Raw genomic sequence first — 54685 nt, forward strand, 5'->3', positions numbered from 1 at the left:
GCCACTAAGCTATTGCGCAAGCTCGCCGCCAAGGTGCCGATGCCGCGTTCGCTGCTCGGGCGGATGTTGCTGTTGACCCTGCTGGCGGTGTTGTTCGCCCAAGCGTTGTCGAGCGTGATCTGGGTGTCGCAACTGCGCGCCACGCAGCTCGAGGGCCTGGTCACCAGCGCCCGCAGCCTGGCCCATTCAATGACCGCCAGCGTCAGTTATTTTCGTTCGTTGCCGGTGGCGTACCGGCCGCTGGTGCTCGACCAGTTGCGCAGCATGGGTGGCACCCGGTTCGTGGTGACGCTCAACGACAAACCCCTGGGCATGGAAGTACTGCCCATCACCCCGCGCAAAGAGGCAGTGCTCAAAGCGGTGGATGAAGTACTGCGCCAGTCCCTCGGCCAGGACACGGTCATCTCGGTGACCTTCGTCAGCCCGCAAGACCTGCGCATCTTCAATGGCGGCCTGAAGCTCGATGAGCTGCCACGCTCCTGGGCGCACTACGCGCTGACTCTGGAGCCGGTGAACCCGCCGGTGCTGGTCACGCAGATCCAGATGGCGCCGGGCGAATGGCTGTACATCGCCTCGCTGTTGCCCGAACCCTACACCAGCCTTGAAGAGCAGGGCCTGCCGGCCCAGCAGGTGTGGTTCATCGTCCTGACCAGCAGCTTTTTGCTGTTGTTCATCGGCCTGCTGGTGCACTGGCAGAGTCGTCCGCTCAAGCGCCTGGCGCGGGCGGCGCGGGATCTGTCGTTGGGGGCCGACGTGGAACCGGTGGCCGAAGGCGGGGGCAGCGAAGTGGTTGAGGTCGGGCGCGCCTTCAACACCATGCGCGAGCGCATCAGTCGTTACCTGACCGAGCGCAGCCAGTTGTTCAGCGCCATTTCACACGACTTGCGCACGCCGATCACCCGTTTGCGCCTGAGGGTCGAATTGCTCGAAGACGAAACATTGCAAACCAAGTTCGGGCGGGACCTGGACGAGCTCGAATTGCTGGTCAAGGGCGCGTTGCAATGCGTGAAAGACACCGATATCCACGAGAACATCGAGCCGGTGGACCTCAACCATGTGCTCGACTGCCTGGTGGAGCCCTATCTCGCGCCGAACGGTAACGGCCGCGTGACCCAGCAGGGGCGGGCGCTGGCGGCCTATCCGGGGAAACCGCTGGCGCTCAAGCGCTGCATTGGCAACCTGATCGACAATGCGTTGAAGTACGGGCAGAACGCGCACCTGCACATCGATGACGACGAAAGCGCGTTCGTCCTGCACGTCGATGATGAAGGGCCGGGCGTGCCGGAGCAGCGGCTGGAGCAGGTGTTCGAACCGCACTTTCGCCTGGCCGGGCAGCAACAGGGTTATGGGTTGGGGCTGGGGATCGCCCGCAACATTGCCCATAGCCATGGCGGTGAGGTGACTCTGCAAAACCTGCGTGAGGGCGGGTTGCGGGTGACCCTGCAGTTGCCCCGTTCAGTAGATTGACACCGACCCTGTGGCGAGGGAGCTTGCTCCCGCTGGACTGCGCAGCAGTCCCTCTTTTGGGGGCGCTTCGCACCCCAGCGGGAGCAATCTCCCTCGCCACAAACATCACTCACCATACAAATGTCACAACTCAGTGACATAACCCACCCCCTTCGTTACAAGCCCGCCTGCGTCCGTTGTTTATGCTGCCCCACAGTCATAACAACAAAAAAGGTACGCCATGGACACCTTCCAACCGGCATTCAGCAGTTGGCTGAACGCACCTGCCCATCAGCAATGGCTCGCCACCGAGGGCTTATGCCTGCTGGCCTTCGCCAAGGCTTCGAAGCTGTCTGAAGGCTTCGGCAACCTCGATGAAAAAGGTCGCCTCCCGGCTGATGCGCAAGCCCAGACCATGAACACCGCGCGCATGACCCACAGCTTCGCCATGGCTCATATTCAGGGCTTGCCGGGTTTTGCCGAACTGGTCGATCACGGTGTTGCGGCCCTGCGCGGGCCATTGCGTGATGCGCTGCATGGCGGCTGGTTCGCGGCCGCCGAACATCGCGATGGCAACACCGGCAAGAATGCCTACCTGCATGCTTTCGTGGCGTTGGCCGCCAGTTCTGCGGTGGTCGCGCAACGTCCCGGTGCACAAGCCTTGCTCGATGATGCGATCGACATCATCGACACCTATTTCTGGAGTGAGGAGGAGGGCACGCTGCGCGAGTCCTTCAACCGCGACTGGAGCGAGGAGGAGGCGTACCGGGGCGCCAACAGCAACATGCACGCCACCGAAGCCTTCCTCGCCCTGGCCGATGTCACTGAAGACAACCGCTGGCTGAGCCGCGCCCAACGGATTGTCGAGCGAGTGATCCATGGTCACGCCGCCGCCAACGATTACCTGGTGATCGAGCATTTCGACCGCGACTGGCAGCCGCTGCGGGATTACAACCGCGACAATCCGGCCGACGGCTTCCGCCCCTATGGCACCACCCCGGGCCATGGATTCGAGTGGGCGCGATTGCTGCTGCATCTCGAAGCATCGCGAGTGAGAGCGGGGATGCTCACGCCGGGCTGGCTGGTCACCGACGCGCAAAAACTCTTCGAGCACAATTGCCGTCACGGCTGGAGCATCGACGGCGCGCCGGGGATTGTCTACACCCTGGACTGGGACAACAAAGCGGTGGTCCGCCATCGCCTGCACTGGACCCATTGCGAAGCCAGTGCTGCCGCCAGCGCGCTACTCAAACGCACCGGTGAAGAGCAGTACGAGCACTGGTACCGACTGTTCTGGGAATTTTGTGACAGTCATTTCATCGACCGCGAAGGCGGCAGCTGGCATCACGAACTCAACCCGCAAAACCGCCCGAGTGCCGATATCTGGCCCGGCAAACCTGACCTTTACCACGCGTGGCAAGCCGTGCTGATTCCGCGCCTGGCGCTGGCGCCGAGCATGGCCACGGCGCTGGCGCAGTTGTCCCAGAGCGGTTCTATGTAACCATGCGGTGACATTCACGCATCCCTTCGTTACCTGCGAGGGGATATCCCCTGTTTAAACTCCTATGCAGCGCAAGCAATAGACTTGCATGCATAACAACAAGAAAGGTGCTCCTGGATGAATGCGATTTCTCGCCTCGCTACTGTCATTTCTCTCGCTTCCCTGTCTGCGCTCCCCCTCAGTGTGCTTGCCGCCGAATCCAAAGGTTCCGTTGAAGTCGTTCACTGGTGGACTTCCGGTGGTGAAAAAGCAGCAGTCGATGTCCTGAAGGCTCAAGTCGAAAAAGACGGCTTCACCTGGAAGGACGGCGCAGTCGCCGGTGGCGGCGGTTCCACGGCCATGACCGTACTCAAAAGTCGCGCCGTAGCCGGCAACCCGCCGGGCGTTGCCCAGATCAAAGGTCCGGACATCCAGGAGTGGGGCAGTACTGGCCTGCTCAGCACCGACGCGCTGAAAGAAGTCGCCAAGTCGGAAAACTGGGATGGCCTGCTGTCGAAGAAAGTCTCCGACACCGTGAAGTACGAAGGTGACTACGTCGCCGTGCCGGTGAACATCCACCGCGTCAACTGGCTGTGGATCAACCCGCAAGTGTTCAAGAAAGCCGGGATCGAAAAGGCCCCGACCACCCTCGAAGAATTCTATGCCGCCGGCGACAAGCTCAAAGCCGCCGGCTTCATCGCGCTCGCCCACGGCGGTCAGCCTTGGCAGGACAGCACCGTGTTCGAAGACGTGGTGCTCTCGGTCATGGGCGCCGACGGTTACAAGAAAGCCCTGGTCGACCTGGACCAGAAAACCCTGTCCGGCCCGCAGATGACCCAGTCGTTCGCCGAGCTGAAAAAGATCACCGGCTACATGGACCCGAACCGTGCCGGTCGTGACTGGAACATCGCCGCCGCCGACGTCATCAGTGGCAAGGCCGGCATGCAGATGATGGGCGACTGGGCGAAAAGCGAGTGGACTGCGGCGAAGAAAGTCGCCGGCAAGGACTACCTGTGCGTAGCGTTCCCGGGCACTGAAAAAGCCTTCACCTACAACATCGACTCCCTGGCGGTGTTCAAGCTCAAGGCCGATCGCAAGGGCGACATCGCTGCCCAGCAAGACCTGGCCAAAGTGGCGCTGGGCACCGACTTCCAGAAAGTCTTCAGCATGAACAAGGGTTCGATCCCGGTGCGTAACGACATGCTGAACGAAATGGACAAACTCGGCTTCGACGAGTGCGCCCAGAAATCGGCGAAGGACTTCATCGCCGACGACAAGACCGGCGGCCTGCAACCGAGCATGGCGCACAACATGGCCACTTCCCTGGCTGTGCAGGGTGCGATCTTCGATGTGGTCACCAACTTCATGAACGACAAGGACGCAGACCCGGCCAAGGCCAGCGCCCAACTGGCCTCGGCTGTCAAAGCGGCCCAGTAATTCGTGACCGGCCGCAGGCAGGTCCTGCGGCAAACCCCAGAGAGAGCTCCGTCCCAATGTGGGAGCGAGCTTGCTCGCGATAGCGGTGTAACAGACGACATCTGTGTTGAATGTCAGTCAGCTATCGCGAGCAAGCTCGCTCCCACAGGGTGGAACTCTGTCCGGATTTCACTTCTTCACCTGGATTATCCCGATGAGCTCTGTGGCGGTTTTCAGCAAAGCCTCACCGTTCGATGCGCTGCAACGCTGGTTACCCCAGTTGGTACTCGCGCCGAGCATGCTGATCGTATTGGTTGGCTTCTACGGTTACATCATCTGGACGTTCATTCTGTCCTTCACCAACTCCAGCTTCATGCCGAGCTACAAGTGGGTCGGCCTGCAGCAATACATGCGCCTGATGGACAACGACCGCTGGTGGGTCGCGAGCAAGAACCTCGCACTGTTCGGCGGCATGTTCATCGGTATCAGCCTGGTGCTGGGGGTGTTCCTCGCGGTGCTGCTGGACCAGCGCATCCGCAAGGAAGGCTTCATCCGTACCGTCTACCTGTACCCGATGGCGCTGTCGATGATCGTCACCGGTACCGCGTGGAAATGGCTGCTCAACCCGGGCCTGGGCCTGGACAAGATGCTGCGGGACTGGGGCTGGGAAGGCTTGCGCCTCGACTGGCTGGTGGATCAGGATCGCGTGGTGTACTGCCTGGTGATCGCCGCCGTATGGCAAGCCTCCGGGTTTGTCATGGCGATGTTCCTGGCCGGCCTGCGCGGTGTCGATCAGTCGATCATCCGTGCCGCGCAAGTCGATGGGGCGAGCCTGCCGACCATCTACCTGAAGATCGTCCTGCCGAGCCTGCGCCCGGTGTTCTTCAGTGCCTTCATGATCCTGGCGCACATCGCGATCAAGAGCTTCGACCTGGTCGCGGCGATGACCGCGGGCGGTCCGGGTTACTCCTCCGACCTGCCGGCGATGTTCATGTATTCCTTCACGTTCAGCCGTGGCCAGATGGGCATCGGTTCGGCCAGCGCCATGCTGATGCTCGGCGCCGTGCTGACCATCCTCGTGCCGTACCTGTACTCCGAGCTGCGAGGCAAACGCCATGACTAATCAACTCGGCAAACCATCGCTCAGTTTCAGCCGCATCGCGATCTACGCCACCCTGCTACTGGCAGCAGCGGTGTACCTGATCCCGCTGGTGGTGATGCTGCTGACCAGTTTCAAATCCCCGGAAGACATCCGTACCGGCAACCTGTTGAGCTGGCCGACCGTGATCGACGGCATCGGCTGGATCAAGGCCTGGGACGTGGTCGGCGGCTACTTCTGGAACTCGGTGAAGATCACCGTGCCGGCGGTGCTGATTTCGACCTTTATCGGTGCGATGAACGGCTACGTGCTGTCGATGTGGCGCTTCCGTGGTTCGCAACTGTTCTTCGGCCTGCTGCTGTTCGGCTGCTTTCTGCCGTTCCAGACCGTGCTGTTGCCAGCCTCGTTCACCCTCGGCAAGTTCGGGCTGGCGAACACCACCACTGGCCTGGTGCTGGTGCACGTGGTCTACGGCCTGGCGTTCACCACACTGTTCTTCCGTAACTACTACGTGAGCATTCCGGATGCGCTGGTCAAAGCGGCGCGGCTCGATGGCGCGGGCTTTTTCACGATCTTCCTGAAAATCCTGCTGCCGATGTCGATTCCGATCGTGATGGTCTGCCTGATCTGGCAGTTCACCCAGATCTGGAATGACTTCCTGTTCGGCGTGGTCTTCGCCAGTGGCGATGCCCAGCCAATTACCGTGGCCCTGAACAACCTGGTCAACACCAGCACCGGGGCCAAGGAATACAACGTTGATATGGCCGCCGCGATGATCGCCGGGCTGCCGACACTGCTGGTCTACATATTCGCTGGCAAGTATTTCCTGCGTGGGCTGACGTCCGGCGCGGTCAAGGGGTAGAACATGGCAACTCTCGAATTACGCAACGTCAACAAGACCTACGGCGCCGGTTTGCCGGACACCCTGAAAAACATCGAGCTGAAAATCGATGACGGGGAATTCCTGATCCTGGTCGGCCCGTCGGGCTGCGGCAAATCCACGCTGATGAACTGCATCGCCGGGCTGGAAACCATCAGCGGCGGTGCGATCCTGGTGGACGACGCCGACATCAGCGGCATGAGCCCCAAGGATCGCGACATCGCCATGGTGTTCCAGTCCTACGCGCTGTACCCGACCATGAGCGTGCGCGACAACATCGCCTTCGGCCTGAAGATCCGCAAGATGCCCACCGCCGAAATCGACGAAGAAGTCGCTCGGGTTTCCAAACTGTTGCAGATCGAACACCTGCTCAGCCGCAAACCCGGCCAACTCTCCGGTGGCCAGCAACAGCGTGTGGCGATGGGCCGTGCACTGGCGCGGCGGCCGAAGATTTATCTGTTCGACGAGCCGCTGTCCAACCTCGACGCCAAGCTGCGGGTCGAGATGCGCACCGAAATGAAACTGATGCACCAGCGCCTGAAAACCACCACGGTCTACGTGACCCACGACCAGATCGAAGCCATGACCCTGGGCGACAAAGTGGCGGTGATGAAGGACGGGATCATCCAGCAGTTCGGTACGCCGAAGGACATCTACAACAACCCGGCCAACCTGTTCGTGGCGAGCTTCATCGGTTCGCCACCAATGAACTTCATCCCGCTGCGCTTGCAGCGCAAGGACGGTCGTCTGGTCGCGCTGCTCGACAGCGGCCAGGCCCGTTGCGAGTTGCCTTTGGGCATGCAGGACGCCGGTCTCGAAGACCGCGAAGTGATCCTCGGCATGCGCCCAGAGCAGATCATCCTGGCTAACGGGGAGGCGAACGGTTTGCCGACCATTCGTGCCGAAGTCCAGGTCACCGAACCGACCGGTCCCGACACCCTGGTCTTCGTCAACCTCAACGACACCAAGGTCTGCTGCCGACTGGCACCGGACGTGGCGCCAGCGGTGGGCGAGACTCTGACGTTGCAATTCGATCCGGCGAAAGTGCTGTTGTTCGATGCCAAGAGCGGGGAGCGACTGGGGGTGGCCGGCGTGCCGCAAACCGAGGCGCACGCTGACAACGTAGCCCGATTCAAAGGCCGCTGAAGAACAAAACTGTAGGAGCGAGCCTGCTCGCGATGGACGTCAACGATGACACTGGAAACCTGATACCCCACGGCGTTCTCGGGTTTCTCGCGAGCAGGCTCGCTCCTACAGGGGGGGATATGCGTCGGGTGGAGACATCCGTCGCAACTGATGTAACCGCGTTAAAGAAGAAAAGTTAATAACAATAAAACGAGGAAGTAGGGATGAAGATGAAGAACAAGGCCCGGTTGATCTGCCAGGTTTCTGCAGCGGCAGCACTGGTTCTGGCCGGCAATGCGATGGCCGATGAAGCATTCAGCTCCGACTCCAAGTGGATGACGGGCGATTGGGGTGGCGAGCGTACCAAGCTGATCGAGCAAGGCATCGACATCAAGATGGATTACGTCGGTGAAGTCGGCGGCAACCTGCATGGCGGTTTCAACGATGACAAGACTGCGCGCTACGCCGACCAGTTCGGCCTGGGCGCGGCGCTGGACCTGGAGAAACTGTTCGGCTGGGATAATACCCAGGCCAAGATCCAGCTCACCAACCGTAACGGTGAGAACATCTCCAACGACCGTATCGGCGATCCGCGTGCCGGCACCTTGAGTTCTTCTCAGGAAGTCTTTGGTCGTGGCCATATGGTGCGTCTGACCCAGTTGTGGATTCAGCACCAGTTCTTCGACAACAAACTGGACGTCAAAGCCGGTTACTTCGGTGAAGGTGAAGACTTCAACACCTTCCCGTGCGAATTCCAGAACCTGGCGTTCTGCGGATCCCAGGTGGGTAACTGGGCCACCAACGTCTGGTTCAACTGGCCGGTCAGCCAGGCCGCGATCCGCGTGAAGTACAACATCAATGACGAGCTCTACGCTCAGATTGGCGCGTACAACCAGAACCCGTCGCAACTGGAACACGGCAACGGCTTCAAGCTCAGCGGTAGCGGTACTGCGGGCACCGTGCTGCCGGTCGAACTGGTCTGGTCGCCGAAGGTCAACAGCCTGCCGGGTGAATACCGTGTCGGTTACTACAAAAGCACTGCGCCTGCCGACGACGTTCTCAAGGACGATAACGGCCAGGACGCAGCGACCACCGGCAACCCTTTTCGCGTCCACGATAGCAAGCACGGCTACTGGTTCGTCGCGCAGCAGCAACTCACCAGTCACAACGGTGACGCTTCTCGCGGTCTGAACATCGCGGCCAACGCCACCTTCCACGACAAGGACACTAACGTCGTCGACAACTACCAGTCGCTGATGTTCGTGTACAAGGGCCCGTTCGACGCGCGTCCGAAGGATGACGTGGGCATCGGTTTCGCCCGTATCCATGTCAACGATGACGTGAAGAAAAACGCCGAGCTGACCAACGCGGCCAACGGTGTTTCGGACTACGACAATCCGCTGTTCTCGCCTATTCGTGAAACTGAATACAACTACGAGATCAACTACGGCTTCCACGTGACCAACTGGCTGACCGTGCGTCCCAACCTGCAATACGTCACGCACCCGGGTGGTGTGGATCAAGTCGACAACGCACTGGTGGCCGGCCTGAAAATTCAGTCGGTGTTCTGACGCGTCTGCGATAAGCTTCTCTCAATGTGCGCATATTTGCGGACAGCCAAGGCTGTCCGCTTTTTTTTGTGGGCCGCGCACCCCGGTGACAGTTGTTTTTCAGGACCGTGGCACATGCTTGAGCATCCGCTACAACGCTTCTTCAAATCCCTGCGCGAGCGTCCGGCGTTCGCGTGGGAGCGCTATCAGATGCGCGATGTGCTGGTGATCGATCATCCGCTGTGTCAGGCGGTGTTCAGTCGGCAGGGGGCGCAGTTGCTGCACTTCCAGCCCAAGGGCCAGAAACCCTGGCTGTGGTGCGCGGCCAAATGGCCGCAGGTCGGCGCCATTCGCGGCGGCGTGCCGGTATGTTGGCCGTGGTATGGCCGGCATCCCAGCGAAAACGCCTGGCCATCCCATGGCTGGGCGCGCTTGCTCGACTGGAAGCTGCTCGACAGCAACAGTGACGACGATGGTGTGCGATTGCACTGGCAGCTGAAGTTGTGCGACTGGCAGGTGGACTTGCACGCCCACTTGGGGGAGCGCATGGAGCTGCGCCTGAGCACCGAGCATCAGGACGACATGCCGTGCCAATTGAGCCAGGCTTTGCATGCTTACTGGCGTATTGGCGATGTCAGTGAGATAGCGCTGTCTGGGCTCGAAGGTGCGCAGGGTTATGACCAGTTGAGCCGGCAGGCCTGTCAGCAGGAAGGCGAGTTGCGCGTGGACGGCGGCTGTCAGCGGGTGTTCCAGCATGACGGTGAATTGCAGCTCAACGACCACGCCTGGCAGCGGGCTTTGTGCATCGATACGGGGGATACGGCCGACACGGTGGTGTGGCACCCCGGCTCGCGGCCATTGCTTGGGGTGACCTGGAACGAGATATCCGAGTTTGTCTGTGTGGAAGCGGCGAGCGGCGGTACCGACAGCCTGTGCCTTGCGCCTGGGGAGCGGGCGCATTTGAGTTTGCAGGCGCGGGTGGGGGGTTAGTTCTGGAGATTGTGGTGTCTGTGCGGGCCCCTTCGCGAGCAGGCTCGCTCCCACATTGGGTCTTCGGTGAACACTGTTTTTGTGTTCAACACCAATCCCCTGTGGGAGCGAGCCTGCTCGCGATGAGGCCAGGACGGTCAGCGCAAATGTTGGATCAGTTGAACTCATCCCCAACCGGATACCGGCTGGCATTCAAGCTCTCCTTGATCTTGCGCAGATGCGGCTGGAAATCCACGCCCCGGCGCAAGGTCATGCCCGTGGCGAGCACGTCCAGCACGGTCAGCTGGATGATCCGCGACGTCATCGGCATGTAGATGTCGGTGTCTTCCGGCAGCGGGATGTTCAGGCTCAGGGTGCTGGCCTTGGCCAGTGGCGAGTTTTCCGCGGTCAGGCCAAGCACCGAGGCGCCGTTTTCCCGCGCGATGCGCGCCACTTCCACCAGTTCGCGGGTGCGACCGGTGTAGGAAATAATCACGAACAATTCGCCGGTGTGGGCCACCGAGGCAATCATGCGCTGCATCAGCACATCCGCGTGGGCCGTGACGGCCAGGTTGAAACGGAAGAACTTGTGCTGCGCATCCAGTGCCACCGGGGCCGAGGCGCCGAGGCCGAAGAAGTGGATCTGCCGCGCCTGGATCAGCAGGTCGACGGCGCGGCTGATCAGGTTCGGGTCCAGTGCCTGGCAGGCGCTGTCCAGCGAGGCAATGGCGCTGCCAAAGATCTTCTGGGTGTAGGCCTCCGGATTGTCGTCGGCTTCCACTGCACGGCTGACGTACGCGGCACCACTGGCCAGGCTCTGGGCCAGTTGCAGCTTGAGCTCGGGGTAGCCGCTGACGCCGAACGAACGGCAGAAACGGTTGACCGTCGGTTCGCTGACCGAGGCGGCCTGGGCGAGGGCGGCGATGCTGAAGCGGGTGGCCTGCTGCGGGTTGAGCAGGATCACCTCGGCGACTTTGCGTTCGGCCTTGTTCAGCTCTTCAAGGCGATTCTGGATTTGCTCCAGTAAATTTCGCACGCGGTCCATATAAGTATCCTTGATTCACCGGCACCGATAAGCGCGCGGCTAATGCAAAAAGGGCCTTTGGTGAGGCCCGTAACGGTGGCCTATCCTACTGATGGCTCCGACCGACCACCACTCGCAATCTGTATTTTGCGAAAATGTTGTGGTTATTACTACATTTTCCCTTGAGTGATGCCTTAAAAAAAGGTATTTGTAGCTTAACTTGATAAAAGAACAAACATCATGCTCTCGATTACGGTTGAACCGTGCACCTTTGCCTTGTTCGGCGCCCTTGGCGACCTGGCCTTACGCAAGCTGTTTCCTGCCCTTTATCAACTCGACGGTGCAGGCCTCTTGCACGAGGACACGCGCATCATCGCGCTGGCCCGTGAGGCTGGCAGCGAGCAGGAACACCTGGCGTTCATCACCTCCGAGCTGCGCCGCTATGTCGGTGCCAAAGAGCTGGATGAAGCCGTGGTCGAGCGTTTCCTGGCGCGCCTGAGCTACCTGCACGTCGACTTCCTCAATGTCGAAGATTATGTGGCCCTGGCCGAGTCCGCCGGCAGTGCGCAGCGGGTCATCGCCTACTTTGCGACCCCGGCGGCGGTGTATGGCGCGATTTGCGAGAACCTGGCCAAGGTCGGTCTGGCAGAAAACACCCGCGTGGTGCTGGAAAAGCCCATCGGTTCGGACCTGGAATCCTCGCGCAAGGTCAACGACGCCGTGGCGCAGTTCTTCCCGGAGAACCGCACCTACCGCATCGACCACTATCTGGGCAAGGAAACCGTCCAGAACCTGATCGCCCTGCGTTTCGCCAACAGCCTGTTCGAAACCCAGTGGAACCAGAATTACATTTCCCACGTGGAAATCACCGTGGCCGAGCAGGTCGGCATCGAGGGCCGCTGGGGTTACTTCGACAAGGCCGGCCAGCTGCGGGACATGATCCAGAACCACCTGCTGCAACTGCTCTGCCTGATCGCCATGGACCCGCCGGCCGACCTGTCCGCCGACAGCATCCGCGACGAGAAGGTCAAAGTGCTCAAGGCCCTGGCGCCGATCAGCCCGGAAGGCCTGACCACCCAGGTGGTGCGCGGCCAGTACATCGCCGGCTACAGCGAAGGCAAAGCAGTGCCGGGGTACCTGGAAGAACCTAACTCCAACACCCAGAGCAATACCGAAACCTTTGTTGCCCTGCGCGCCGACATCCGCAACTGGCGCTGGGCCGGCGTGCCGTTTTACCTGCGTACCGGCAAGCGCATGCCGCAGAAGCTGTCGCAGATCGTCATCCACTTCAAGGAACCGTCGCACTACATCTTCGCTCCCGAGCAGCGCCTGCAAATCAGCAACAAGCTGATTATCCGCCTGCAGCCGGACGAAGGCATTTCCTTGCGCGTGATGACCAAAGATCAAGGCCTGGACAAGGGCATGCAGCTGCGCAGCGGTCCGTTGCAGCTGAATTTTTCCGACACCTGGAGCAGCGCACGGATTCCCGATGCCTACGAGCGGTTGTTGCTGGAAGTGATGCGCGGCAATCAGAACCTGTTTGTCCGTAAAGATGAAATCGAAGCCGCGTGGAATTGGTGTGACCAGTTGATCGCTGGGTGGAAAAAATCCGGTGATGCGCCCAAGCCGTATGCGGCCGGGTCCTGGGGGCCGATGAGCTCCATTGCTCTGATCACGCGGGACGGGAGGTCGTGGTATGGCGATATCTGATTTGAAACTGCCGCAGGGCGTCAGCGCCCATGCGTTCAAGAGCCCGGTGCTGCTGGCTGAAAGCCTGGCGCTGAACGTGGCGAAAAAACTGAGCGACGCGATCGAAGCCCAGGGCGCTGCGACCCTGGTGGTTTCCGGTGGCCGCAGCCCGGTGGCGTTTTTCCAGCACCTGGCCAAGCAGACGCTGGACTGGTCGAACGTGGTGATCAGCCTGGCCGATGAGCGCTGGGTGCCGGTGGAGCATGCAGACAGCAACGCCGGTCTGATCAAGCGTTACCTGCTGCAAGGCCCGGCGGCCAAGGCGCAATTCCTGAGCCTGTACAGCGCCAGTGCCAACCTTGAACAGGCGGCCGAGCAGGCCGACCGTTTGTTGTCCGAGATGCCGGTGATCGACGTGCTGATCCTCGGCATGGGCGATGACGGCCACACCGCATCGCTGTTCCCCAACAGCCCGAACCTTGACGAGGCCTTGAAAGTCGACGGCACTCGTCGTTGCTGGCCGATGCTGGCGCCGACCGTGCCGCGTCAGCGCCTGACCATGAGCCGGGCGCTACTGGCCTCGGCCAAACATAAAATCCTGTCGATTTCCGGTTCGTCCAAGCTGTCCACCCTGAGTTTCGCGCTGGCCGGTGACGATGTCACCGAAATGCCGGTGCGCGCATTTCTGCAACCCACGTTAGAGATTTACTGGTGCCCATGAGCCAAGGAACAGCCGCTATGACAAACCCATCCCCGACCGTTTCCATGGCGGACAAAGTTGCCCTGATCGACAGCATCTGCGCGAAAGCGCGGATCCTGCCGGTGATCACCATCGCCCGCGAGCAGGACGTTCTGCCGTTGGCCGATGCGCTCGCGGCCGGTGGCCTGACGGCCCTGGAAGTGACCCTGCGTTCGCAATTCGGCCTCAAGGCCATCCAGATCCTGCGCGAGCAGCGTCCGGAGCTGGTGACCGGTGCCGGCACCGTGCTCGATCGCCACATGCTGGCGGCGGCGGAAGCGGCCGGCTCGCAATTCATCGTCACGCCGGGCATTACCCGTGACCTGCTGGAAGCCAGCGTCGCCAGCCCGATTCCACTGTTGCCGGGCATCAGCAATGCCTCGGGCATCATGGAAGGCTACGGCCTGGGGTATCGCCGCTTCAAGCTGTTCCCGGCCGAAGTCAGCGGCGGCGTTGCAGCCATCAAGGCTTTGGGCGGCCCGTTCGGCGAAGTGAAATTCTGCCCGACCGGCGGCGTTGGCCCGGCCAATATCAAGAGCTACATGGCGTTGAAAAACGTCATGTGCGTGGGCGGTAGCTGGATGCTCGATCCGGAGTGGATCAAGAACGGCGACTGGGCCCGCATTCAGGAATGCACCGCCGAGGCTTTGGCGCTGCTGGACTGATCGCTTCACCTGACACCTCGTTGTGTGTTCTACGGCTTTACGGTGCGCTTGGTCGGCGCACCGTTTTTTTTTGCCTGAAGAAAGTTGCCTGGATCGACTCGTATCCCCCCGTGGGAGCGAGCTTGCTCGCGATGGCGTCGTGTCAGTCAACATCCATGCAATCTGTCACACCGCTATCGTCGGATCGCCGCCCGGAGCAAGCTCGCTCCCACAAAGGTCGACACAGATCAAGCCCAGGGACTTTGACAAGTACACCGTCTGACGTCAGCCCAGTTCGGTCAGAGCCGTGACCAGCACATCCATGTCGGCCGCCGTGGTGGTAAGCCCCGGTGTAATGCGGATGCACGGACCGCATGCCGCGCCACTGCGGGCCACGGCGAACAGGTTGTATTCATTGAGCAGGCGCTCGACCATGAGTTGCTGGTCGGCATGCCGGGTAAAGCGCATCGAAGTGATGCCGCAATACAGGCGCGGGTCGTCCGGGGTCAGGACTTCGATGCCCGGGAGTTCGCGCACGGGGCGGACCCACAGGTTGCGCAGGTAGTTGAGCCGAGAACCCTTGGCCGCAGCACCCCCCATCGCCCAATGTTCTTCGAGCACCAGCGGCAGGGTCAGCAGCGCCGGGATGTTGGGGGTGCTGTACGAGGTACGGGCGCGAATGTCAGTGGGTGGAAAATGCATTTCGCCCATGTCCGGGTCGATATCGTCCAGGCGTTCGGGATCGATGTAGATAAAGCCGAGCGTCAGCGGTGCGCCGATCCACTTGTGCAGGTTGTAGCCGGCGAAGGCGATACCGAACTCGGCCAGGTCGAATTCGAACTGACCGAGGGCATGGGCACCGTCAAGGATGACGTCGATGCCGTGTTCCTTTGCCGCGACTGCAATCGCCTGCACCGGCATCACCAGGCCCGTGCGATGGGTGACGTGGGTCAGGGCCATCAGCTTCAGCCGTGGGTGTCGTGCGAAGGTTTCGCGGTAGGTATTGAGCAGGCTGTCGAAGGTTGCCGGGTGGGTGTGTTCGATCTCGATCACTTCAACACCGCGATTACGCGCCAGCCAGCGCATGGCGCCTTTGACCGTGTCGTATTCCAGATCGCAAACCAGTACCTGATCGCCGGGCTGCAGCCGGTTGTAGTTGCGGATCAGCGACTGCAAACCTTCCGACGCGTTGCGGGTCAGGGCGATGCTGTCGGCGGGTACGCCTATCAACCTGGCCAGTTGCGCGCGGATCTTCAGGCTGTCGCCCTGTTCGAAGCGCTGGCGCACATAGACCGAATTGCTGCGGTTGATCAGCTCGATGTTGCGCTGGTATTCCTCGACCACCGTGCGCGACATGCGCCCGAAGTAACCGTTCTCCAGGTTGAGCGGGCCGGGTTCGACATCGTAGCGGTCGGCAAAGGTTTTCCAGAAGGTTTCATCACGGGCGCGGCGGGTGTTGTCGGGCATGGGGCACTCGGTAGGTGTTCAGTGGCGCGGAGCCGGTTTGCCGTGTTTGGCGCGCAGCGGTTCGAGCAAGTCCGACAAACCGTTGTGGTCGATTTCCTGCATCAGGGCCAGCAGGCCACCCAACTCGCCATGGGGGAAACCTTCCCGGGCGAACCAGTTCAGGTAAGGGCCGGGCAGGTCGGCAATGATTCGACCCTTGTACTTGCCGAAGGGCATTTCGCGGGTGATCAGCAGTTCGAGTTTTTCAGGATTCATCGATCGATCGTCTTGATTCGGTCAGTCTGGAAAAGACAGGCATTGCGACATGCCCCCTCGCCACGGAGGGTTAGCCGATGCTGATCGCCGGCAGCGTGGTCAGGGTCACGCTCTGTTGCTTGCGTGGCGCGAGGATTTCCGCCTCGCCGTCCACCACCAGTTCATCGCGCTGGTTGAACACGCGGGTGGCAATGCGTACGCGAAATTTCGGCAGTTTTTCCAGGATTTCCAGGCGCACGGTCAGGGTGTCGCCGATCTTCACCGGTTTCTGAAAGCTCATTTGCTGGCCGAGGTAGATAGTCCCCGGCCCAGGCAGTTCACAGGCGACCGCTGCACTGATCAACGCACCGCTGAACATGCCGTGGGCGATGCGCTCCTTGAACATGGTGCTGGCGGCGTAGTCGGCATCCAGGTGCACCGGGTTGTGATCGCCGGACATCGCGGCGAACAACTGAATGTCGCGCTCTTCGACGGTCTTGCTGAAACTGGCGGTCTGGCCGACTTCGAGGGCTGCGTAAGGGGTGTTGGTAACCTGGGTCATCTGTATCAATTCCTGTGACGAATTAAAAAATCCACAAAAAACTATTCGGATCGGTGCGGCCGAGGAGTGCTCAAGGCCTGTGCGATCCAGTTCAGCACATCGGCGATGATTTCATCGCGGTTGCTCTCGTTGAACAGTTCGTGCCGCGCCTGCGGGTAAACGGTCAGTTGCAGGTGCTGGCTGCCGGCCGCCCGCAGCGCGTCGGCCAGATCCTTGAGACGTTTGCCTTCGCTCACCGGATCACATTCACCGCCAATCACCAGCAACGGCAGGCCCGGGTCGATCTGGGCGAGATTGGACGCTTTGCTGATTTGCTGCAAGCCGCCGAGCAAATCGATCCACAGTTGATTGGTGCAGCGAAAACCACAGAGCGGGTCGTTGACGTACAGATCGACCTGCGCCGGATCACGGCTGAGCCAGTCGAACGGCGTGCGTGCCGGTTTGAATTTGTTGTTGAACGAGCCGAACGACAGCCATTCGATCAATGCGCTGCGTCCTTTGCCGCCCTGGCGCAGGCGTTCGAGACGGGCGATTTGCCGTGCCGCGCGATAAAGCGCCACGGGCTGGAAGTTCGAGCCGCTGAGGATTGCCCCGTGCAGGCTGGCACTGTGGTGCAGCAGATAGCCTTGGGCGATGTAGCTGCCCATGCTGTGACCCAACAGCACGATCGGCACGCCAGGGTACTGCTGGCCGATGTGCTGGTTGAGGCAGGCCAGGTCGCTCACGACCTTGCACCAGCCATCGTTATCGGCGAAATGCCCAAGCGTCCCGTTTTCGGCAGTTTTGCCATGTCCACGCAGGTCCGGCGCGCACACGCCATAGCCCTGTTCACAGAGCTTTTGCGCCAGGGGGCCGTAGCGACCGCTGTGTTCGGCCATGCCGTGGGCCAGCAGAATCATCGCCTTGAGGCTGCCGTCGGGTAGCCACTGGTTGACGAAAAGGCGGCTGTGGTCGCTCGTGGTCAGCCAGAAAGTGTCATGGATCATGGCGGTTCCTTTGCATGAGGCTGCCTGGTCGCAAACAGCTCGTTGCAGTTTATAGCGCATCCTTGGCTGGGCGTCTGATCAGCCTACGCCACGGCAAGAAGATTCATGCGGTCAATGACGGCTGTGGGCATATTTGCCTGCTACGTCATAACTGCTAGTGTCCGTGAAGCTCCGCTTTTTGCATTTTTTTTGAAAAATGACAGAAAAGTGGCCCGGGATAGATTCAGGTAAAGAGGACAAGAACAATGCAACCTGATTTCTGGAATGACAAACGCCCGGCCGGCGTGCCCATGGATATCGATCTGGGAACCTACAAGTCGGTGATCGAGGTGTTCGAGCGTTCCTGCAAGAAGTTTGCTGACCGCCCGGCGTTCAGCAACATGGGCGTGACCCTGACCTACGCCGAACTGGAACGTCAGAGCGCTGCCTTCGCCGGCTACCTGCAAGCCCACACCGACCTGGTGCCGGGTGACCGCATCGCGGTGCAGATGCCCAACGTCCTGCACTACCCGATCGCCGTGTTCGGTGCCTTGCGCGCCGGGTTGATCGTGGTCAACACCAACCCGTTGTACACCGCGCGGGAAATGCGTCACCAGTTCAAGGATTCCGGCGCCCGGGCGCTGGTGTACCTGAACATGTTCGGCCAGAAAGTCCAGGAAGTGCTCCCCGACACCGATATCCAGTACCTGATCGAAGCGAAGATGGGCGACCTGATGCCCACCGCCAAGGGGTGGCTGGTCAACACGGTGGTGAGCAAGGTCAAGAAGATGGTTCCGGACTATTCCTTGCCCCAGGCCGTTTCCTTCAAGAGTGCGCTGCGCATGGGCCGTGGTCTGGGCATCAAGCCGCTGAAGGTCGGCCTTGACGACATCGCCGTGCTGCAATACACCGGCGGCACCACGGGCCTTGCCAAGGGCGCGATGCTGACCCACGGCAACCTGGTGGCGAACATGCAACAGGCACGGGCCTGTCTCGGCCAGTCGGCCAGCGACGGCCAGCCGCTGCTGCGCGAAGGCCAGGAGGTGATGATCGCGCCGCTGCCGCTGTACCACATCTATGCTTTCACGGCGAACTGCATGTGCATGATGGTGACGGGCAACCACAACGTGCTGATCACCAATCCGCGGGACATCGGCGGCTTCATCAAGGAGCTGAAGAACTGGCGGTTCTCGGCGTTGCTGGGGCTCAACACGCTGTTCGTCGCGCTGATGGATCATCCGGACTTCAAGACCCTGGACTTCTCCAGCCTCAAGCTCACCAATTCCGGCGGCACTGCGCTGGTCAAGGCCACCGCCGAGCGTTGGGAACAACTGACCGGTTGCCGCATCACCGAAGGTTACGGCCTGACCGAAACTTCGCCGGTGGCCTGCACCAACCCCTACGGCAGCCAATCGCGGATCGGCACGGTCGGCCTGCCGGTGCCGGGCACTGCGCTGAAAGTCATCAGTGATGACGGCGTCGAGCAACCTTTGGGAGAACGCGGCGAGTTGTGCATCAAAGGCCCGCAGATCATGAAGGGCTACTGGCAAAAACCTGATGCCACGGCCGAAGTGCTGGATGCCGAGGGCTGGTTCAAGTCCGGTGACATTGCGGTGATCGACCCGGACGGTTTCGTGCGCATCGTCGACCGCAAGAAGGACATGATCATTGTTTCGGGTTTCAACGTGTACCCGAACGAGATCGAAGATGTGGTGATGGCACACCCGAAAGTCGCCAACTGCGCGGTCATCGGTGTGCCCGACGAGCGGTCGGGGGAGGCGGTGAAGCTGTTTGTGGTGGCCCGTGAAACAGGGATCAGCCTTGAAGAGTTGAAGGCTTACTGCAAGGAAAACTTCACGGCGTACAAAGTACCGAAGCACATCGTGCTGCGTGAGTCGCTGCCGATGACGGCGGTGGGCAAGATCCTGCGGCGGGAGTTGCGTGATATCGCGTAGCAGGACGTAGAGGCCGGCGCGATTCCAAAAGATCGCAGCCTTCGGCAGCTCCTACAGGGATCGCATATCTTTGTAGGAGCTGCCGAAGGCTGCGATCTTTTGCTTTTAGCCCCGGTTTCTGCGGGCTACAGGGCTTTATAGGTTTTTTGCTCTAAAATGACCGCTTGCAAGTCTTGAGTCACGAATGTGACCGTAGAGGCCTTTTTTGGCTCTGGTCGACCCTCGGCAAAGCTGCTACTCTCGGCGCGCTTTGTGACTTCTCGGCCTTCTATCAGCCAGATTCACCAATGACCAAACACCAATAATAATCGCATCAAATGCGGTGCTGAATTCGCGTTGCTGAGGAGTGGGCTTCCATGATCGAAGACTTTTGGAAGGATAAGTACCCAGCTGGGATTGCTACAGACATCAATCCAGACGAGTATCCGAATATTCAGGCAGTGTTGAAGCAATCCTGCCAACGCTTCGCCAACAAGCCGGCATTCAGCAACTTGGGCAGGACACTCACCTACGGTGAACTGTACGAACTGTCCGGTGCGTTTGCCGCTTACCTGCAACAGCATACCGACTTGCAGCCTGGCGATCGAATCGCCGTGCAACTGCCTAACGTGTTGCAGTACCCGGTAGCCGTCTTCGGTGCCATCCGCGCCGGGCTGATCGTGGTCAACACCAATCCGCTCTACACCGCGCGGGAAATGGAACACCAATTCAACGACTCCGGTGCCAAGGCCCTGGTCTGCCTGGCCAACATGGCACACCTGGCGGAAACCGTGGTGCCGAAAACCGGCGTCAAGCATGTGATCGTCACCGAAGTCGCCGACCTGCTGCCGCCGCTCAAGCGTCTGCTGATCAACAGCGTCATCAAGTACGTGAAGAAGATGGTACCGGCCTATCACTTGCCCAAGGCCGTCAAGTTCAACGACGTGCTGAGCAAAGGCCTGGGCCAGCCAGTGGCGGAAGCCAACCCGGCCAGCGGTGATGTCGCGGTGCTGCAATACACCGGCGGCACCACCGGCGTGGCCAAGGGCGCGATGCTGACCCACCGCAACCTGGTGGCGAACATGCTGCAGTGCAAGGCGCTGATGGGTTCCAACCTCAATGAAGGTTGCGAGATCCTGATCACACCGCTGCCGCTGTACCACATCTATGCCTTCACCTTTCATTGCATGGCGATGATGCTGATCGGCAACCACAACATCCTGATCAGCAACCCGCGTGACCTGCCGGCGATGGTCAAGGAACTGTCGAAGTGGAAGTTCAGCGGCTTTGTCGGCCTGAACACCCTGTTCGTGGCCCTGTGCAACAACGAAGGCTTCCGCAAACTGGACTTCTCGGCGCTGAAAGTCACCTTGTCGGGCGGCATGGCCCTGCAATTGGCCGCGGCCGAGCGCTGGAAAACGGTGACCGGTTGCGCCATCTGCGAAGGCTACGGCATGACCGAAACCAGCCCGGTGGCCACGGTCAACCCGATCCAGAACATCCAGATCGGCACCATCGGCATTCCGGTGCCGTCGACCCTGTGCAAAGTGATCAACGATGCCGGTGACGAACAACCGATGGGCGAAATCGGCGAGCTGTGCGTGAAAGGCCCGCAGGTCATGAAAGGCTACTGGCAGCGCCAGGAAGCCACCGATGAAATCCTCGACAGCGAAGGCTGGTTGAAGACCGGTGACATCGCGCTGATCCAGCCCGATGGCTACATGCGTATTGTCGATCGCAAGAAAGACATGATCCTGGTGTCCGGTTTCAACGTGTACCCGAACGAGCTTGAAGACGTGCTGGCCACTCTGCCGGGCGTACTGCAATGCGCGGCCATCGGTGTGCCGGACGAAAAGTCGGGCGAGGCGATCAAGATTTTCATCGTCGCCAGGCCGGGCGTGACCCTGACCAAGGAACAGGTGATGGAGCACATGCGCGCCAACGTCACCGGCTACAAGGTCCCGCGCTCCGTGGAGTTCCGCGATGCACTGCCGACCACCAACGTCGGCAAGATCCTGCGTCGTGAACTGCGCGATGAAGAGCTGAAGAAGATCAACGCGAAGAAAGCCACCGCGTAATCAGCAAAAAGCCCCGCAGATGCGGGGCTTTTTGTTGGTGCGCCTGAAGGATCATCAGTGCTTGTCAGATCGCTATCGTCGGAACGCCGCCCGGAGCAAGCTCGCTCCCACAGGTGATCGGATTCCTTCTGATGGAGCCCGATTGAATGTAGGAGCGAGCCTGCTCGCGAAAAATCTCCAGACTGCGCGTTCATTCAGGCAGCCCGTGTCATCGTTGACGTCCATCGCGAGCAGGCTCGCTCCTACAAGCGAAACGGCGCGAAGTTGACGTTGGTGCCCGTCGGGCGCATGTCCTGCAGGAAGGAATCCTTGTCGGCGCTCAGTTCCAGGCTCAATGCAGCCTTGCGCTTGCCTTCATTGCGCACCACCAGGCCTTCGAGCTTCTCGCGCAGGAACACGGTCGGCACTTTCAGGTGCAGCAACTCGTCGGTGTCCGGTGTGTGCATCAGCAGGTGAATCCACTCGTACTGACCCACGGCCAGGCGCGTCACCGGGAGGTCGAACCACCAGATGTTGCGGTTACGGTTCAGTTCGGCGAAGTGGCAGTTGTTGACGCCAAGCACAGCACCGCCGAGTTCCTGGTTTCTGCGGGCAATGGCCTGCTTTTTATCGAGTTTCATAACGTTCCTACGGGATTGGATCTTCAGCGCCAAGGCCTGAATGTGTTGCGCATTCTCAAGGGTTGGCCCGCAAACATAAAGCGCAACCTGCACTGAACGATGAAATGTCGTGGTGAAAATTAATGAAACTCCCTGCAAAAGCCCCCGGTCAACCTTGTGTAACGACTTTCCTGCGTTGAAATGCCTTTAATGAAAAGAAGACGCGGCCATCTGCAGATGGCCGTTTTTGTGTCAGCCTGAACTTGCGCATTGAAATTGTTTCAAAGTCGCCAACTGGGCTACCTTGATGAAAGAAAACGGCCCCTGAGTCGCCACGACTTCCACCCAAATCCGTATGCGGCGAATGGAGACGCGAATGATTTTTCCGGACATGAGAGGCTTGCCCCTGCACCGTGTGATGATGCGCACGGTCACCGAGTTCATCGCCGACGAGATGTCGACCTATGCCTCGGCGCTGGCCTATCAAATGCTGTTTTCGCTGTTTCCGTTCATCCTGTTCCTGATTGCCCTGATCGGCTTCCTGCACCTGCCGGATTTCTTCTCCTGGCTGCGCCTGCAATCGGAACTGGTGCTGCCGCCCCAGGCGCTGGAGCAGGTCAACCCGGTGATCGACCAGCTTCAGCAGTCCAAGGGTGGCTTGCTCTCGGTGGGTATCGTGATTGCGCTGTATACCGCGTCCGCCGGTGTGCGGCTGATGATGAGCGCGATGAATGCTGCCTACGACGTGGTTGAAGGGCGCCCGCTGTGGAAACGCTTTCCGTTGTCGATCATCTACACCGTCGGCATTGCCGGCATGCTGCTGATCGCCGCAGCGCTGATGGTGCTCGGGCCGCAGGTGATGGAGTGGATCGCTGCGCAAGTCGGCCTTGAGAACATCATTGTCACGCTCTGGACCATCGCACGCTGGCCGGTGATCGTGATTCTGATGATGGTCGCGGTGGCGTTGATCTACTACGTCATGCCCGACGTCAAACAGGAATTCCGCTTCATCACCCCAGGCTCAGTGCTGGCGGTGGTGGTGTGGATCATCGCTTCCCTGGGCTTCGGTTTGTACGTCAAGGAGTTCGCCAACTACAACGCCATGTATGGCAGTATCGGTGCGATCATCGTGCTGCTGCTGTACTTCTACATTTCCGCAGCGGTGCTGCTGCTGGGCGCGGAGATGAACGCGGTGATCGAGCACATGTCGCGAGAGGGCAAGGACCCTGGCGAAAAAGTGGCTGGCGAGCATGGTCCCGTCCATGAGGAAAAGCACCACGTGTCGGGGCTGGGCCGCGATCACTCACACAAACCGACCATCGATGAAACCTGATCATGATTCGTGAAATTCTGAAAATGGGCGATGAGCGTCTGCTGCGCATTGCCCCGCCAGTGCCGGCCGAAATGTTCGACAGCCCCGAGTTGTGGCAACTGATCGATGACATGTTCCAGACCATGGAAAGTGTGGGGGGCGTTGGTCTGGCTGCTCCGCAGATTGGCGTCGACCTGCAACTGGTGATCTTCGGTTTCGAACACAGCGAGCGTTATCCGGATGCCGAGGCCGTGCCGCAGACGATCCTGATCAACCCGTTGATCACACCGCTGAGCCCGATTCTGGAAGAGGGCTTCGAAGGCTGTTTGTCGGTACCGGGACTGCGCGGCGCGGTGCAGCGTTACCAGCAGATTCGCTACGAAGGCGTCGACCCCAAGGGCGAGCCCATCGTACGCATTGCCTCAGGGTTTCACGCACGGGTGGTGCAGCATGAGTGTGATCACCTGATCGGCCGCCTGTACCCGTCGCGCATTACCGACTTCAGCAAGTTCGGCTTCACCGAGGTGATGTTCCCGGACCTGGACCCCAACGCGGACGAATAGATTCACTGCGTACCCTGTGGGAGCGAGCTTGCTCGCGATGGCGGTGCATCAGTCGCCAACAATGGTGACTGACCGGGCCTCATCGTCGGAACGCCGCCCGGAGCAAGCTCGCTCCCACAGTTGATCTCCATCAGGCTTGAGTTAAACGCTTGGCTCCAACCCCATCGCAATCATCGGCTTGCTGCGCGCATAACGGTTCAATCGTTCAACCATCGCATAAGGCATGTGCGGATCAAAAGTAAACCCGCGTCGCTCATAAAACCCCCGCAAATCCGGATGACAGAACAACCACACCGGCAGTTCGCAATCTTTCACCGCGGCCGCAATCAAGCTCGCGGCAAGCCCTTGTTCGCGGCAGGCCGGATCGACAAACAACCCGGTCAGCCAATGCCCGCCGGACACCGGACGCAAACACAGCACGGCAACGATCCGGTCACGCCGGGCCACCCACAGCTGCGCGTCGCGCACGGCTTTCATCGACGATTGGTGAGCGCGGTAGAACTTGTTCATCAACGGCCATAATGGCTCGTCGAGCAGGGTGAATTGGGTATCGGGCATGGTCCAGGGCTGTCGGTGTGCAAAGCGGGCTATTATAAAAGAACGCACGCGCCGGGATAGGTGTATACCTGATCTCACATCCCCATGAGTGGAGTACGCATCATGTCCAAAGGTATGGATTCAAAGAAATCGGCGAAAAAGAAACCGGTGAAAACCGCCATTGAAAAGCGCGCGGACAAGAAGGCCAAGAAGGTCGGCGTGTTCGGTCACTGAGCCCGCGTTGATTGATCGCTCCCATGCAATATGGGAGCGATCCTCCAGAAAATAATCTGCAAGATTTCCCAAGGCCAATGCACAGAAGAGGACTGGACCCCGATCTGAGCAACGCCATGCCCCATTACTTTGATAGCGCCCACCAGGAAGAAATCGAAACCCTGCGCCGGCGTTTCACCGCGCGTACCGAATGGCCGACCTGGATGCTGTTGATCGGTGTATACGGCGGCTGGTTTGGCATCGTGTTGAACAGCCACCTATTGGGTTTGTGGTGGAGCACGCTGTTGCTGATTCCATTGCTGGTGCTGTGGTTATCCGTGCAACACGAACTGTTGCACGGTCATCCCACGCGCTGGCCAACCCTGAACAAAATCCTGGGCTACGCGCCGTTTGCCGTTTGGTATCCGTACACCTTGTACCGCGATAGCCATTTGCGGCATCACCGCGACGAAGACCTGACGATCCCCGGTCGTGATCCGGAAAGCCGTTACCTGAGCGCCGGGCAGTGGCAGGGCAGTTCACTGCTGGTGCGCAGCCTGCACTGGCTGAACAAAACCGTGCTCGGCCGCTTTGCCCTGGGTGCACCGCTGGCCTTGCTGACGCTGGCCCGTGAAGAGCTGCAACGCCTCAGAGCAGGCGAGCGCCAGGCGTGGCTGATGTGGTTGAGTCACGGCGCGATGACCGGATTGATGTTGCTGTTCATCGCGAGCTTCAGTGTGTTGCCGGTTTGGTACTACCTGTTTTTGATCAGTGTGCCTGCGCTGTCGATCGCCATGATTCGCTCCTACTATGAACATCGACCTCACGCGGCGCCGGAGCAACGAACCGTGCTCAACGAAGCGGCGTGGCCGTGGCGCTGGCTGTTCCTGAACCTCAATTTTCATCTGGTGCATCACGAGTTGCCGGGGTTGCCCTGGTACGACTTGCCCCGTGCTTACCGGGCCCGCCGCGAGCAATGGCTGGCGCGCAGCGGCGGGTTTCTGGTGCGGGGTTATGGGCAGTTGTGGCGTGAACATGGAATCAAAGCCATCGACAGCCCGAGGCATCCGTTTCACTGAATTTTTGAATCGCCACTGACCTACTGTGGGAGCGAGCTTGCTCGCGATGGCGGTCTGACAGTCAACTTGTTTGCTGACTGTTACACCGCCATCGCGAGCAAGCTCGCTCCCACAGGGGGATTTACGTTGCATGGGACGATATCGATGACCCGACACATCACCGAACTGCTGATGTACACCGCTCCCGAACCCATCCACCAGGCCAACGAACGCTGGCTGGCGCGAATCCTCGAGCACCTGGGCGACACCCGCCGTGATGCCGCAGGCCTGTCACTGATGGAGATGTGGTTGTCGCCGCATTTGCTGCTGACACAAACCTGCGGCTATCCGCTGATGACGGCATTGCGCGGCAAGGTGCGAGTGCTGGGGCGCCCTCGTTATGAGCTGCCGGACAGCAGTGGCGGCAATCATTGCAGCCTGCTGTTGGGCCGCGTCGATGATCGGCGACAGAGCCTGGCGGATTTTCGCGGTAGCCGAGGCGTGATCAATGGCCTGGACTCCAACAGTGGCATGAATCTGCTGCGCCACCGGTTGGCACCACTGCAACGCGACGGGCAGTTTTTTGCCCGGGTCGGAATCAGCGGCAGCCATCGCGAAAGCCTGCGCTGGCTGCGCGAAGACCTTGCCGATCTGGCGGCCATCGATAGCGTGACCTTTGCCTATCTGGCACGCCACGCCGCAGAGGAAGTGGCCGGTTTGCGCGTGATTGCCCGCAGTGCGCTCAGTCCTGCCTTACCGTTCATTACTGCTGTGGCGGTCAGCGATGAGCAAGCCGTTGAACTTCTGCGGGTGATGAACCTGGCATTGCGCGAGTTGCCGGACGTTGCCCAAACCCTCGGTTTGCCAGAGGTACTGCCCGCCAGCGAAAGCGACTACCAGGTTGTGCTCGATAATCAACGTGAGGCCGAAACGTTGGGGTATGGGGAATTGCGATAGGGTTTGAGTGTTGGGTCCAGGTACACCGAAACCCTGTGGGAGCGAGCTTGCTCGCGATGACGGACTGTCAGGCGCAAGCAATTTTTAATTCCATAAATGAATATAAAAATAAGTTTTAAGTATTATTAATGAATAAGGCTCCTTGCTAGGATTCGCCTCACCGGACCACCGGACATTCAGCGACCCCTCACCCAGGAGCCCCTATGTCCGGCGCCGATATTCTTCATCGCAAATACGTGGACGGATTGTTCCGCGCTCACTACCACTGGCTCTGCACATGCCTGCGTCAGTCTCTGAACGATGCCGCCGCTGTCGAAGACATTGCCTGCGAAACCTTCGTGCAATTGCTCCAGGCCCCTGGCCTGACGGCCATCCGTGAACCCCGTGCCTTGCTCACCACCATCGCCCGGCGCCTGCTCTATCAGCGTTGGCGTCGAGGTGATCTGGAGCGCCGGTACCTTCAGCAACTGCAACAGGCCGAGCCGGTCCACGCCGAATCACCGGAAGCACTGACTCAGTTGTCCCAGACCCTGAACCGTGTGGATCGCAGCCTTCAGCGGCTGCCCGGCAAAGTCCGCTCGGCCTTCCTGCTGTCGCGGATCGACGGCCTGACCTATCCGCAAATTGCCGCCGCGCTGGGCATCTCGCTGCGTTCGGTCAGCGACTACATGACCCGTTCCCAGGCCCTGTGCGACCGGCACAGCGCCAATCAACCCCTGAGCCGTCCCCTCCAGAACAAGAGGTCCGCATGAGATCGATCAAAACCCTGCTCGGCAGTTCGTTGCTGGCCCTGAGTCTGTTGTCCCATCCGGCCTCGGCCACGGAGAAAGTCGCGCCCATTCACTTTGGCGACATCACTTGGGAAAGCGGCAGTTTCATCACCGAAATCCTGCGCCTGATCGTTGAAAAAGGTTACGGCTACCCGACCGACACGCTGCCGGGCAGCACCGTCAGCCTTGAAGCGGCGCTGGCGAAAAACGATATCCAGGTCATCGGTGAAGAGTGGGCCGGGCGCAGTCCGGCCTGGGTCAAGGCTGCCGCGGAGGGCAAAGTGTTCGGCCTCGGCGATACGGTCAAGGGCGCCACTGAAGGCTGGTGGGTGCCGGAGTACGTGATCAAGGGCGATCCCGAGCGCGGCATCAAGCCATTGGCTCCGGAGTTGAAATCCGTTGCTGACCTGGCGAAATACAAGGACGTGTTCCGCGACCCCGAAGACCCGAGCCGCGGACGCTTCCTCAACAGCCCGACCGGCTGGACCTCGGAAATCGTCAACAGCCAGAAACTCAAGGCCTATGACCTGACTGCCAGCTACGTCAACTTCCGCACCGGCTCCGGTGCCGCACTGGATGCCGAGGTGGCGTCGTCGATCCGCCGTGGCAAACCGGTGCTGTTCTACTACTGGTCGCCGACACCGCTGTTGGGGCGTTTCAAACTGGTGAAACTCGACGAACCGCCGTTCGACGCGCAAGCCTGGAAAACCCTGGCCGACGCCAACAACCCGAACCCCAAAGGCACGCGCTCGATGCCGGCCAGCCTGGCCATCGGCGTATCGGCACCGTTCAAGGCGCAATACCCGGACTTGGTGACGTTCTTTGAAAAGGTCGACCTGCCGATCGATCTGTTGAACCAGACCTTGGGCCAGATGAGTGAAAAGCGGCAGAAGCCCCGTGAAGTCGCCGAAGCGTTTTTGCGTGAACAGCCGCAGGTGTGGAAGGGCTGGGTGCCGGGGGAGGTGGCTACCAGGGTGAGTGCCAGTTTGTAGTTTTGTAGGGCCTGGAAGGTAGCCATCGTCGGAACGCCGCCCGGAGCCAGCTCGCTCCCACAGGGGAACTGCTGCGGACGCAGTATTTGGGAACCCCAAGATCCTGTGGGAGCGAGCTTGCTCGCGATGCGATTTGAAGTCTTACGCCAACTCTGCGGCCAACGCCGCTTTCACCGCCGGCCGCAGATCCACCCTGGCTTGAAACCTTGCCAACGCCGGCCACCCATTCAAATCAATCTCAAACAACCGAGCCCAACGCAGCACCGTAAACAAATACGCATCAGCAATGCTGAACCCGCCCGCCATCAAGTAATCCTGCCGCTCCAGTGTCTGGTTCAACACGGCCAAACGCTTGAACAGTTTCTCCTTGATCAACGCTTTCACCTCTTCGGGAAATCGAGCGTTGAACAGCCAACCGAGCCCGCCGTGAATCTCCGTCGAGATGAAGTTCAGGCATTCCTGCAATCGCACCCGCTCAAATGTCCCTTGGGCTGCGGCCAGTTTCGCGTCTGGATGCAGATCAGCCAGGTATTGCAGGATCGCTGGCCCTTCGGTCAGCACTTCGCCGTTATCCAGTTGCAAGGCAGCGACATAGCCCTTGGGGTTGATGGCGAGAAAATCGTCGCCGTCGGCCGTGATTTTGCTGATGTTATCGACGCGGATCAATTCGAAAGGCAGTTCCAGTTCACGCAGCACGATATGCGGCGCCAGCGAGCAGGCTTGGGGGGCGTAATACAGCTTCATGGGGCGGGCTCTGGTTGTGGGTTTACGCCAGTGTCATAGTGCGCGGCGCCCTCGGTAAAATTAATCTTTCAGAAAACTGCCATAAGGAAAGCTACTGCCATGATGAACCTGATGCACTGGCGAATGGTGGTGGCTGTGGCAGACACCGGCAACATCACCCGCGCCGCCGAACGGGTCGGCATGACCCAGTCAGGTGCCAGCCAGGCCCTGGCCTTGATCGAGGAAACCCTGGGCGTTCAATTGTTCACCCGGGAAAATCGCCAGACGTTGCCGACAGCCATCGGCCTGCCGGTCATCGAGCAGGCGCGGACCATGCTCGGTGCGCTGCAGGCCATCCGCAGCACCGTCGAGGCGGCAAAAGGTGTTGAACGCGGGACGATTCGCCTGGCCAGTTTTCCCATGGTACTGGCGACCTTTCTGCCACCGTTGCTGCGTCAGTTCAATCGGCTTTACCCCGGCATCGAAGTGGTCGCCCTGGAAGTCAGCGATGACGAAGTGCAAACCCTGCTCGGCGCGGGACTGGTGGATGTTGGCGTGGTGCTCAATCCGTCTGCCGAGCGCAAGGCCAGTCCATTGGGACGCGATGCCTGGATGGCGGTGTTGCCCGGGGGCCATCCACTGGCGCGGCGAACTCATGAAGAGGGCGTCTCCCTCGACGAATTGTCGAGGCAACCTTTTGTACTGGCCACGGGCGGTTGTTCGACCAATGCGCGAAGCCTGGCTGCCGATGCGGGGCTGCAACTGCAGGATGTGCGCGTCGAGGTCCGTGAATGGAGCAGTGCGTTCACCCTGGTGCGGGAAAACATCGGCGTGAGCCTGGTGCCGGAAATGACGCTGCCAGGCAATCGGCAGGGTTTGCGCGTGATGCCGGTGCTGCCGCGGATCGAGCGCGAGTTTGCCTTGGTGGTCGCGGCGAACAAACCACCGTCGGCGGCGGTGCAGGCGCTGCTGGACATGCTCGATGGACGGAAACCCCTGGCAAGCAACTGAACCGATTTTGTCCTCAATGCTGACCGACTAATGGCTGTGCTGTGTGGCGGTCCAGGCGGCAACCTGCGGCCATTCAAGGCAAGCCGTTGCAGCAATGCTTCAGGAAACCGGGGTGTTGCGCCAGGCGTTTGAAATATTCATCGACGGCGGGGTAGTCCGGACGGTCGAACGGCGTCATCAGCCAGCGGTTGACGGACAGGCCGATGACGATATCGGCCAGGGTAAACCGCGGTCCGGCGACATAGGCCTGGGTGGTCGCGAGTTGATGTTCGAGGATGCCCATTTTCTGGTTCCAGCCGCGGATGCCGACGTCGAGGCGATGGGCGTCCTGGAACTCCGGGTCCTTGCGCACCAGTGCCATGAATGCATAGGTCCAGGACGGATTGAGTTCGATGGCTTGCCAATCCATCCACTGCTCCACCCGAGCGCGGGCGGCCGGCTCGCCAGGCAGCAGCTCGTGGTGGTGTTGGTGTTTGCCGGCCAGATAGCGGCAGATGGTATTGGATTCCCACAACGCGCCGGCTTCATCGATGATCACCGGCACCTGAGCGTTGGGATTGAAGCGCAGGAACTCGGGACTGTGGGTGGACGCGAAGCCACTGCCCCAGTCCTCGCGTTCGTAGGGTATGCCCAGTTCTTCGCAGGTCCACAGGACTTTTCGGACGTTGATGGACGAGGCTTTGCCGAGAATCTTCAGGGTGTGTTCCATTTGAGCTACTCCATCGCGAATGGCGTGTATGTAATTGTAGGAGCGGTCTGTAGGAAAGGCGTTTCAACAGGTTTCCGCTGCCTACGATTGATTGCGTCATTGCCTACAACTACGCCAGAATCCGCCGACTTGTGCACCTGGTATCCGGATTCTATCGTTGCGCGTCGCTGCCATTTCAGCGATCGGGTTTCGCAGCCCGGGTATCTCTAGACGCATGGCGTCCACCGTTCGTGATCAGGTGATTTTGTGCCTGGTAGTTCACGTTATGGCGGCTGTGCGTGGGAGACCTTCGGGTCTACCGGGTTCTAGAGTCCCGGTCTGCGACCCGCGTACAGCTGCCACCCTTCGTATCGCAGCGAGACGTGGCAGCTCCATTACTCTAGGAGCATCACCATGTTCAAACCCACGCCGAACCCCCCACGCAATCCCAGCCCAATGTTCTCCATCTCACCCGGCATCAATAACGAAACCCTGTTGGCGCACGCCTGCGAATCGTTGGCCTCGGCGAGCGTCATGACCAATGATTTTGCGGCATTCCTGGAAGGTAGCCAGCGCAATACGGCATTGGCGATTGCACAGATCATCATGCTGGCCGAGCTGGCGGTGAATCGAGTGCTGGATAACCTCGATCCGCAGGATTAATCGCGGAACCTGTGGCGAGGGGGCTTGCCCCCGTTGGGTTGCGAAGCAACCCCCAAAACAGACACTGCGGTCATACAGTTAAACCAAGTGAGCTGGATTACGACTGCTTCGCAGCCGAACGGGGGCAAGCCCCCTCGCCACAAAATCTCACTTCACAGCGGTTTGTATCGCGCCTACGTACTCTCGCGCACCTTCAACTCAAACCCCATGTCCTGCACCGGTTTGGCCACGGTGTTGCCGGCCATCAGCGTCAGCATTTGCTCCGCCGCGCGGCGGCCGATGGCTTCGCGGGGGGTGTTGATGCTGCTCAGGCGCGGGACCATGTGTTCGGACATGGGCAAGTCGTTGAAGCCGAGGATCGCCACTCGCTCGGGGATCTTGATCCCATTGCGCATCGCTTCGAGCAAAGCGCCCTGGGCCAGGTCGTCGTTGCCGAAGAAGATCGCGTCGACATTCGGATGACTGGCCAGCAGTTGCAGGAACAACTCGCCGCCGAGGCCGACGGAGGAGGAGCGGGGCGTCAGCACTTCCAGGTCCGGGTCATACAAACCGGCTTTTTGCAGGGCTTTGCGGAAGCCTTCGCCACGCAGCAAGGTGCGCTGATCCAGTTGCGCGCCGATGTAGGCCAGGCGTTTTCGGCCGCGGGACAGCAAGTGTTCGGCCGCCGTTTCGCCGGCGGCCAGTTGCGAGAAGCCGACGCAATTGAGCCCGGCTGCACTGTCCAGCTCCATCATGTACACGCAGGGAATGTTGCTGGCTTCGATCATCCGCCGCGAACTTTCGGTGCGGTCGAAACCGGTCAGCAGCAGGCCTCGGGGTTGATAGGCCATGTAATTGCGCAGCAGGTTTTCTTCTTCATCACGGGAGTAATGGAAGTTGCCGATCAGCACTTCGAAGCCCTTGGGGCGTAAAACCCGATGAATGGCTTCCAGGGTGTCGATGAACAAAAGGTTCGACAGCGACGGCACCAACACCACCACCGATTGGCTCTGGGCCGAGGCCAAGGCGCGGGCGGCAGGGTTGACCACATAGTTGAGTTCCAGCGCGGCTTTTTGCACCTTTTCCACCAGTTCCGTGGCCACGGTGCTGACGCCCCGCAAGGCGCGGGAGGCGGTGATCGGGCTGACGCCGGCCAGTCGGGCCACTTCGTTCAGGGTAGGGCGGCCAGTGGTGCGGGTATTTTTATCGTTTTTAGTTGGATTCATCGACGGCTTGCCAAACAAAATTCAAGGTACTAAGGTAGCGCTGTCTCGATGCAGCTGCAAATGCGTGAGCGAGGGTTCGCCTGATCCTTGCTTTTTGGCGTCGGGACCTAACTGCTGCAACCCATAAAATGACAAGAAAGGCGTCGGCAACTTCTGCTTTTGGTCTGGTGTCATAACTGGCAAAGGTAGCGCTGTCTGCGCGCTGAGGTGTTACATGAATCATCCCATCACCGCCCTGGTCATCATGGGCGTTGCCGGTTGCGGCAAGACGTGCGTCAGCGAGGCGCTATGCCAACTGAGCGGCGCCACGGCCATTGAAGGCGACTCTTTCCACCCTGCCGCCAATATCGAAAAGATGAGCGCGGGGATCCCCCTGAACGATGAAGACCGCGCCGGCTGGCTCGACAGCCTGTGCGATGAACTGCGCCGTGTCGACGCCAAGGGCCAGCGCCCGGTGCTGACCTGTTCGGCGCTCAAGCACATCTATCGCGAACGTCTGCGCAGTGCCTTGCCGGGCCTGGGCTTCGTGTTCCTTGAACTGACCCCCGAAGTGGCCGCCGACCGCGTCTCCCATCGGCCAGGCCACTTCATGCCGTCGACCCTGATCGACAGCCAGTTCGCCACCCTCGAATCGCCCGTCGGCGAGCCGTTGACCCTGGCGCTGGATGCTTCGAGCTACAGCGTGGAGCAACTGGCGACGCAGGCTCATGCCTGGTGGCAGGCACACGGCCTGAAACAGGCGGTATGACTGTGTTTGCAAAGACAGCGCTGTCCTCACGACTTCTGATCAACCCGCTTTAATAACAACAACAACCAGGAGACACCCCCAATGTTTGGCATGTCCCACGAGACGTTCCTGCTGCTCGATGCAGTGGTCACGGTGATCGGGCTTATCGTCCTGATCACCAAGTTCAAATTTCACCCCTTCATCGCCCTGATCATTGCCGCAGCCTTCCTCGGGCTGACCTCCGGCATGCCGATCGGCACCATCATCAAGGCGTTCCAGGACGGCTTCGGTGGCGTGCTTGGCTTTGTCGGCATCATCCTGGCGCTGGGCACCATGCTCGGCAAAATGATGGCCGAATCAGGCGGTGCGGATCAGATTGCGCAGACGTTGATCCGCGCCTTCGGCAAGGACAAGGTGCAGTGGGCGATGATGTTCGCTGCGTTCCTGGTCGGCATTCCGCTGTTCTTCGAAATCGGCTTTGTGTTGCTGATTCCGCTGGTGTTCATCGTTGCCCGCCGTACCGGCGTGTCGATCATCAAGATCGGTATCCCGTTGCTGGCCGGTCTGTCCGCCGTGCACGGCCTGGTGCCACCGCACCCGGGTCCGTTGCTGGCGATCGGCGTATTCGGTGCCGACATCGGCAAGACCATTCTTTATGGTCTGATCGTTGCGTTGCCAACCGCCATCATCGCTGGCCCGATCTTCGGTACCTTCATTGCCAAGCACATTCCTGGTCATCCGAATCAGGAACTGGTGGATCAACTGGTGCGCGATGAGAATGCAGGCGAACTGCCTAGCTTCGGCATTACCCTGATCACTGTGCTGTCGCCCGTGTTCCTGATGCTGCTCAAGACCTTTGCCGATGTGGTGCTGCCAGACGGCAACTTCTTCCGCACCTTCATGGACCTGATCGGTCACCCGATCTCGGCCCTCCTGCTGGCGTTGCTGCTGTCGCTGTACACCTTCGGCTACAAGCAGGGCATCGGTTCGCAACAGATGCTCAAATGGCTGGATGCGAGCCTTGCGCCGACCGCCGCGATCATCCTGATCATCGGTGCCGGTGGTGGCTTCAAGCAGATGCTGGTAACCAGCGGTGTAGGTGATGTGATCGGTCACATGGCGGTGGCTGCACAGATCTCGCCGATCCTGCTGGCCTGGCTGGTGGCAGCGGTGATTCGTATCGCGACCGGTTCGGCGACCGTGGCGACCATTACCGGTGCCGGCATTGTGGTGCCGGTGGTGGGGATGATTCCGGGTGTGAACCGTGAGTTGCTGGTGCTGGCCACCGGTGCAGGTTCCCTGATCCTGTCCCACGTCAACGACGCCGGTTTCTGGCTGGTGAAGCAGTACTTCAACATGACCGTGGCGGAGACCTTCAAGACCTGGACCGCGATGGAAACCATCCTGTCGGTGGTGGGCCTGGGCTTTATTCTGTTGTTGTCGCTGTTCGTTTAAGCGATTCGGCAGACACAAAAAAACCGCAGCGATGCGGTTTTTTTGTGGGTGATTCCCAGGGTGTACATAAAACACTGTGGGAGCGAGCTTGCTCGCGATGGCGGACTTGCATTCAACATCTTCGTTGGATGTTATGCCCTCATCGCGAGCAAGCTCGCTCCCACAGGTTTTTGTGTCAGGCGTTGGATTTGGTGACTAGCCCATCCGCCCGGAACATCCCGCGAATCCCGCGTACGGCCTGGCGAATCCGGTCCTGGTTTTCGATCAGGGCAAAGCGCACGTGATCATCGCCGTACTCGCCAAACCCGACGCCCGGCGAGACACACACCTTGGCCTCGGACAGCAGTTTCTTGGCAAACTCCAGTGAACCCAAGTGCGCATAAGCCTCGGGAATCTTCGCCCAGACGTACATCGACGCTTTCGGGTTTTCCACCATCCAGCCCAGCTCATGCAGGCCCTTGACCAGCACGTTGCGCCGTTGCCGGTATTGCTCGGCGATGTCGCGCACGCATTGCTGATCGCCTTCCAGCGCGGCAATCGCCGCCACTTGCAGCGGGGTGAAGGTGCCGTAGTCGTGGTAGCTCTTGATCCGCGCCAGGGCGTTGACCAGTTCCGGATTGCCGACCATGAAGCCAATGCGCCAGCCGGCCATGTTGTAGCTCTTGGACAGGGTGAAAAACTCCACCGCAATGTCCTTGGCCCCTGGCACCTGCATGATCGACGGGGCTTTCCAGCCGTCGTAGACGATGTCGGCGTAAGCCAGGTCGTGCACCACCAGCACGTCGTACTGCTTGGCGAGGGCAATGACGCGCTCGAAGAAATCCAGCTCCACGCACTGCGCGGTGGGGTTGGACGGGAAACCGAGAATCATCATCTTCGGCTTCGGAATCGAGCCGCGAATCGCCCGTTCCAGTTCAGCGAAGAAATCCACCCCCGGCACCAGCGGCACCGAGCGCACCTGGGCGCCGGCAATCACCGCGCCGTAGATGTGAATCGGGTAGCTCGGGTTCGGCACCAGTACGGTGTCGCCCTGATCCAGGGTCGCCAGCATCAGGTGCGCCAGGCCTTCCTTGGAACCAATGGTGACGATGGCTTCGCTTTCCGGGTCGATATCGACCTCGTAGCGGTCCTTGTACCAGTTGGAAATCGCCCGGCGCAGACGCGGAATGCCCTTGGAGGTGGAGTAACCGTGGGTGTCTTCGCGCTGGGCCACCGTCACGAGTTTTTCAACGATGTGCGGCGGCGTGGCGCCGTCGGGGTTGCCCATGCTCAAGTCGATGATGTCTTCGCCACGACGACGGGCGGCCATCTTCAGCTCGGCGGTGATGTTGAACACGTAAGGGGGGAGTCGATCGATGCGCGCAAAGCGGCGCGGCGAACCTTGTTCGGCCATTGTTGCCTCGGATAACGTAAGCGCCCGGAACCGTCCGAGCGACGCTGGCCACTGCGGTGGCCTGTGGCGGAATGTACGGGCAGCTGTGGCAGACTGTCCAGCCTCCATGTAAACAAATTTTTCCAAAGGATAGGGTTCGATGGAATTTACCAGTGGCTTCTTGCTGAGCCTTTCGCTGTGCCTGGATATCGGCGTGGCCAACATCGCGATGATCACCCTGGCCATGCAGCGCGGCTATTTCCAGGGCTTTGCCCTGGGCCTGGGGACCTGCGTCGGCGACCTGATCTACGCAGTGCTGGCGCTGGCCGGCATGACCGTGTTGCTGCAATACGAAACGGTGCGCTGGGTGCTGTGGATCGGTGGCTCGGCGCTGCTGGTGTACTTCGCGGCGAAGATGATCTATTCGGCGATCCATCACGAGGCGCTGCTGGCCGAGACGGCGGAGGTCGGGAACAACTCCCACCGCAAGGAGTTTTTCCGCGGGATTTTCCTGGCCATGTCGTCGCCCAGCGCGATTCTCTGGTTCGCGGCAGTTGGCGGTACCCTGATCGCCCGTTCCGGTGGTGGTGGCCCGCTCAGTTCGGCACTGTTTCTCGGCGGTTTCCTGTGTGCCGGGCTGCTCTGGTCGGCAGGCTTGTGCTTCGCCGCAAGCCATGGCGGCAAGTTGCTGGGGGACAAACTGTTGCGCTATTCCTACATGGCATCGGCGGCGATCTTCTGCTATTTCGCGGTCTACGTGATTCTATCTGGCTATAACGAGTTCGTCGGTGCCGCTGCCGTCGAGCAATTGCACGCGCTGTAATTGGGCGAATCGGGTTTGGCTTCTATACTCCCAGCCGAACCCATTTTATGCGTCAGGAGTCGAGTCATGGATGAGTTAGCACGCGTCGAACCGACGCAACCGCGCTTCGAACACGGGCACTTCCTGCTGATTGCAGGGCTTGGTGGAACATTTACCCAACAAAGCATTCAAGGCATTCCCGAACTCTGGGAGAAACTCAATCCGCATTTGGGCGAGATTCCGGGCCAAAAAGGCGAAGTCACTTACGGTGTCTGCTGCAATTTCGACGGCAAGGGCGGCTTCGATTACATTGCTGGCGTCGAGATCAGCAAACTCGACGATTTGCCGGACACGTATCGTTGGGTAGAGATTCAGCCCCAGCAGTACGTCGTGTTCGAACATCAAGGACCGCTGGCCACATTGCCGCAAACTTTCCAATACATCCATGGCACGTGGTTGCCACAGTCCGGGCATGAGTTGCTGGCTGCCCCGGAATTCGAGCGCTACAGCGAAGACTTCAACCCCAGGCTCAACACCGGCAAGCTGGAAATCTGGCTGCCGATCAAGGCGTGACACCTGCAGCGAGAGGCGGATCCACCGATTCGTCTCTCGATGTCCCACGGCGGCTGATTTATGATCCCCAGCCTTTCCCACGCTGATTCCGAGCTGCCATGAACACCGTCATTCGCAACGTCACCCCCGCCGATCTGGATCGCTGCTTTGCCATTGAAACCGTTGCCTATGAAGGTGACGAAGCCGCGACCCGCGAGAAGATCGCCACCCGCATCGCCACCTGGCCCGAGGGTTTTATCGTCGCGCAAGTGGACGGGGCAGTCGCCGGTTTCATCAATTCCGGTGCGGCGTTCCAGGTGGAAATGTCGGACGAGGCGTTCAAGGAACTGATCGGCCACGACCCGGCCGGGCCGCACGTGGTGATCATGTCGGTGGTGGTGCACCCGGATTATCAGGGGCAGGGCCTGGCCAAGCGCCTGATGGGCGAGTTCATCGAGCGCATGCGCGCGATGGGCAAGGCCAGCATCAACCTGATGTGCAAGGAGCGACACATTCCGTTGTATGCCGGGTTCGGTTTTGCCTACGTCAAGCCGTCGGCCTCGGACCATGGCGGTATGGCGTGGCACGAGATGGTGCTCGAACTCTGATCCGATGGAGATCCCCTGTGGGAGCGAGCTTGCTCGCGATGGCGGCGAAACATTCAACAGTGATGTCGACTGACAGTCCGCTATCGCGAGCAAGCTCGCTCCCACAGTAGTTTTGTGGTGTTGGTGGGGGGGTGTTTAGAACACCAACCCCATCCGCCGCTCATAACCGATCCGGCCCTTGTACGCCTCGCCGCTGTCGACAAAGCCAAACCTGGCGTACAGGGCGATGGCGGCCTCGTTGTCGGCATCCACCGACAGCTCCAGCCCCCGGATTTCCGGCCAGGCCAGGCGCGCCGCCTCGGGCAACGCTTGCAGGCAGGCCTTGCCGTAGCCTTTGCCCTGAGCGCGTTGATCGACTTGCAGGGCATGCAGGGTGGCGCTGTGCTCATCGGCCCAGGCCGGCAACACCGGTGGGCGCTTGAGCAGCAGGAAGGCCACGGGAATATCTTCGGCCAGCAGGGCAAATCCTTTGACTCCCGGGCCGGGCTTGGACAACAAGGTGTGCAAGGCACCGTGGATATCACCGCAAAACCTGATTTGCTGCGGATGCACTTCGATAGCCTCGACCTGTTGGCGCTGCTGCGTATTCAGGCTTTCATAAGGTACGAGTCGGGCTGTCACGGGTGTGTCCTTTTCCAGCATGAATAGAGCCTCGGATTCTAGCGATTCCGGCCGTTTGAATTATTTTTATTTCACCTGTCGATTCGCCGGATCGTCAGACGACTAAGGGTGTCTTCACCATAAAATCCACGGAGAATCGCCATGAACTCACACACCCAAATCCATAACCTGATCGAGAGCTATCGCCAGGCCGTCATGGCCAAGGACGTGGATAAGGTCATGACCCTGTATGCCGACGACATCGTCTCTTTCGACGCGGTCAAGGCCCTGCAATTCAAGGGCAAGGAGGCATACCGCGCACATTGGCAGGAATGCATGAAAATGTGCCCTGGCCCGCACCTCTTCGAGTTCCACGAAGTCACCATCGAACCGTCCCAGGAAATCGCCTTCGCTCACTGGCTGGCCCATTGCGGTGGCACCAACGAGAAGGGCGAAACCCAGGCCTGCTGGATGCGTGGCACCGCTTGCTTCCGGCAAGAGGCGGGACTATGGCAGATTGTCCATGAACACTGGTCGGCACCGTTCGACATGGAGAAAGGCACGGCATTGTTCGACCTCAAGCCCTAATCTGATCCTCAGAATGTCAGGCTGACACACCAATGCGCAGCCATAGTTGATCCGTTCGAATCAGGAGACGTTCATGAAGTACTTATGCCTGGTCTACAGCGATGAGCAGTTGCTGCATTCGCTACCGGAAAGCCCGAAGGACGAAGAGTGCATGGCCTATGCCGAGTCGATCCAGGGCAGTGGCCGGATGCTCGCCGCCGAGGCCCTGGAATCGGTGCAGACCGCCACCACGGTACGCATGCGCAACGGCAAGATGTCGATCACCGACGGCCCGTTCGCCGAAACCAAGGAGCAATTGGCCGGCTTCTACCTGATCGACGCCAGGGACCTCAACGAGGCCATTCAGGTCGCGGGCAACATTCCGGCGGCCCGGGTCGGCAGTGTCGAAGTGCGCCCCGTTCGGCAGTTGAATCCTTAAGATGCCGGGGCTGCCGGTTCAGGCGCAGGTCGAGCGGGTCTATCGCGAAGACTCGCGGCGGATTCTCGCGACCCTGATTCGCTTGCTGGGGGACTTCGACCTCGCCGAAGAGGCCTTGCACGAGGCGTTTTTCGTCGCGGTCGAACGCTGGCAGCGTGACGGCGTGCCGGACAATCCGCGGGCCTGGCTGGTGTCCACCGGGCGTTTCAAGGCCATCGATGCCTTGCGTCGGCGCGCGCGTTTTGCCGCGTCGCGGCCCTTGCTGATCGCGCAACTGGAGGCGCTGGAACAGGCAGACTGGAGTGATGAAGACGTGGAAGACGATCGCCTGCGGTTGATCTTCACCTGCTGCCACCCGGCCCTGGCGGCGGACGCACAAGTGCCGCTGACGCTGCGGGAAATCTGCGACCTGACCACCGAAGAAATCGCCCGGGCCTTTCTCTCGGCCCCGGCCACCATCGCCCAGCGCATCGTGCGCGCCAAGGCGAAGATCCGTGATGCGAAAATCCCTTATCAAGTGCCGACGCGGGCTGAGTTGCCTGAGCGTCTGGACAGCGTATTGCGGGTGATTTATCTGGTGTTCAACGAGGGTTATTCGGCGTCCATCGGAGCCGAACTGATCCGCGAGGATCTGACCCGCGAAGCGATTCGTCTTGGCCGGTTGCTGGTGGAACTGCTGCCGGAGCCGGAAGTCATGGGCTTGCTGGCGCTGATGCTGTTGCACGAGTCGCGACGCCCGGCCAGGACCTCGGCGAGCGGCGAGCTGATTGTGCTGGACGAGCAGGACCGTTCGCTGTGGGACGCCGGGTTGATCACTGAAGGCTGCATGCTGATCGAGCAAGCGCTGACCATGGGACGCTTCGGACCCTATTGCCTGCAAGCGGCCATCGCGGCGGTGCACGCCGAAGCCCCGACGGCGGGGGAAACCGATTGGCCACAGATTGTCGGTCTGTATGACGTGCTGCTGCGGGCGGTGCCGTCGCCGGTGATCGAGTTGAATCGGGCGGCGGCGATTTCGAAACGGGATGGACCGCTGGCGGGGCTGACGCTGGTTGACGCCATTCTGGAGCGGGGAGAGTTGCTCGATTACCACCTGGCGCATTCGGCGCGGGCGGAGTTTTGTCGGCAACTGGGCCGGGTGCAGGAGGCGCGGGCAGCGTGGGAACGGGCGCGGGCGTTGACTCGGCAAGAGCCGGAGCGGCGGTTCATCGAAGAGCGGCTCAGGGCGTTGGAGTGATGTGATCTTGCGGGCCTCATCGCGAGCAAGCTCGCTCCCACAGGGTTTTGTATTGTTCGCAAAATCTGATAACACCACAGTTCACTGTGGGAGCGTGGCTTGCCCGCGATAAGGGCCGAAGGACCTTCACTCCAGCATCTTGCCCAGCAACCAGCTCCCCGCCGGCCCCGGCGGATTGAGCCGCGACCACAACGCATCCACCGACACCGTTTTCGGCCATCCGCGCACCACCAGTTCCTGCAAGGTGCCAGGTCCAAAGCGCTCGACCAGCCAGCGGGGCAACGGTGCCCAGCCGAATCCGCCCTGGGCCATTTCCAGCAGCATCAGATAACTCGGCGCCGACCAGACGCGGCCCTTCGCCCGGCTTTCATAGGGATTGATGATGGTGGCCAGGCGCAGCTCGCGGTGTTGCTGCAGTACGTCCCGGTCGACGTGCTCCAGCGTCGCCAACGGGTGTGCCGGGGACACGAACAAGGCGATCTCCGTGCGCTCGTCCACCGTCGAACTGACCAGGTCCGGCGGGTAGCTGTCCTGCATTTCGGCAAAGGCGATCTGCGCCCGGCCGCTTTGCACCAGGGACACCAGGTCATCGCATTCGGCGATCAGGCATTCGAGCTCCAGGTCCGGGTAACGCTGCTCGAAGGCACTGAGCGCGGCTTCGAAGCGGTCCGACTGATAGGTATCGGACAGCGCCACCGTCAACTTCGGCTCCACCCCTTGGGACAGTTGGCTGGCGGTCATTTCCAGGCGACTGGTGGCGGCCAGGATGTCTTCGGCCCGTTGCAGTATGACGTGCCCGGCCGGGGTCAGCCCGGGCTTGCGGCTGCTGCGGTCGAACAGCGTCAAGTTCAGGTCGATTTCCAGGCTGGCCACTGCGGCGCTGATGGTCGACTGACTGCGGCCCAGCTTGCGTGCCGCCGCAGAAAACGAGCCCTGGGTCGCCGCTTCGACAAACGCCAGCAACACTTCGTGAGAGGCCATGAACTATCGCCTTGATCGATGGTTAATGGTTATGAAGTATCGACGTGATGACAGATCATGGCAACCACAGTCACTCAAGGGAGTTCGGCCATGAGCGCCAACAAGTCCATTACTGAACGTATTTTTCAAGCCATCGGTTTCGAACTGCTGGCCATCCTGATCTGTACCCCGTTGCTGGCCTGGATCATGAACAAACCGATGTTGGACATGGGCGCTGTGGCCACTGCCATGGCTGCCCTGGCCCTGGCCTGGAACGTGGTGTTCAACGGTATGTTTGATCGCCTGCTGATGCGCAGGGCCATCACGCACAACGCCTGGGTCCGCGTGGTGCATGCGCTGTTGTTCGAAGGCGGTCTGGTCGCTCTTGGCGTACCGCTGATCGCCTGGTGGCTGAATGTCAGCCTGTGGCAGGCGTTCCTGCTGGATATCGGCGTGTTGCTGTTCTTCCTGCCGTACACCTACGTCTACCACTGGGTGTATGACGTGGTTCGTGAGCGGATGGTGATGACGCGTGAGGTTTGCTGAGTCGTGTTTGAACCGGCCCTTGTGGGAGCGAGCTTGCTCGCGATGGCGGCGTGACAGTCAACATCATTGCTGAATGTCAGACCGCTATCGCGAGCAAGCTCGCTCCCACAGGTTTTGCACCAGATCAGACGTGGAAGTAACCCACGCACGAATCGAATGGCAGGCGCTTGAGTTCGATCTTGTTCAGGTCGAGCACTTCACGCAGGGCCTTGGTTTCGCCCGGGAAGTTGCGGTAGGCGACTTCGTCGAGCACCACGATCGCGCCTTTGGGCATGTACGGCAGGAAAGTTTCCAGCGCGACTTTGGTCGACTCGTACAGGTCGGTGTCGAGGATCAGCATGGCCACGACCAGGTCCGGGCGGGTCTTGACCCACTCCGGCACGGTCTGGACGATATCGCCCTTGACCAACTCGCAGCGCGGAATCCGGTTGACCGGGCGCAACAGGTCGTTGGCGTCGATCATGTCCTGGATCAGCGACTGGTCGGTGTCGGCGAACATGGTCTCGTTGACGTCGGCCGGGTCTTCTTTCTTGTCGATGCTCTGGAAGCCTTCGAAGGTGTCGAAGCCCACGATCGAGCGGTTGATCGCGTACGGCTCGAGAATCATCGACAAGTGCATGTAGAGCATCAGCGAGTTGCCCTTGTACACGCCGCACTCAATGATCGCGCCCGGCACTTCGGCGACTTTCTTGAACAGCTCCATGCGCGACAATGCAGCCGTCACGCCGATGCGGTTGGCGAAGACGAATGGCGCGTCGGCCACATATTCGGCATCGACCCGTTTCAGGACATTGGTACGGGTTTCGTTGTACTGGGCCTCGGCGGGCGTGATGCGACGCTTGGTCATTGCGGGATTCCTCGGAAATTCGAAAAGTCGTGGACGTGGAAGTAGTCTTTGAAGCCGGCGCCGACATCCGGGCAGGCGCTGTCGACGTTGATCGCGCCGCGCCGATGCTTGAGGTCGTCGAGGTGCATCAGGCGAAAGTCCACGCTGAAGCGGGTTTGTGGCGTGTAATTGGGCACGGTGCCGTGCAGGTGCGAACCCGAGAACACCAGCATCTCGGCGGTATTGCCGGCGATGCGCAGTTCAGAGGCGCTGTTGATCGTTTCGGTGGGCACCGGGTGTTGGCGCGCCTCTTCCTTGACGTTGTCCTTGGCGCGCTGGCGTTGCACATCGATCCAGTCGGACAGGCTCCACTGCGCCGAGGTGTTTTTCACCGGGGCGTCGAAGTAGGCCGGGTTGATCATCATGGTCTGGTCAGGCTGGATCGTGTAGACCGGCATCCAGGTATTGATCTGGCAGTCGACACCGCCGTACCAGGTATCGCGATGGGGCTTGTAGGCGTAGCTGACGCCGGCGTGCAGGTAGTCGTAGTTGGGCACGACGCGGATGCGCGGTACGTCGAAAATGAATTCCTCGGGAGCGGCACCGATTTCGTCGGTGAAGCTGCGGATCAGCTCCTTGGCTCGCAGGCTGTTGGTGAACTGGCCTTTGAGGCGAGTCACCAGCACCACGAATTCCTCCACCGGCATCAGCGTGTGCAGCGCCTGGTGGTTGGTCTCGCCATCGAAGGCGGCGGTGATGCTTTCCTGGGCAAAGGCACAGAGTTCCTTTGCCGCTTTCAGTTCGGTGTTGAGGAAGATGTCGCCAGCGTAGATCGCACTTCTGAAATCAGCGTGTTTGTGCAACTGATTGATGAATAAGTTCACGGTTCTCACCCAGGAATACTTTGGCTCTCATAAGAGTCGGCAATACGTTGGCAAACTAAAGCGCCATCCTCGAATGAAACGATCAATACCTTGATTTGGCGATGAAATGCGCGGCTTTGCGCCGGGCTGAAAGCAAACATCCCGCAGCGATCGCTCGCGGCGGGATGTGGGTAGAGGCGGCAATGATCAGAACAGTTGGGTGAACAACCAGTACAGGCTACCCGACAGCAGGATCGCCGCCGGCAACGTGAGCACCCAGGCCATCAGCAGGTTGCGGATGGTCTTCATCTGCAAGCCGCCGCCGTTGGCGACCATGGTCCCGGCCACGCCCGAGGACAGCACGTGTGTGGTCGACACCGGCAGGCCGAACATGTCGGCGGCACCGATGGTCAGCATCGCCACGGTTTCTGCCGAGGCGCCCTGGGCGTAGGTCAGGTGGGTCTTGCCGATTTTCTGGCCGACGGTCACCACGATGCGCTTCCAGCCGACCATGGTGCCCAGGCCCAGGGCGATGGCCACGGCGATTTTCACCCACAGCGGAATGAAGCGCGTGGAGTTGTCGATCTGTTGCTTGAACAGTTGCAGCTTGCCATTGGTGTCGGCGTCGAAATTGCCGACCTTGTTCTTGTCCATCAGGCGAATGGTTTCGCTGCTCAAATACATGTCGTTGCGCACGTTGCCCACGGCTTCGGCCGGGACTTTCGAGAGCGAGCCATAACCCTTGACCTGGGCACCGATGCTGCCGGTCAGCGCAGCCAGCGCCGGCACCAGTTGCGGGGTCGCTTCCTTGCTGCGCATGTATTCGGACAGCACCGCGCGTGGGTCGGCGGGGGCCGGTTGCGGTGCCGCCTTGACCAGCGCTTGCTGGGTCACTTCGGCGACCGCCGCGAACTGCAAGGCTTGATCGGCCGGCATGGTGCGGTTCAGTGCATATGCCATTGGCAGCGTACCCACCAGAATCAGCATGATCAGGCCCATGCCTTTCTGACCGTCGTTGGAACCGTGGGCAAACGACACGCCGGTGCAGGTCACGATCAACAGGCCGCGAATCCACCATGGCGGCGGGGTCTCGCCCTTTGGCTCCTTGTACAGCGCGCGATTCTTGACGAACGCGCGCAGCGCCAGCAACAGCAGTGCGGCGCAGCCGAAGCCGACCAGCGGCGAGAGCAGCAACGCGTAACCGATTTTTATTGCCTGGGCCCAGTCCACGCCGCTGGTGCCGTCGCGGCCGTGCATCAGGGCGTTGGCCACGCCGACCCCGATGATCGAACCGATCAGGGTGTGCGATGACGACGCCGGCAGCCCCAGCCACCAGGTGCCGAGGTTCCACAGGATGGCGGCGATCAGCAGGGCGAAGATCATCGCGAAACCGGCCGACGAGCCGACTTGCAGGATCAGCTCCACCGGCAGCAGGGCGATGATGCCGAACGCCACTGCGCCGCTGGACAGCAGCACCCCGAGGAAATTGAAAAATCCGGACCAGACCACCGCCACGTTCGGCGGCAGCGAGTGGGTGTAAATCACCGTGGCCACCGCGTTGGCGGTGTCGTGGAAACCGTTGACGAACTCAAAGCCCAGGGCAATCAGCAGCGCCACGCCGAGCAACAGGAACGGTGTCCAGGTGGTCACCACTGTGCCGAGTTCGTTCATGTCGTGCATCAGGCTGTAGGCGGTAAACAACAAGCCGATGGCCAGCACGGCAAAAAACACCACGATGGTGATCAGGCCGGGCTTTTTGTCGAATTGCGGTATGGCGCTACTGGCGGGCGCCGGGGCGGCGGTGAAGGAGGGCGTAGCCATCACGGACAGTCCTGAGGAGGGAAGGAGTATCAGTGATAATCGTTGCTAATTGTTACAGGGAGACTGCTTTGGGTCAGTGTTTAGGTTTTTGCAGGCCGCGGATCTGAAGTCGAGCGCTTAAAACTGTGGGAGCGAGCTTGCTCGCGATAGCGGTGTGTCAGCTGACAACAATGTTGGATTTGCCGACGTCATCGCGAGCAAGCTCGCTCCCACAGGGATCACAGGGATCACAGGGATCACAGGGATCACAGGGATCACAGGGATCACAGGAATCACAGGGATCACAGGAATCACAGGGATCACAGGAATCACAGGGATCACAGGGATACTCAATAATCCTGCTGCTTGCGAAACGCCCAGCGCCCGGCGATCACGGTAAAGGTCGCGACCAGCGCCACCAGGATCCAGAAACCCTGCGGATCACCGGCCAGCGGAATGCCGCCGACGTTCATGCCGAAGAAGCCGGCGATGATGTTGATCGGCAACGCCAGCACCGTTACCACCGTCAGGGTGAACAGCGTGCGGTTGGTTTGTTCGTTGATGTTGGCGGCGATCTCTTCCTGCAACAACTTGATCCGCTCACCCAGCGCCGTGAGGTCGTTGATGATCAGCGCAAACTCCTCGGTGGATTTGCGCAGCTCCTTCACGTCTTCCTTTTGCAGCCATTGCGGTGGCCGGTTGAGCAGGCGCAGCAAGGAGCCTGGCTCCAGCGCCAGCAGCCGTTGCAAACGCACCAGCACCCGGCGATTGGCGCCCAGTTCAGCGCGATTGGTCGACAGCCGCGAGGACAGCAATTCGTCCTCGATCTGATCCACGCTCTGGCTGGTCTTGCGCACGATCTGGGTCAACACTTCACCCTGGTCGCGCAGTAAATGCACCAGCAACTCCAGCGGGGAGCGAAAGCATTCCCGGGCCTTCACCGACGAGCGCAGTTTGTCCACCGAGTGCAGCGGTTGCAGGCGGGCGCTGACGATCAGCCGGCTGCGGGCGCACACCCACAGCGTCGAGACGTCCGACGAGACCATGTTGCTGAGGTTGAACACCACGTCGTTGACCACCGCCAGCAACGCCGAATCGACATGTTCGATGCGCGTCGAGCGCGAGCCTTCGTGTAGCGCTTCGAAAAATTCCTCGGGCAACTCCAGATGGCTTTTCATCCAGCGTTCGCACGCGGCGTGGGCCAGGTTCAGGTGCAGCCAGAGAAATTGCTCGTCGCTTTGCGGTTGTTGCAGGTACTGCAAGGCTTCGGCGGAATTGATTTCCCGGCCGGCCTCACCGGGGCGAAAGCTGAAACCGTAAAGCAGGCCGAACAGATCCGTGTCGCGATGACTGTGATCGATGCTGTGGTTCATGAGGGCTCGCAAGGGGAGACGCCTGTCGCAGGTTTCGCAGGTTCACTTGAGCGGCATCATCGCAAGCGGGGATGACGTTTTTGTGACGAGGAAATAACGTAAACGATTGCGCTACCGGCGGTCGGGATTTTCTCAAGAACCGCTCTGGCTTGCCGATCACGCTTGGGTTGAGTTGCGTGTCACAGGCCTTGGCCGTGATCGCAGACAGGGAAGTCCGGACACTTTTCACGCCTTACCGGGGCGTGCCTCATTCCCGTCATGAGTACCATCCGATGCTTTTGCAAAAGTCCCTGAGAGCACAAATTCTCGCCCTGCTGAGCGGCAGCCTGCTGGCGATGCTGTTGATCGCCCTGGCGTGCTTTCACTTCCTGTCCAGCGGAGTGCAGAGCTACGCCAATCTGATCGAGGGCCCGCTGCATACCTCGCAATTGATCGATGAAGCCAACCTGCAATTCAAGGTGCAGGTGCAGGAGTGGAAAAACGTCCTGTTGCGCGGTAAGCAACCGGCGGACCTGAGCAAGTACTGGGGGCAATTCGAAGACCGTCAGCGCGACGTGCAAAACATCCTCGGCGAGCTGGCCGCGCAGAAGGGCATCGAGCCGCCACTCAAGAGCCGCATCGAGCGCTTGCGTGACGAACATCGCCAGTTGGGCGCGGGCTATCAGAAGGGCCGGGACGCGTTCGTGGCCGCCGGTGGTGACCCGACGGCAGGCGACGCGGCGGTCAAGGGCGTGGACCGCGCGGCCAGCGATCAGATGAGTGAGCTGGTCAGCGAGTTGCGCAAGCAGGGCGCCGAACAATCGACGCTGATCAGCGCCGCTGCCGATCGCACGGTGATGCTGGGGATCATGGTGATGCTGGTTTCGGGGCTGCTGATCGGCCTGCTGAGCCTGTGGCTGGTCAACCGTCATCTGGTCGAGCCGATCCGCAAACTGATCGAATACGTGGCGCAGCTCAGCCAGGGGCGTATTGCCGAGCGCGTGGCCAGCAACCGTCAGGATGAACTGGGCAAACTGGCGATGGCCGCCAACACCCTGCGCGATTTCCTCGCCGAAACCTTCAGCCGTTTGCAGCGAAGCGCGTCGGACCTGGACAGCGCCAGCGGTGAGTTGAACTCGATCGCCACCGTGATGGCCGGCGGTACCAACGAGCAATTCAACCGCACCGACCAGGTGGCCACGGCGATGAACGAAATGTCCGCTACCGCACAGGAAGTGGCCCGTCATGCCGCCGAAGCGGCGCGGGCCGCCGACGATGCCGACCAGTCCGCCCAGCAGGGCGAAAAAGTCATGCAGGGCACCATCCATACCATCACCCAGATGCGCGGCGAAATCGCCAATACCGCCACGGTCATCCGCCAACTGGAAACCGACAGCGGGCGCATCGGCAAGGTCCTGGAAGTGATTCGCGGCATCGCCGAACAGACCAACCTGCTGGCGCTCAACGCGGCCATCGAAGCGGCGCGCGCCGGTGAGGCCGGACGCGGATTCGCGGTGGTGGCCGATGAAGTGCGCAGCCTGGCCCAGCGCACAGCGGCGTCGATCATCGAGATCAACCAGATCATCCAGACCGTGCAGACCGGTGCAATCGAAGCGGCCCAGGCGATTGAAAGCGGTCAGTCGCGCAGCGAACAAAGCGTGCAGCAAGTGACTGAGGCCGGCGCCATGCTCGAACGCATCACCCTGGCCGTGGAAGCCATCCGCGACATGAACCGCCAGATCGCCACTGCCGCCGAAGAGCAGACCTCGGTGGCCGAAGACATCTCGCGCAACCTCACCGAGATCACCAGCATCGCCAGCACCAACCTGGACAACGTGCAGCGCACTGAAGCGGCCAGCAACAACCTGCACGGTTTGTCGGGGCAGTTGAACGAGGTGACGGCGCGCCTGAGCGCTTGAGTCCAGGATGCGCAAAAGCCGCACGACTTCTCAATCGTGCGGCTTTTGTGTGTTTCGGGATCAGGTGTCCTGTTTGTTCTTCAGGACCTTGCCGTTGGAGGCATCGATGTCCACATCCCACTCGACGTTCTTGGCATCACGCAGTTCGACTTCGTACTCGTAACCGTTGAAGTAGTTGTCCAGTTCGGTTTTGGTGATCGTTGCACCCGGGTGCAGATCCAGCGCGATCCTGTTCAGATCTTCCAGCGACTTGATCTTGCCGTCCTTGACCAGTTGCGGGATCTCATCGACCCGCACATCGGCCTGGGCCAGGCCCGCGGCAAAGGTCAGGGTTGCAGCGGTCAACAAAGCAGTCAGGGTCTTCATGGGCTTCTTTCCTTGGGTGATCCGTTCAAGTGAGATCAGGTTAGTGTGTGTAACTTAATCCACCCTTAAATCCCTCTGTATGTCCTGCATCAATCCCTGTGGGAGCGAGCCTGCTCGCGAAAGCGGAGGGGCAGTCAACGTTGATGTTGAAGCTGATGGCCCTATCGCGAGCAAGCTCGCTCCCACAGGTTTTGTGCAATAGCGCATCAATACCCGTTGTTCTGTAGCACCTGCGCCACGCTCGCCGCCGGGCGTTTATAGAACTTCAACAACTCGCTGGTGCGATTGGTGAAGATGCCGTCGACACCGGCGTCCATGACTTTCTGGAAGTCCACGGCTTCGTCGATGGTGTACACGTGCACCAGCAGGCCCTGATCGTGGGTGTACTGGTTCATCCACGGTTGCACCAGATCCGGATAACTCTGGTCGCCACCCTGGGTCAGTGCGGCGGACGGGCCGGTGCCGATGGCGCCCTGGGCCTTGGCGTAGTCGACCCAACGCTGGAATTCGGCTTTGTCCTTCGGCTCCTGTGCGGCGTAGTACGCGGCCTTGTCCTTGGCGCCGGACTCGGCAAATGTCACCTTGGACTTGGGCTCGATACTGCCTTCACCGACCCACAACAGCAGGATCTTCGGCACCTTCGGCATTTCCTTTTGCAGCAGTTCAAGGCTGCTCTTCTCGAAGGTCTGCAGGACCACCTTGCCTTTGCCCTGGCCGACTCCCAGTTCGCTTTTCGCCAGTTTCGAACCGGTCGGGCTCAGCCAGCCACGGTCCTGAAGTTTTTCCTTGAGGTCGTGTTCGATGCCGGGAAACTGTTTCGGCTCCTTGGTCTCGATGTACAGGCCGGGCTTGTGCAGGGAGTTGCCCTCGGCGATGTCGATGATTTCATCGAGGGTCAGAATCTTCAGGCCGGCGAAGGCGGGACGTGCGCGATCCGGGTACGCGGCATTGAACCAGCTGCCCGCATCCAGGGTTTTCAGCTCGGCCATGGTGAACGCATTGGCGGGGCTGTCCTTGCGCTCGGGGAATTTGCTGGCGACGTCGGTGGTGCGTTGCAGGTTGTTGTCGTGCAGGACGAACAGCACGCCGTCCTTGCTGCGCTGCAGGTCCATTTCCAGGTAGTCGGCGCCCAGGTCGCGAGCGGTCTTGTAGGCGGCGGCGGTGGATTCCGGCGCATCGAACGACGCGCCACGGTGGGCGATCACCGCTGGATGCGGAATGCCCAAGCGGGTCGCCAGTGCCTTGGGACCGGGTTCGCTGGCGGCCTGTGCGTGGCCAACGCCGAGGCCGAGCAGCAGGCTCAGTAACAGGGCGCTTTTAGTGAAGGTTGCGGGCATGGTCGAGATCCTTTCGCAATGAGGGTGCGTCCCTTTTAACAACTGATCCTTGCAGGCGCTATAGCAACACCGACACAAACCTGCCCAAAGCTGATGTTCGTCAGCGCTTTTGTGCGCCCGGTTGCAGTACGCTGGGGCCCTGCAATTTCCCCGGCAGAGGGAAACGCAGGCCCTGCGTGCCAACCAACGATCACCATTGCGGGGTTTACCATGCGCATCACTTCCCAGCTCATCTGCCAGGCAGCCGACCAACTCAAAGGCTTCGTCGGCCTCAACCGCAAGACCGGCCACTACATCGTGCGTTTCAGCGAAGATTCGTTCGGCATGGACGTGGCGGATGACGGCATTATCCCGACCAGCGAATTTGTCTGGGCCACTGGTCCCGGGCAGACCATGATGCTCAAGCGTGAGTTGATTCAGTTGCTGCTGGACCAGAACATCGATGACCGGATCAACATCACCGAGCCGTTGCGGGTGTACATGAACCGGCGGGACGTGCCGGAGATTTCGGCGGTTCGCAGTCTGGTCAAGGGCTGAGTTTTTGCGGTGATTTGGCTGGCCCCATCGCGAGCAAGCTCGCTCCCACAGTAGATCTTTGTCGTGCACAAATGTTGTGACCGACCGGGATCAAAATGTGGGAGCGAGCTTGCTCGCGATGGCGGCCTGAAGAACTCTGAATCAGTTACTGATTGAACCCCTAGGTCTGCTCAACCCCGCACAGGCTGCGACAAAGGCGCCAACCAACGGCGGCAAGACGCCCTTGAGCGCTGCCCGCTCGGGCTGGAACAAGGTCGCGACAAAGAACGGATGACCGCTGAGTTCGACCGCCCGCAGTCCGTGTTCCGAATCGTGGCCGACGGCGTGCAGTTCGCGCTTGAGCAGTTCCCCTTCGAACTGCGGATTCACACCATAACGACAGCGATAGCCTTCACGAATCTCGCCGCTTTCGTACGCCTGGGCAATCAACGAGCCTTCATGTAAATGAATGGTATCGACGGCCTCCACCAGTGAACACGTCAGCGGTGTCAGCAGCGCCCGTGTTGCATTGGGTGAAGTCTCGCCGTGTTCGGCATCCGACCAGCCCAGCACATTGCGCGCATATTCCAGCACCGCGTGTTGAAAACCACCGCAGGTGCCGAGGAAAGGTCGCCGTTGTTCGCGGGCAAAACGGATCGCTGTTAATGCGCCATCCGGGCTGCGGTAAGGGCTGGCCGGTACGCACCAGAAACCATCGAATGTATGCAGCGCTGTCTCGGCGTGGATTTCATCAGTGGCCAGCCATTGCCATTGCAGGTTCAGGCCCGTGTGTTCGGCGGCCTTTTCGAGGGCGACGGGAATGGCCTGGTGGGCGGTGACGTGTGGGTCGTAGTCGCCGATCAGGGCGATGCGAATCGGGCGGTTTTCCATGCGGGGCCTCTGCACTTGTTGATTGCGGGTGCCCACTATAGATTGGCGTTCACGCACTCAATATTGGCGTTTTCCCAAGTGATCAATGCAGCGACGCACTATCGACTGGACTACCCGGACCTGAGCCTGATTCTCGCGCTGGTACGCGGCGGCTCTCTGGCCCGGGCTGCGCAACTGCTGAAGGTGGATGTCTCGACGGTGTTTCGAGCGGTGCGCCGGCTGGAGGCTGCACTGGGTCAGCAACTGTTCGAAAAAAGCCGCGCCGGTTACCTGCCCACCACCCTGGCGCAGTCGCTGGCTGAACAGGCTGAGTGCGCCGAGCAGGCGCTGGAGGCGGCGCGCATTGGTGTCGAGCAGGGCGGTGAAGTGATCAGCGGCATCGTGCGCCTGACCTGTACCGATTCGGTCCTGCAAGGTTTGCTGTTGCCGGCGCTGGCGCAGTTCATGCCGAACTATCCGGCGCTGACCCTCGAACTCAGCACGTCCAATGATTTTGCCAACCTCAGCCGGCGGGATGCCGATATCGCCCTGCGCCTGACCCGCACGCCACCGGAGCATTTGGTAGGACGGCGCCTGGCGGAGGTTTCCTACCGCGTGTGTGCCAGCCAGCGATACCTGCGATCGGTCAACACCACCGACCTGGCCGCATTGACCTGGATCGCCCCGGATGACTTCTTGCCCGATCACCCGACCGTTGCCTGGCGTCGCCAGGCCTGGCCGGGCGTAACGCCGGGCTATCGCTGCAACAGCATGCTGTCGGTGACCGAACTGGTCAGGGCGGGGTTGGGTGTAGCGGCGTTGCCGGACTTCTTGATCGGCGACGGATTACAGCCGCTGAGCGAACCGTTGCACGGATACGACACCGCACTGTGGCTGCTGACCCGTCCTGACTGCCGCGCCTTGCGCTCGGTGGTCACCTTGTTCGATGAGTTGGGGCGGGCGCTGAAACTGCCGTGAAACCGTTCAGGCTCTTGGCTCATCCTTGTGCACCAGATGCTGATGCATTTGCGTGGTCAGGTTATCGATGCGCTCGGTGAGCGCCTTGGTCATCTCCGTGAGGCGAGTGTTCTGTTCAAGCAGCTCCAGCAGTTGCGCAGCGTTTTTCGCGGCCTGCGCCTGTCGCTCGCTGTTGGCGGTCGCCAGTGCTTCGCGGTGCTGCGCATCGGCATCGGATTGGGCTTTGTCCCGGGCAGCCTGACGCGTCTGGGCCAACAGAATCAATGGTGCGGCATAGGCCGATTGCAAGCTGAAAGCCAGGTTGAGCAGGATGAACGGGTACACATCGAAGTGGGTGAACCCGGAAGCGTTGAGGCACACCCAGACCACCACGATCAGCGTTTGTGCGCCGAGAAAAGTCGGTGTACCGAAGAACCGCGCAAAGGCTTCGGCGCGCAGGGCAAACTTGTCATTGCCAAAGGTCGGCGCGAGGTGGGCATGAGGACGATGGAAACGCAGGTGATCGACGTGGGCGGCGGTTTCGTGGCTGGTGGTCATGATGTTCTCTGTATGGCGCTGGGACTGAGGCTCACTATAACCTCAGCGCCGGTTTCATTTTGAAACACATCCGCCGTTCAACTCAGAGCCATCAAAGGTTCGACGGCGCCGTCGACATTGTCATTTATTGCACCTGATAGCAGGCCAGAAACATGTCCAGCGCGGACTCGGTCACCCGGTGTTGTTCTTCGGCTGACAAGCCGGGTTGCCCCATGGAAATCTGCGGCCAGAATGCAAAGGACTTGAGCAGGCCATGGACCTGTTGAGCAGCGAATTCGGGAGCCACGACCTTCAATCGGCCATCCGCTTGAGCGGCCCGAATCCACACCGTCAGCCCCTCTTCGCGTTCGCCCATTCGGGCCACCATGTCCTGCGCCCGCTCCGGGGAGTGAATCGTCGCCGCGATTGCCACCCGCGCCAGATCGAGAAAATTGTCATCGCCCAACATTTGCAGCTTGGCCATCAGCAATACGCGCAGTTGATCGCGCAGCGGCAGATCGGAACGGTAGGCCGTTTCCTGTTCCGCCGTCACCCGGATCCATAGCTGATTGAGGATCTCGGCGAACAACTCTTCCTTGCTGGGAAAGTGGTTGTACACCGTGCGCTTCGACACGCCGGCAGTGGCAGCAATCTTGTCCATGCTGGTGATCTCGAAACCGTTGTCACGGAATTCGTTGATCGCGGCTTGAATGATCGCTTGGCGTTTTCGGTCGGTGAGGCGCTGTGGAGCTGTCATAAGTACGCTTCGGCAGGAAGAAGGGGGGAATTACACTCAGCAGTTTACTTGTCATCGACTTTGATGCAACCTAGAAACTACACTGTGCAGTGTAATGTTTTGTTAACCCTGCCCAGCAAAAATAGAAA

General features: G+C 60.4%; 56 protein-coding genes (1 of these 56 cut by a window edge). 34 read left to right on the forward strand and 22 right to left on the reverse strand.

What is annotated here, in order from left to right; translation table 11 throughout:
* The 9 genes from ACM6IK_RS16145 to ACM6IK_RS16185 form a co-directional block, all read left to right on the forward strand.
* Positions 1–8: the final stretch of a response regulator gene (locus ACM6IK_RS16145; protein ID WP_414875114.1), read on the forward strand. 724 nt of this gene lie to the left of the window's left edge; 8 of the gene's 732 nt are visible here — the last part of the coding sequence; its start codon lies beyond the left edge, outside the window; it ends in the stop codon at positions 6–8.
* Between the two features lie 31 nt (positions 9–39).
* Positions 40–1467 (forward strand): ATP-binding protein, encoded by a 1428-nt coding sequence (locus ACM6IK_RS16150; RefSeq protein WP_414875262.1) that lies wholly within the window; start codon positions 40–42, stop codon positions 1465–1467.
* 220 nt (positions 1468–1687) lie between these two features.
* On the forward strand, positions 1688–2947 hold the full coding sequence (locus ACM6IK_RS16155) for an AGE family epimerase/isomerase (protein ID WP_414875115.1): 1260 nt from the start codon (positions 1688–1690) through the stop codon (positions 2945–2947).
* Between the two features lie 117 nt (positions 2948–3064).
* Positions 3065–4363 carry an ABC transporter substrate-binding protein gene (locus tag ACM6IK_RS16160; protein WP_414875116.1) on the forward strand — a complete coding sequence of 433 codons (1299 nt, stop codon included), beginning with the start codon at positions 3065–3067 and terminating at the stop codon, positions 4361–4363.
* Positions 4364–4556: 193 nt separating this feature from the next.
* On the forward strand, positions 4557–5465 hold the full coding sequence (locus ACM6IK_RS16165; protein WP_414875117.1) for a carbohydrate ABC transporter permease: 909 nt from the start codon (positions 4557–4559) through the stop codon (positions 5463–5465).
* Positions 5458–6303 carry a carbohydrate ABC transporter permease gene (locus ACM6IK_RS16170; RefSeq protein WP_108215132.1) on the forward strand — a complete coding sequence of 282 codons (846 nt, stop codon included), beginning with the start codon at positions 5458–5460 and terminating at the stop codon, positions 6301–6303. The genes ACM6IK_RS16165 and ACM6IK_RS16170 overlap by 8 nt, the downstream gene beginning before the upstream one ends.
* 3 nt (positions 6304–6306) lie before the next feature.
* Complete coding sequence (locus ACM6IK_RS16175; protein WP_414875118.1) at positions 6307–7467, forward strand: ABC transporter ATP-binding protein; 1161 nt, start codon at positions 6307–6309, stop codon at positions 7465–7467.
* Between the two features lie 203 nt (positions 7468–7670).
* Entirely contained in the window at positions 7671–9017 is a 1347-nt protein-coding gene (locus tag ACM6IK_RS16180) for a carbohydrate porin (RefSeq protein ID WP_414875119.1), read from the forward strand.
* A 114-nt stretch (positions 9018–9131) separates the two neighbouring features.
* Complete coding sequence (locus ACM6IK_RS16185) at positions 9132–9986, forward strand: D-hexose-6-phosphate mutarotase (RefSeq protein WP_414875120.1); 855 nt, start codon at positions 9132–9134, stop codon at positions 9984–9986.
* Between the two features lie 154 nt (positions 9987–10140).
* Here the strand turns inward: ACM6IK_RS16185 and ACM6IK_RS16190 are convergent, their stop codons facing one another.
* Positions 10141–11001, reverse strand: coding sequence for a MurR/RpiR family transcriptional regulator (locus tag ACM6IK_RS16190; protein WP_170948639.1), 861 nt, complete (start codon positions 10999–11001; stop codon positions 10141–10143).
* Positions 11002–11229: 228 nt separating this feature from the next.
* Here ACM6IK_RS16190 and zwf point away from each other — a divergent pair, with 228 nt between their 5' ends.
* From zwf to ACM6IK_RS16205, 3 genes are read left to right on the forward strand one after another with little or no spacing between them, the layout of a single operon-like run.
* Complete coding sequence (gene zwf / locus ACM6IK_RS16195) at positions 11230–12699, forward strand: glucose-6-phosphate dehydrogenase (RefSeq protein WP_414875121.1); 1470 nt, start codon at positions 11230–11232, stop codon at positions 12697–12699.
* Positions 12686–13399 carry a 6-phosphogluconolactonase gene (gene pgl / locus ACM6IK_RS16200; RefSeq protein WP_414875122.1) on the forward strand — a complete coding sequence of 238 codons (714 nt, stop codon included), beginning with the start codon at positions 12686–12688 and terminating at the stop codon, positions 13397–13399. The genes zwf and pgl overlap by 14 nt, the downstream gene beginning before the upstream one ends.
* A gap of 17 nt (positions 13400–13416) precedes the next feature.
* Positions 13417–14082, forward strand: a complete 666-nt coding sequence (locus tag ACM6IK_RS16205) for a bifunctional 4-hydroxy-2-oxoglutarate aldolase/2-dehydro-3-deoxy-phosphogluconate aldolase (RefSeq protein WP_008050561.1) — start codon at positions 13417–13419, stop codon at positions 14080–14082.
* Between the two features lie 264 nt (positions 14083–14346).
* Here the strand turns inward: ACM6IK_RS16205 and ACM6IK_RS16210 are convergent, their stop codons facing one another.
* The 4 genes from ACM6IK_RS16210 to ACM6IK_RS16225 form a co-directional block, all read right to left on the reverse strand.
* Positions 14347–15528 carry an aminotransferase class V-fold PLP-dependent enzyme gene (locus tag ACM6IK_RS16210; RefSeq protein WP_414875123.1) on the reverse strand — a complete coding sequence of 394 codons (1182 nt, stop codon included), beginning with the start codon at positions 15526–15528 and terminating at the stop codon, positions 14347–14349.
* A gap of 18 nt (positions 15529–15546) precedes the next feature.
* On the reverse strand, positions 15547–15783 hold the full coding sequence (locus ACM6IK_RS16215; RefSeq protein WP_003227425.1) for a DUF3820 family protein: 237 nt from the start codon (positions 15781–15783) through the stop codon (positions 15547–15549).
* A gap of 70 nt (positions 15784–15853) precedes the next feature.
* Complete coding sequence (locus ACM6IK_RS16220) at positions 15854–16324, reverse strand: MaoC family dehydratase (RefSeq protein ID WP_414875124.1); 471 nt, start codon at positions 16322–16324, stop codon at positions 15854–15856.
* Positions 16325–16365: 41 nt separating this feature from the next.
* Positions 16366–17310 carry a lysophospholipase gene (locus ACM6IK_RS16225; RefSeq protein WP_414875125.1) on the reverse strand — a complete coding sequence of 315 codons (945 nt, stop codon included), beginning with the start codon at positions 17308–17310 and terminating at the stop codon, positions 16366–16368.
* A gap of 245 nt (positions 17311–17555) precedes the next feature.
* Here ACM6IK_RS16225 and fadD2 point away from each other — a divergent pair, with 245 nt between their 5' ends.
* Positions 17556–19244 (forward strand): long-chain-fatty-acid--CoA ligase FadD2, encoded by a 1689-nt coding sequence (gene fadD2, locus ACM6IK_RS16230; RefSeq protein ID WP_414875126.1) that lies wholly within the window; start codon positions 17556–17558, stop codon positions 19242–19244.
* 356 nt (positions 19245–19600) lie between these two features.
* Positions 19601–21301, forward strand: a complete 1701-nt coding sequence (gene fadD1, locus ACM6IK_RS16235; RefSeq protein ID WP_414875127.1) for a long-chain-fatty-acid--CoA ligase FadD1 — start codon at positions 19601–19603, stop codon at positions 21299–21301.
* Positions 21302–21543: 242 nt separating this feature from the next.
* Here fadD1 and ACM6IK_RS16240 read toward each other — a convergent pair whose 3' ends face one another.
* Positions 21544–21921, reverse strand: a complete 378-nt coding sequence (locus tag ACM6IK_RS16240; protein WP_108215143.1) for a hypothetical protein — start codon at positions 21919–21921, stop codon at positions 21544–21546.
* Between the two features lie 355 nt (positions 21922–22276).
* Here ACM6IK_RS16240 and ACM6IK_RS16245 point away from each other — a divergent pair, with 355 nt between their 5' ends.
* Complete coding sequence (locus ACM6IK_RS16245; RefSeq protein WP_414875128.1) at positions 22277–23233, forward strand: YihY/virulence factor BrkB family protein; 957 nt, start codon at positions 22277–22279, stop codon at positions 23231–23233.
* Between the two features lie 2 nt (positions 23234–23235).
* Positions 23236–23775, forward strand: a complete 540-nt coding sequence (gene def / locus ACM6IK_RS16250) for a peptide deformylase (protein WP_414875129.1) — start codon at positions 23236–23238, stop codon at positions 23773–23775.
* 141 nt (positions 23776–23916) lie between these two features.
* On the opposite strand, the gene ACM6IK_RS16255 is transcribed toward def, so the two are convergent.
* Positions 23917–24333, reverse strand: a complete 417-nt coding sequence (locus tag ACM6IK_RS16255) for a GNAT family N-acetyltransferase (RefSeq protein ID WP_414875130.1) — start codon at positions 24331–24333, stop codon at positions 23917–23919.
* 329 nt (positions 24334–24662) lie between these two features.
* Here ACM6IK_RS16255 and ACM6IK_RS16260 point away from each other — a divergent pair, with 329 nt between their 5' ends.
* The 4 genes from ACM6IK_RS16260 (at position 24663) to ACM6IK_RS16275 (ending at position 28302) form a co-directional block, all read left to right on the forward strand.
* On the forward strand, positions 24663–25604 hold the full coding sequence (locus ACM6IK_RS16260) for a fatty acid desaturase (RefSeq protein ID WP_414875131.1): 942 nt from the start codon (positions 24663–24665) through the stop codon (positions 25602–25604).
* A 144-nt stretch (positions 25605–25748) separates the two neighbouring features.
* The gene (locus tag ACM6IK_RS16265) at positions 25749–26540 is read left to right on the forward strand and encodes a phosphate/phosphite/phosphonate ABC transporter substrate-binding protein (RefSeq protein WP_414875132.1); all 792 of its coding nucleotides are present in this window, start codon (positions 25749–25751) and stop codon (positions 26538–26540) included.
* Positions 26541–26743: 203 nt separating this feature from the next.
* A complete protein-coding gene (locus ACM6IK_RS16270) occupies positions 26744–27292 on the forward strand; it encodes a sigma-70 family RNA polymerase sigma factor (protein WP_414875133.1) in 549 nt (182 codons plus the stop codon).
* Positions 27289–28302 (forward strand): ABC transporter substrate-binding protein, encoded by a 1014-nt coding sequence (locus tag ACM6IK_RS16275; RefSeq protein ID WP_414875134.1) that lies wholly within the window; start codon positions 27289–27291, stop codon positions 28300–28302. Before ACM6IK_RS16270 ends, ACM6IK_RS16275 begins: the two co-directional genes overlap by 4 nt.
* 141 nt (positions 28303–28443) lie before the next feature.
* Here ACM6IK_RS16275 and gstA read toward each other — a convergent pair whose 3' ends face one another.
* Positions 28444–29046, reverse strand: coding sequence for a glutathione transferase GstA (gene gstA, locus ACM6IK_RS16280; protein WP_414875135.1), 603 nt, complete (start codon positions 29044–29046; stop codon positions 28444–28446).
* Positions 29047–29145: 99 nt separating this feature from the next.
* Here gstA and ACM6IK_RS16285 point away from each other — a divergent pair, with 99 nt between their 5' ends.
* On the forward strand, positions 29146–30036 hold the full coding sequence (locus ACM6IK_RS16285) for a LysR family transcriptional regulator (protein WP_414875136.1): 891 nt from the start codon (positions 29146–29148) through the stop codon (positions 30034–30036).
* 73 nt (positions 30037–30109) lie between these two features.
* On the opposite strand, the gene ACM6IK_RS16290 is transcribed toward ACM6IK_RS16285, so the two are convergent.
* On the reverse strand, positions 30110–30745 hold the full coding sequence (locus ACM6IK_RS16290; RefSeq protein WP_414875137.1) for a glutathione S-transferase family protein: 636 nt from the start codon (positions 30743–30745) through the stop codon (positions 30110–30112).
* A gap of 393 nt (positions 30746–31138) precedes the next feature.
* Between ACM6IK_RS16290 and ACM6IK_RS16295 the strand changes: the two genes are divergently transcribed.
* Complete coding sequence (locus ACM6IK_RS16295) at positions 31139–31387, forward strand: DUF6124 family protein (RefSeq protein WP_095942720.1); 249 nt, start codon at positions 31139–31141, stop codon at positions 31385–31387.
* Between the two features lie 173 nt (positions 31388–31560).
* Here the strand turns inward: ACM6IK_RS16295 and ACM6IK_RS16300 are convergent, their stop codons facing one another.
* Positions 31561–32592 (reverse strand): LacI family DNA-binding transcriptional regulator, encoded by a 1032-nt coding sequence (locus tag ACM6IK_RS16300; protein ID WP_414875138.1) that lies wholly within the window; start codon positions 32590–32592, stop codon positions 31561–31563.
* A 214-nt stretch (positions 32593–32806) separates the two neighbouring features.
* On the opposite strand from ACM6IK_RS16300, the gene ACM6IK_RS16305 reads away from it, so the two are divergent.
* Positions 32807–33340 (forward strand): gluconokinase, encoded by a 534-nt coding sequence (locus ACM6IK_RS16305; protein ID WP_414875139.1) that lies wholly within the window; start codon positions 32807–32809, stop codon positions 33338–33340.
* Between the two features lie 81 nt (positions 33341–33421).
* The gene (locus tag ACM6IK_RS16310; RefSeq protein WP_108215156.1) at positions 33422–34774 is read left to right on the forward strand and encodes a GntP family permease; all 1353 of its coding nucleotides are present in this window, start codon (positions 33422–33424) and stop codon (positions 34772–34774) included.
* A 175-nt stretch (positions 34775–34949) separates the two neighbouring features.
* On the opposite strand, the gene alaC is transcribed toward ACM6IK_RS16310, so the two are convergent.
* Positions 34950–36167, reverse strand: coding sequence for an alanine transaminase (gene alaC / locus ACM6IK_RS16315; protein ID WP_414875140.1), 1218 nt, complete (start codon positions 36165–36167; stop codon positions 34950–34952).
* A gap of 139 nt (positions 36168–36306) precedes the next feature.
* Between alaC and ACM6IK_RS16320 the strand changes: the two genes are divergently transcribed.
* The 3 genes from ACM6IK_RS16320 (at position 36307) to ACM6IK_RS16330 (ending at position 38108) form a co-directional block, all read left to right on the forward strand.
* On the forward strand, positions 36307–36969 hold the full coding sequence (locus ACM6IK_RS16320; RefSeq protein WP_056725914.1) for a LysE family translocator: 663 nt from the start codon (positions 36307–36309) through the stop codon (positions 36967–36969).
* Between the two features lie 66 nt (positions 36970–37035).
* Positions 37036–37521, forward strand: a complete 486-nt coding sequence (locus tag ACM6IK_RS16325; protein WP_414875141.1) for a GyrI-like domain-containing protein — start codon at positions 37036–37038, stop codon at positions 37519–37521.
* A gap of 98 nt (positions 37522–37619) precedes the next feature.
* Positions 37620–38108: a GNAT family N-acetyltransferase gene (locus ACM6IK_RS16330; protein WP_414875142.1), complete on the forward strand. Its 489-nt coding sequence runs from the start codon at positions 37620–37622 to the stop codon at positions 38106–38108.
* 135 nt (positions 38109–38243) lie between these two features.
* On the opposite strand, the gene ACM6IK_RS16335 is transcribed toward ACM6IK_RS16330, so the two are convergent.
* A complete protein-coding gene (locus tag ACM6IK_RS16335) occupies positions 38244–38729 on the reverse strand; it encodes a GNAT family N-acetyltransferase (RefSeq protein ID WP_414875143.1) in 486 nt (161 codons plus the stop codon).
* Between the two features lie 141 nt (positions 38730–38870).
* Between ACM6IK_RS16335 and ACM6IK_RS16340 the strand changes: the two genes are divergently transcribed.
* The 3 genes from ACM6IK_RS16340 (at position 38871) to ACM6IK_RS16350 (ending at position 40951) form a co-directional block, all read left to right on the forward strand.
* A complete protein-coding gene (locus tag ACM6IK_RS16340) occupies positions 38871–39296 on the forward strand; it encodes a YybH family protein (RefSeq protein ID WP_414875144.1) in 426 nt (141 codons plus the stop codon).
* Positions 39297–39369: 73 nt separating this feature from the next.
* On the forward strand, positions 39370–39714 hold the full coding sequence (locus ACM6IK_RS16345) for a YciI family protein (RefSeq protein ID WP_414875145.1): 345 nt from the start codon (positions 39370–39372) through the stop codon (positions 39712–39714).
* 1 nt (position 39715) lies between these two features.
* On the forward strand, positions 39716–40951 hold the full coding sequence (locus ACM6IK_RS16350) for an RNA polymerase sigma factor (protein WP_414875146.1): 1236 nt from the start codon (positions 39716–39718) through the stop codon (positions 40949–40951).
* A gap of 126 nt (positions 40952–41077) precedes the next feature.
* On the opposite strand, the gene ACM6IK_RS16355 is transcribed toward ACM6IK_RS16350, so the two are convergent.
* A complete protein-coding gene (locus ACM6IK_RS16355; RefSeq protein WP_414875147.1) occupies positions 41078–41932 on the reverse strand; it encodes a LysR family transcriptional regulator in 855 nt (284 codons plus the stop codon).
* A gap of 90 nt (positions 41933–42022) precedes the next feature.
* Here ACM6IK_RS16355 and ACM6IK_RS16360 point away from each other — a divergent pair, with 90 nt between their 5' ends.
* The gene (locus ACM6IK_RS16360; protein WP_414875148.1) at positions 42023–42457 is read left to right on the forward strand and encodes a multidrug/biocide efflux PACE transporter; all 435 of its coding nucleotides are present in this window, start codon (positions 42023–42025) and stop codon (positions 42455–42457) included.
* Positions 42458–42581: 124 nt separating this feature from the next.
* On the opposite strand, the gene ACM6IK_RS16365 is transcribed toward ACM6IK_RS16360, so the two are convergent.
* The 4 genes from ACM6IK_RS16365 to ACM6IK_RS16380 all read right to left on the reverse strand — a co-directional run bounded on the left by ACM6IK_RS16365 (position 42582) and on the right by ACM6IK_RS16380 (position 47319).
* Positions 42582–43304: a TylF/MycF/NovP-related O-methyltransferase gene (locus ACM6IK_RS16365; protein ID WP_108215167.1), complete on the reverse strand. Its 723-nt coding sequence runs from the start codon at positions 43302–43304 to the stop codon at positions 42582–42584.
* On the reverse strand, positions 43301–44167 hold the full coding sequence (locus ACM6IK_RS16370; protein ID WP_414875149.1) for a hypothetical protein: 867 nt from the start codon (positions 44165–44167) through the stop codon (positions 43301–43303). Before ACM6IK_RS16370 ends, ACM6IK_RS16365 begins: the two co-directional genes overlap by 4 nt.
* A 186-nt stretch (positions 44168–44353) precedes the next feature.
* Positions 44354–45967 carry an inorganic phosphate transporter gene (locus ACM6IK_RS16375; RefSeq protein WP_414875150.1) on the reverse strand — a complete coding sequence of 538 codons (1614 nt, stop codon included), beginning with the start codon at positions 45965–45967 and terminating at the stop codon, positions 44354–44356.
* Between the two features lie 329 nt (positions 45968–46296).
* Positions 46297–47319: a transporter gene (locus ACM6IK_RS16380; RefSeq protein WP_414875151.1), complete on the reverse strand. Its 1023-nt coding sequence runs from the start codon at positions 47317–47319 to the stop codon at positions 46297–46299.
* Positions 47320–47591: 272 nt separating this feature from the next.
* Between ACM6IK_RS16380 and ACM6IK_RS16385 the strand changes: the two genes are divergently transcribed.
* Positions 47592–49217: a methyl-accepting chemotaxis protein gene (locus ACM6IK_RS16385; RefSeq protein WP_414875152.1), complete on the forward strand. Its 1626-nt coding sequence runs from the start codon at positions 47592–47594 to the stop codon at positions 49215–49217.
* A 60-nt stretch (positions 49218–49277) separates the two neighbouring features.
* On the opposite strand, the gene ACM6IK_RS16390 is transcribed toward ACM6IK_RS16385, so the two are convergent.
* Both ACM6IK_RS16390 and ACM6IK_RS16395 read right to left on the reverse strand, forming a co-directional pair.
* A complete protein-coding gene (locus tag ACM6IK_RS16390; RefSeq protein ID WP_108215173.1) occupies positions 49278–49583 on the reverse strand; it encodes a PepSY domain-containing protein in 306 nt (101 codons plus the stop codon).
* 206 nt (positions 49584–49789) lie between these two features.
* On the reverse strand, positions 49790–50920 hold the full coding sequence (locus tag ACM6IK_RS16395; protein WP_414875153.1) for a glycerophosphodiester phosphodiesterase: 1131 nt from the start codon (positions 50918–50920) through the stop codon (positions 49790–49792).
* Positions 50921–51130: 210 nt separating this feature from the next.
* Here ACM6IK_RS16395 and ACM6IK_RS16400 point away from each other — a divergent pair, with 210 nt between their 5' ends.
* Positions 51131–51457, forward strand: coding sequence for a DUF2025 family protein (locus ACM6IK_RS16400; RefSeq protein WP_414875154.1), 327 nt, complete (start codon positions 51131–51133; stop codon positions 51455–51457).
* Positions 51458–51598: 141 nt separating this feature from the next.
* On the opposite strand, the gene ACM6IK_RS16405 is transcribed toward ACM6IK_RS16400, so the two are convergent.
* The gene (locus ACM6IK_RS16405) at positions 51599–52327 is read right to left on the reverse strand and encodes a CTP synthase (RefSeq protein ID WP_414875155.1); all 729 of its coding nucleotides are present in this window, start codon (positions 52325–52327) and stop codon (positions 51599–51601) included.
* A 15-nt stretch (positions 52328–52342) separates the two neighbouring features.
* On the opposite strand from ACM6IK_RS16405, the gene ACM6IK_RS16410 reads away from it, so the two are divergent.
* Positions 52343–53284, forward strand: coding sequence for a LysR family transcriptional regulator (locus ACM6IK_RS16410; RefSeq protein ID WP_414875263.1), 942 nt, complete (start codon positions 52343–52345; stop codon positions 53282–53284).
* Positions 53285–53290: 6 nt separating this feature from the next.
* On the opposite strand, the gene ACM6IK_RS16415 is transcribed toward ACM6IK_RS16410, so the two are convergent.
* Positions 53291–53821 (reverse strand): DUF1003 domain-containing protein, encoded by a 531-nt coding sequence (locus tag ACM6IK_RS16415; RefSeq protein ID WP_414875156.1) that lies wholly within the window; start codon positions 53819–53821, stop codon positions 53291–53293.
* A gap of 124 nt (positions 53822–53945) precedes the next feature.
* Positions 53946–54557, reverse strand: a complete 612-nt coding sequence (locus ACM6IK_RS16420) for a TetR/AcrR family transcriptional regulator (protein WP_414875157.1) — start codon at positions 54555–54557, stop codon at positions 53946–53948.
* Positions 54558–54685: the final 128 nt, after the last annotated feature.

This window comes from Pseudomonas sp. IT-196MI5, assembly GCF_949767415.1.
In the GTDB taxonomy this organism is placed as follows: Bacteria; Pseudomonadota; Gammaproteobacteria; order Pseudomonadales; family Pseudomonadaceae; genus Aquipseudomonas.

What these genes read in the sequence shown, in the direction of transcription:
- ACM6IK_RS16345 (WP_414875145.1), top strand. Translation starts at nt 39,370, where the DNA reads ATGAAGTACTTATGCCTGGTCTACAGCGATGAGCAGTTGCTGCATTCG.
- ACM6IK_RS16255 (WP_414875130.1), bottom strand. Translation starts at nt 24,333, where the DNA reads ATGCCCGATACCCAATTCACCCTGCTCGACGAGCCATTATGGCCGTTG.
- ACM6IK_RS16375 (WP_414875150.1), bottom strand. Translation starts at nt 45,967, where the DNA reads ATGGCTACGCCCTCCTTCACCGCCGCCCCGGCGCCCGCCAGTAGCGCC.
- ACM6IK_RS16240 (WP_108215143.1), bottom strand. Translation starts at nt 21,921, where the DNA reads ATGAAACTCGATAAAAAGCAGGCCATTGCCCGCAGAAACCAGGAACTC.
- ACM6IK_RS16330 (WP_414875142.1), top strand. Translation starts at nt 37,620, where the DNA reads ATGAACACCGTCATTCGCAACGTCACCCCCGCCGATCTGGATCGCTGC.
- ACM6IK_RS16185 (WP_414875120.1), top strand. Translation starts at nt 9,132, where the DNA reads ATGCTTGAGCATCCGCTACAACGCTTCTTCAAATCCCTGCGCGAGCGT.
- ACM6IK_RS16295 (WP_095942720.1), top strand. Translation starts at nt 31,139, where the DNA reads ATGTTCAAACCCACGCCGAACCCCCCACGCAATCCCAGCCCAATGTTC.
- ACM6IK_RS16420 (WP_414875157.1), bottom strand. Translation starts at nt 54,557, where the DNA reads ATGACAGCTCCACAGCGCCTCACCGACCGAAAACGCCAAGCGATCATT.
- ACM6IK_RS16380 (WP_414875151.1), bottom strand. Translation starts at nt 47,319, where the DNA reads ATGAACCACAGCATCGATCACAGTCATCGCGACACGGATCTGTTCGGC.
- ACM6IK_RS16300 (WP_414875138.1), bottom strand. Translation starts at nt 32,592, where the DNA reads ATGAATCCAACTAAAAACGATAAAAATACCCGCACCACTGGCCGCCCT.
- ACM6IK_RS16305 (WP_414875139.1), top strand. Translation starts at nt 32,807, where the DNA reads ATGAATCATCCCATCACCGCCCTGGTCATCATGGGCGTTGCCGGTTGC.
- ACM6IK_RS16325 (WP_414875141.1), top strand. Translation starts at nt 37,036, where the DNA reads ATGGATGAGTTAGCACGCGTCGAACCGACGCAACCGCGCTTCGAACAC.
- ACM6IK_RS16405 (WP_414875155.1), bottom strand. Translation starts at nt 52,327, where the DNA reads ATGGAAAACCGCCCGATTCGCATCGCCCTGATCGGCGACTACGACCCA.
- alaC (WP_414875140.1), bottom strand. Translation starts at nt 36,167, where the DNA reads ATGGCCGAACAAGGTTCGCCGCGCCGCTTTGCGCGCATCGATCGACTC.
- ACM6IK_RS16165 (WP_414875117.1), top strand. Translation starts at nt 4,557, where the DNA reads ATGAGCTCTGTGGCGGTTTTCAGCAAAGCCTCACCGTTCGATGCGCTG.
- ACM6IK_RS16220 (WP_414875124.1), bottom strand. Translation starts at nt 16,324, where the DNA reads ATGACCCAGGTTACCAACACCCCTTACGCAGCCCTCGAAGTCGGCCAG.
- zwf (WP_414875121.1), top strand. Translation starts at nt 11,230, where the DNA reads ATGCTCTCGATTACGGTTGAACCGTGCACCTTTGCCTTGTTCGGCGCC.
- ACM6IK_RS16160 (WP_414875116.1), top strand. Translation starts at nt 3,065, where the DNA reads ATGAATGCGATTTCTCGCCTCGCTACTGTCATTTCTCTCGCTTCCCTG.
- ACM6IK_RS16225 (WP_414875125.1), bottom strand. Translation starts at nt 17,310, where the DNA reads ATGATCCATGACACTTTCTGGCTGACCACGAGCGACCACAGCCGCCTT.
- ACM6IK_RS16260 (WP_414875131.1), top strand. Translation starts at nt 24,663, where the DNA reads ATGCCCCATTACTTTGATAGCGCCCACCAGGAAGAAATCGAAACCCTG.
- gstA (WP_414875135.1), bottom strand. Translation starts at nt 29,046, where the DNA reads ATGAAGCTGTATTACGCCCCCCAAGCCTGCTCGCTGGCGCCGCATATC.
- ACM6IK_RS16210 (WP_414875123.1), bottom strand. Translation starts at nt 15,528, where the DNA reads ATGCCCGACAACACCCGCCGCGCCCGTGATGAAACCTTCTGGAAAACC.
- def (WP_414875129.1), top strand. Translation starts at nt 23,236, where the DNA reads ATGATTCGTGAAATTCTGAAAATGGGCGATGAGCGTCTGCTGCGCATT.
- ACM6IK_RS16150 (WP_414875262.1), top strand. Translation starts at nt 40, where the DNA reads ATGCCGCGTTCGCTGCTCGGGCGGATGTTGCTGTTGACCCTGCTGGCG.
- ACM6IK_RS16170 (WP_108215132.1), top strand. Translation starts at nt 5,458, where the DNA reads ATGACTAATCAACTCGGCAAACCATCGCTCAGTTTCAGCCGCATCGCG.
- ACM6IK_RS16385 (WP_414875152.1), top strand. Translation starts at nt 47,592, where the DNA reads ATGCTTTTGCAAAAGTCCCTGAGAGCACAAATTCTCGCCCTGCTGAGC.
- ACM6IK_RS16400 (WP_414875154.1), top strand. Translation starts at nt 51,131, where the DNA reads ATGCGCATCACTTCCCAGCTCATCTGCCAGGCAGCCGACCAACTCAAA.
- ACM6IK_RS16215 (WP_003227425.1), bottom strand. Translation starts at nt 15,783, where the DNA reads ATGAATCCTGAAAAACTCGAACTGCTGATCACCCGCGAAATGCCCTTC.
- ACM6IK_RS16390 (WP_108215173.1), bottom strand. Translation starts at nt 49,583, where the DNA reads ATGAAGACCCTGACTGCTTTGTTGACCGCTGCAACCCTGACCTTTGCC.
- ACM6IK_RS16285 (WP_414875136.1), top strand. Translation starts at nt 29,146, where the DNA reads ATGATGAACCTGATGCACTGGCGAATGGTGGTGGCTGTGGCAGACACC.
- ACM6IK_RS16180 (WP_414875119.1), top strand. Translation starts at nt 7,671, where the DNA reads ATGAAGATGAAGAACAAGGCCCGGTTGATCTGCCAGGTTTCTGCAGCG.
- fadD2 (WP_414875126.1), top strand. Translation starts at nt 17,556, where the DNA reads ATGCAACCTGATTTCTGGAATGACAAACGCCCGGCCGGCGTGCCCATG.
- ACM6IK_RS16395 (WP_414875153.1), bottom strand. Translation starts at nt 50,920, where the DNA reads ATGCCCGCAACCTTCACTAAAAGCGCCCTGTTACTGAGCCTGCTGCTC.
- ACM6IK_RS16175 (WP_414875118.1), top strand. Translation starts at nt 6,307, where the DNA reads ATGGCAACTCTCGAATTACGCAACGTCAACAAGACCTACGGCGCCGGT.
- ACM6IK_RS16270 (WP_414875133.1), top strand. Translation starts at nt 26,744, where the DNA reads ATGTCCGGCGCCGATATTCTTCATCGCAAATACGTGGACGGATTGTTC.
- ACM6IK_RS16275 (WP_414875134.1), top strand. Translation starts at nt 27,289, where the DNA reads ATGAGATCGATCAAAACCCTGCTCGGCAGTTCGTTGCTGGCCCTGAGT.
- ACM6IK_RS16155 (WP_414875115.1), top strand. Translation starts at nt 1,688, where the DNA reads ATGGACACCTTCCAACCGGCATTCAGCAGTTGGCTGAACGCACCTGCC.
- ACM6IK_RS16415 (WP_414875156.1), bottom strand. Translation starts at nt 53,821, where the DNA reads ATGACCACCAGCCACGAAACCGCCGCCCACGTCGATCACCTGCGTTTC.
- ACM6IK_RS16365 (WP_108215167.1), bottom strand. Translation starts at nt 43,304, where the DNA reads ATGACCAAGCGTCGCATCACGCCCGCCGAGGCCCAGTACAACGAAACC.
- ACM6IK_RS16265 (WP_414875132.1), top strand. Translation starts at nt 25,749, where the DNA reads ATGACCCGACACATCACCGAACTGCTGATGTACACCGCTCCCGAACCC.
- ACM6IK_RS16360 (WP_414875148.1), top strand. Translation starts at nt 42,023, where the DNA reads ATGAGCGCCAACAAGTCCATTACTGAACGTATTTTTCAAGCCATCGGT.
- ACM6IK_RS16320 (WP_056725914.1), top strand. Translation starts at nt 36,307, where the DNA reads ATGGAATTTACCAGTGGCTTCTTGCTGAGCCTTTCGCTGTGCCTGGAT.
- ACM6IK_RS16310 (WP_108215156.1), top strand. Translation starts at nt 33,422, where the DNA reads ATGTTTGGCATGTCCCACGAGACGTTCCTGCTGCTCGATGCAGTGGTC.
- fadD1 (WP_414875127.1), top strand. Translation starts at nt 19,601, where the DNA reads ATGATCGAAGACTTTTGGAAGGATAAGTACCCAGCTGGGATTGCTACA.
- ACM6IK_RS16340 (WP_414875144.1), top strand. Translation starts at nt 38,871, where the DNA reads ATGAACTCACACACCCAAATCCATAACCTGATCGAGAGCTATCGCCAG.
- ACM6IK_RS16205 (WP_008050561.1), top strand. Translation starts at nt 13,417, where the DNA reads ATGACAAACCCATCCCCGACCGTTTCCATGGCGGACAAAGTTGCCCTG.
- ACM6IK_RS16245 (WP_414875128.1), top strand. Translation starts at nt 22,277, where the DNA reads ATGATTTTTCCGGACATGAGAGGCTTGCCCCTGCACCGTGTGATGATG.
- pgl (WP_414875122.1), top strand. Translation starts at nt 12,686, where the DNA reads ATGGCGATATCTGATTTGAAACTGCCGCAGGGCGTCAGCGCCCATGCG.
- ACM6IK_RS16350 (WP_414875146.1), top strand. Translation starts at nt 39,716, where the DNA reads ATGCCGGGGCTGCCGGTTCAGGCGCAGGTCGAGCGGGTCTATCGCGAA.
- ACM6IK_RS16355 (WP_414875147.1), bottom strand. Translation starts at nt 41,932, where the DNA reads ATGGCCTCTCACGAAGTGTTGCTGGCGTTTGTCGAAGCGGCGACCCAG.
- ACM6IK_RS16290 (WP_414875137.1), bottom strand. Translation starts at nt 30,745, where the DNA reads ATGGAACACACCCTGAAGATTCTCGGCAAAGCCTCGTCCATCAACGTC.